The organism is Collinsella sp. AM28-11LB (assembly GCF_003469895.1).
Classification (GTDB): Bacteria; Actinomycetota; Coriobacteriia; order Coriobacteriales; family Coriobacteriaceae; genus Collinsella.
Genome location: NZ_QSKJ01000006.1, coordinates 113,946 through 155,962, shown reverse-complemented (window position 1 = coordinate 155,962; position 42,017 = coordinate 113,946). Strand labels below are relative to the sequence as shown.

The 42,017-nt window shown below is 58.9% G+C and carries 32 protein-coding genes and 1 tRNA gene (1 of these 33 only partly in view); 30 read left to right on the top strand and 3 right to left on the bottom strand.

Features of this window, described 5'->3' with window-relative positions:
* The first annotated feature begins 160 nt into the window (after nucleotides 1-160).
* The 3 genes from coaE to uvrB are packed head-to-tail and all read left to right on the top strand — an operon-like array spanning nucleotide 161 to nucleotide 3,668.
* Complete coding sequence (gene coaE, locus DW732_RS05940; RefSeq protein WP_118099048.1) at nucleotides 161-802, top strand: dephospho-CoA kinase; 642 nt, start codon at nucleotides 161-163, stop codon at nucleotides 800-802.
* On the top strand, nucleotides 795-1,376 hold the full coding sequence (locus DW732_RS05935; protein WP_117735360.1) for a lytic transglycosylase domain-containing protein: 582 nt from the start codon (nucleotides 795-797) through the stop codon (nucleotides 1,374-1,376). The genes coaE and DW732_RS05935 overlap by 8 nt, the downstream gene beginning before the upstream one ends.
* A gap of 51 nt (nucleotides 1,377-1,427) precedes the next feature.
* Nucleotides 1,428-3,668 (top strand): excinuclease ABC subunit UvrB, encoded by a 2,241-nt coding sequence (gene uvrB / locus DW732_RS05930; protein WP_118099047.1) that lies wholly within the window; start codon nucleotides 1,428-1,430, stop codon nucleotides 3,666-3,668.
* Nucleotides 3,669-3,733: 65 nt separating this feature from the next.
* Here the strand turns inward: uvrB and DW732_RS05925 are convergent, their stop codons facing one another.
* The 3 genes from DW732_RS05925 to DW732_RS05915 all read right to left on the bottom strand — a co-directional run bounded on the left by DW732_RS05925 (nucleotide 3,734) and on the right by DW732_RS05915 (nucleotide 7,557).
* Complete coding sequence (locus DW732_RS05925) at nucleotides 3,734-5,374, bottom strand: NAD(P)/FAD-dependent oxidoreductase (protein ID WP_118099046.1); 1,641 nt, start codon at nucleotides 5,372-5,374, stop codon at nucleotides 3,734-3,736.
* An 80-nt stretch (nucleotides 5,375-5,454) separates the two neighbouring features.
* Nucleotides 5,455-6,726 carry an NAD(P)/FAD-dependent oxidoreductase gene (locus DW732_RS05920; protein ID WP_118099045.1) on the bottom strand — a complete coding sequence of 424 codons (1,272 nt, stop codon included), beginning with the start codon at nucleotides 6,724-6,726 and terminating at the stop codon, nucleotides 5,455-5,457.
* Nucleotides 6,727-7,557 (bottom strand): Mrp/NBP35 family ATP-binding protein, encoded by an 831-nt coding sequence (locus tag DW732_RS05915; RefSeq protein WP_118099044.1) that lies wholly within the window; start codon nucleotides 7,555-7,557, stop codon nucleotides 6,727-6,729.
* A 260-nt stretch (nucleotides 7,558-7,817) separates the two neighbouring features.
* On the opposite strand from DW732_RS05915, the gene uvrA reads away from it, so the two are divergent.
* The 27 genes from uvrA to DW732_RS05780 all read left to right on the top strand — a co-directional run.
* Nucleotides 7,818-10,697 (top strand): excinuclease ABC subunit UvrA, encoded by a 2,880-nt coding sequence (gene uvrA, locus DW732_RS05910; RefSeq protein WP_118099043.1) that lies wholly within the window; start codon nucleotides 7,818-7,820, stop codon nucleotides 10,695-10,697.
* Nucleotides 10,698-10,831: 134 nt separating this feature from the next.
* The gene (gene ybaK, locus DW732_RS05905) at nucleotides 10,832-11,332 is read left to right on the top strand and encodes a Cys-tRNA(Pro) deacylase (protein WP_117735354.1); all 501 of its coding nucleotides are present in this window, start codon (nucleotides 10,832-10,834) and stop codon (nucleotides 11,330-11,332) included.
* 3 nt (nucleotides 11,333-11,335) lie between these two features.
* Nucleotides 11,336-13,018 carry a murein biosynthesis integral membrane protein MurJ gene (gene murJ, locus DW732_RS05900; RefSeq protein WP_233505143.1) on the top strand — a complete coding sequence of 561 codons (1,683 nt, stop codon included), beginning with the start codon at nucleotides 11,336-11,338 and terminating at the stop codon, nucleotides 13,016-13,018.
* Between the two features lie 6 nt (nucleotides 13,019-13,024).
* Nucleotides 13,025-14,965, top strand: coding sequence for an excinuclease ABC subunit UvrC (gene uvrC / locus DW732_RS05895; RefSeq protein WP_117735353.1), 1,941 nt, complete (start codon nucleotides 13,025-13,027; stop codon nucleotides 14,963-14,965).
* 364 nt (nucleotides 14,966-15,329) lie between these two features.
* Nucleotides 15,330-16,943, top strand: coding sequence for an ABC transporter substrate-binding protein (locus tag DW732_RS05890; RefSeq protein ID WP_117735352.1), 1,614 nt, complete (start codon nucleotides 15,330-15,332; stop codon nucleotides 16,941-16,943).
* A 157-nt stretch (nucleotides 16,944-17,100) separates the two neighbouring features.
* Nucleotides 17,101-18,057, top strand: coding sequence for an ABC transporter permease (locus DW732_RS05885; RefSeq protein WP_022094871.1), 957 nt, complete (start codon nucleotides 17,101-17,103; stop codon nucleotides 18,055-18,057).
* 3 nt (nucleotides 18,058-18,060) lie between these two features.
* Nucleotides 18,061-20,076, top strand: coding sequence for a dipeptide/oligopeptide/nickel ABC transporter permease/ATP-binding protein (locus DW732_RS05880; protein WP_118099042.1), 2,016 nt, complete (start codon nucleotides 18,061-18,063; stop codon nucleotides 20,074-20,076).
* A complete protein-coding gene (locus DW732_RS05875) occupies nucleotides 20,077-20,904 on the top strand; it encodes an ABC transporter ATP-binding protein (protein ID WP_006236159.1) in 828 nt (275 codons plus the stop codon).
* A gap of 80 nt (nucleotides 20,905-20,984) precedes the next feature.
* Nucleotides 20,985-21,962, top strand: coding sequence for an acetylxylan esterase (locus DW732_RS05870; RefSeq protein WP_117763871.1), 978 nt, complete (start codon nucleotides 20,985-20,987; stop codon nucleotides 21,960-21,962).
* Nucleotides 21,955-22,806, top strand: a complete 852-nt coding sequence (locus tag DW732_RS05865) for an acetylxylan esterase (RefSeq protein WP_118099041.1) — start codon at nucleotides 21,955-21,957, stop codon at nucleotides 22,804-22,806. The genes DW732_RS05870 and DW732_RS05865 overlap by 8 nt, the downstream gene beginning before the upstream one ends.
* Before the next feature lie 68 nt (nucleotides 22,807-22,874).
* Complete coding sequence (locus tag DW732_RS05860; RefSeq protein WP_117735348.1) at nucleotides 22,875-23,795, top strand: dihydrodipicolinate synthase family protein; 921 nt, start codon at nucleotides 22,875-22,877, stop codon at nucleotides 23,793-23,795.
* Between the two features lie 170 nt (nucleotides 23,796-23,965).
* Nucleotides 23,966-24,931, top strand: coding sequence for an ROK family protein (locus DW732_RS05855; protein WP_117735347.1), 966 nt, complete (start codon nucleotides 23,966-23,968; stop codon nucleotides 24,929-24,931).
* Between the two features lie 70 nt (nucleotides 24,932-25,001).
* Nucleotides 25,002-25,688 (top strand): N-acetylmannosamine-6-phosphate 2-epimerase, encoded by a 687-nt coding sequence (locus DW732_RS05850; protein ID WP_118099040.1) that lies wholly within the window; start codon nucleotides 25,002-25,004, stop codon nucleotides 25,686-25,688.
* Nucleotides 25,689-25,788: 100 nt separating this feature from the next.
* Nucleotides 25,789-26,709 carry an RNase adapter RapZ gene (gene rapZ, locus DW732_RS05845; RefSeq protein ID WP_022094878.1) on the top strand — a complete coding sequence of 307 codons (921 nt, stop codon included), beginning with the start codon at nucleotides 25,789-25,791 and terminating at the stop codon, nucleotides 26,707-26,709.
* 6 nt (nucleotides 26,710-26,715) lie between these two features.
* Nucleotides 26,716-27,645 (top strand): DNA-binding protein WhiA, encoded by a 930-nt coding sequence (gene whiA, locus DW732_RS05840; protein WP_117735345.1) that lies wholly within the window; start codon nucleotides 26,716-26,718, stop codon nucleotides 27,643-27,645.
* Nucleotides 27,646-27,838: 193 nt separating this feature from the next.
* A complete protein-coding gene (gene gap / locus DW732_RS05835; protein WP_117735344.1) occupies nucleotides 27,839-28,864 on the top strand; it encodes a type I glyceraldehyde-3-phosphate dehydrogenase in 1,026 nt (341 codons plus the stop codon).
* 140 nt (nucleotides 28,865-29,004) lie between these two features.
* Complete coding sequence (gene pgk / locus DW732_RS05830) at nucleotides 29,005-30,195, top strand: phosphoglycerate kinase (RefSeq protein ID WP_118099039.1); 1,191 nt, start codon at nucleotides 29,005-29,007, stop codon at nucleotides 30,193-30,195.
* Nucleotides 30,188-30,955 carry a triose-phosphate isomerase gene (gene tpiA / locus DW732_RS05825; RefSeq protein ID WP_022094882.1) on the top strand — a complete coding sequence of 256 codons (768 nt, stop codon included), beginning with the start codon at nucleotides 30,188-30,190 and terminating at the stop codon, nucleotides 30,953-30,955. Before pgk ends, tpiA begins: the two co-directional genes overlap by 8 nt.
* 5 nt (nucleotides 30,956-30,960) lie before the next feature.
* A complete protein-coding gene (gene gpmI / locus DW732_RS05820) occupies nucleotides 30,961-32,514 on the top strand; it encodes a 2,3-bisphosphoglycerate-independent phosphoglycerate mutase (RefSeq protein WP_118099038.1) in 1,554 nt (517 codons plus the stop codon).
* Between the two features lie 156 nt (nucleotides 32,515-32,670).
* On the top strand, nucleotides 32,671-32,925 hold the full coding sequence (secG, locus tag DW732_RS05815; RefSeq protein WP_117735340.1) for a preprotein translocase subunit SecG: 255 nt from the start codon (nucleotides 32,671-32,673) through the stop codon (nucleotides 32,923-32,925).
* Between the two features lie 290 nt (nucleotides 32,926-33,215).
* Nucleotides 33,216-34,892: an ABC transporter substrate-binding protein gene (locus tag DW732_RS05810; protein WP_118099037.1), complete on the top strand. Its 1,677-nt coding sequence runs from the start codon at nucleotides 33,216-33,218 to the stop codon at nucleotides 34,890-34,892.
* A gap of 155 nt (nucleotides 34,893-35,047) precedes the next feature.
* Nucleotides 35,048-36,085 carry an ABC transporter permease gene (locus tag DW732_RS05805; RefSeq protein WP_117735338.1) on the top strand — a complete coding sequence of 346 codons (1,038 nt, stop codon included), beginning with the start codon at nucleotides 35,048-35,050 and terminating at the stop codon, nucleotides 36,083-36,085.
* Nucleotides 36,086-36,099: 14 nt separating this feature from the next.
* Nucleotides 36,100-37,035 carry an ABC transporter permease gene (locus DW732_RS05800; RefSeq protein ID WP_117735337.1) on the top strand — a complete coding sequence of 312 codons (936 nt, stop codon included), beginning with the start codon at nucleotides 36,100-36,102 and terminating at the stop codon, nucleotides 37,033-37,035.
* A gap of 2 nt (nucleotides 37,036-37,037) precedes the next feature.
* On the top strand, nucleotides 37,038-38,129 hold the full coding sequence (locus tag DW732_RS05795; RefSeq protein WP_117564867.1) for an ABC transporter ATP-binding protein: 1,092 nt from the start codon (nucleotides 37,038-37,040) through the stop codon (nucleotides 38,127-38,129).
* Nucleotides 38,129-39,157 carry an ABC transporter ATP-binding protein gene (locus DW732_RS05790; RefSeq protein WP_022094888.1) on the top strand — a complete coding sequence of 343 codons (1,029 nt, stop codon included), beginning with the start codon at nucleotides 38,129-38,131 and terminating at the stop codon, nucleotides 39,155-39,157. The genes DW732_RS05795 and DW732_RS05790 overlap by 1 nt, the downstream gene beginning before the upstream one ends.
* Before the next feature lie 590 nt (nucleotides 39,158-39,747).
* A tRNA-Leu gene (locus tag DW732_RS05785) sits at nucleotides 39,748-39,837 on the top strand.
* Nucleotides 39,838-39,896: 59 nt separating this feature from the next.
* On the top strand, nucleotides 39,897-42,017 hold the 5' portion of the coding sequence (locus DW732_RS05780; protein ID WP_118099036.1) for a GAF domain-containing SpoIIE family protein phosphatase. The gene runs 225 nt beyond the window's last position; only the first 2,121 of its 2,346 coding nucleotides appear in the window; its start codon is at nucleotides 39,897-39,899; its stop codon lies beyond the right edge, outside the window.

The window sequence follows — 42,017 nt, the reverse complement described above, 5'->3', positions numbered from 1 at the left end:
AGAAGGGGGAGGCCTCGCGGCCTCCCCCTTTTTTGCGTTATAGACACGTTGTGCTTTGGGACCTAGCTCCCTCTTATGCGCTCTTACTGTTTGGCTGTATTTTGAGCCCTTCTAGTGTATTTGAGCGATAATTACTCGCATTGGCGTTAGGGAGGGCTTGATGTTTACCGTATTTGTCTTGGGCAATATTGCTTCGGGTAAGTCGACTGCCTGCCGCTATTTCGAATCTCGTGGCGCTATGCTTATCGATCTTGATGAGCTTGCAAAATCGCTGTATGTGCCGGGCTCTGATATCGTCAATGCTCTCGCGGATGAATTCGGTTGGGACATTTTGGATGAGGAAGGCGCCATTCGCCGCAGCATCCTCGCTTCTCGAGCTTTCGCTTCTCCTGATTCGGTCGCAAGGCTCAATGGTATCGTGCATCCCGTTCTCATTAAACAGCTTTCGCTTAGGATTCTCGATCCGGTTTGTTGTACGGTTTCGTCTCCCCGTTATCCCTTTGCGGTAGTCGAGGTTTCTGCTCCGACTGGTTTTGAGGATGCATTTGGCTTGGCTGATGAAATTCTGGTCATCAGCGCTCCTTTGTCAGTTCGTCGCGAGCGTGCTATTCAACGTGGCATGGTGCCATCTGATTTCGATGCCCGTTCTGCTTGCCAGCCCGATGAGTCTGCGCTGCGCGATCTTGCCACAACGGTTATTGATAATGCGGCAGGCGATAACTCGCTCTTTGAACAACTGGATGCATGGCTTGTGCGCCATGGGTTCGGGGATGTTGTGGATAAGGAGGAGGCCGATGCCTAAGACACGTTTCCTTACTTGGTATCGCCTTATACCGCTGGCTGCCGTTTTTGTCTTTGGCCTTATCTCATTCGTTTACTCGTATGCTCCTGCTGCTTTCTTTAAACCGCTGTATCCGATTGACTACGAGGCGTATGTTAAGCAATCCAGCATTTCGCATAGTTTGGATCCGTATTTGGTGTGCGCTGTCATTAAGTCTGAATCGAATTGGGATCCCGAGGCCGAGTCGAATCAAGGTGCTCAGGGATTGATGCAGCTGATGCCCGAGACTGCCCAGGATATGATCGCCAAGGGCCTTGTCGACGGTGGCGAGTATTCGGTCGACAACCTTAACGATCCGGCAACGAATATCGAGTTTGGCTGTGCGTATCTTTCGTATCTTCTAGCGTATTTTAACGGGTCGACTGACAGTGCCATTGCCGCCTATAACGCCGGCATGGGCAATGTCGACGGATGGGCGCAGCAGAGTACGTCGCTTCATAATGCAATTACCTTTCCCGAGACGCAGGCGTATCTGATTCGTGTCAATAATGCCTGGGTTCGCTACAAGACCCTATATCCCGATCGGTTCGTATAGGACTATGCCTGCCGCCTGCGTATACTGCAGATATATGAGTTAGGAGTATCCATGGCGGAATTTGAAGTAGAACGCGTTGGTGGTGAACTTAAGCGCTTTGGCGTTGAAGGCTCTGACGTGCCGTTTAAGGTCGTGTCTCCCTATGACCCTGCAGGCTCTCAGCCTAAAGCCATTGAGTCGCTTGTGCAGGGTGTGAGGGACGGAGACCGCTATCAGGTTTTGCTGGGCGTGACTGGTTCGGGCAAGACCTTCACGATGGCAAAGACTATTGAGGCCTTGGGAAAGCCGACGCTGGTCATGGCTCCGAATAAAACGCTCGCCGCTCAGCTTGCGAGCGAGCTCAAAGAGTTCTTTCCCAACAACGCTGTGGTCTACTTCGTCTCGTACTACGACTACTATCAGCCCGAGGCGTATGTGCCGCAAAGCGATACATATATCGAGAAAGACTCCTCGATTAACGAAGAGGTCGAGATGCTGCGACATCAGGCGACCGCATCGCTGCTCTCTCGACGAGATGTGATTGTCGTCGCATCGGTCTCGTGTATCTATGGCATTGGCTCTCCTGAGGACTATGCGGGCCTAGCCCCGAACGTCGACAAAAAGGTGCCGCTCGAGCGCGATGACTTTATCCATGCACTTATCGACATTCAATATGATCGCAATGACTATGACCTGGCACGCGGCACGTTCCGCGTGCGCGGCGATGTTGTCGACGTGTATCCGCCTTATGCCGAGCATCCGTTGCGGTTTGAGTTCTTTGGCGACGAGGTCGAGCTGATTGCCGAGATCGATGAGGTCACCGGTGAGATGCTTCGTGAGTACGAGGCCATCCCCGTATGGCCGGCATCGCACTACGTGACCGAGAAGCCGAAGGTCAAGGCGGCTCTGAAATCGATCAGCGAAGAGTGCGAGAAGCGCGTGGCGGAGCTCAAGGCGACCGACAAGTTGCTCGAGGCGCAGCGTCTGCAGCAGCGCACCGATTATGATCTTGAGATGCTCGAGACGATGGGCTTTTGCAACGGCATCGAGAACTACTCACGTCATCTGGACGGTCGCAAGCCGGGTGAGCCGCCGTTTACCCTGATCGATTACTTTCCTAAGGACATGCTCTGCATCATCGATGAGAGCCATGTGACGGTGCCGCAGATTCGCGGCATGCACGAAGGTGACCGCTCGCGTAAGGTGACGCTGGTGGAGCATGGTTTTCGCCTGCCCTCGGCGCTCGATAACCGCCCGCTTCGTTTCGATGAGTTTGAGGCAAGGATCCCCCAGTTTATCTATGTTTCGGCCACGCCGGGTGACTATGAGCTGCGAGTGAGCCAAAATGACGTTGAGCAGATCATTCGTCCGACCGGTCTGCTCGATCCCAAGATCGACGTTCGTCCGGTCCGAGGCCAGATTGACGATCTTGAGGACGAGATTCGCGAGCGCGTTGCCCGCAAGGAGCGTGTGCTGGTGACCACGTTGACCAAGCGCATGGCCGAGGACCTGACCGACCACCTGCTTGATGCGGGCATTAAGGTCAATTACATGCACTCCGATACGGCGACGATGGACCGTGTCGAGATCCTGCGAACGCTGCGCGAGGGCAAGATCGATGTTCTCGTTGGCATCAACCTGCTCCGCGAGGGTCTAGACCTTCCCGAGGTCTCGCTGGTGGCAATTCTCGACGCCGATAAGGAAGGCTTCTTGCGCAACCGCCGTTCGTTGATTCAGACGATTGGCCGCGCGGCCCGTAACGCCGACGGCGAGGTCATCATGTATGCAGACGTTGTGACCGATTCGATGAAAGAAGCCATCGAGGAGACGCAGCGCCGTCGCGAGATTCAGATGGCATATAACGAAGACCATGGCATTGTGCCCAAGACGGTCCGCAAGGCCATTAACGACATTTCGAGCTTTATTGCCGAGGCCGAAAAGACTGTGGGCTCGAAGGGACGCTCGAGAGGCGATTCACTGGGTCACGGTGCGTTCTATACACCCGACGAAAACGGCGAGGGCGCCGCGCCGGAGACGTCGGCACCCGAGCAGACGCTTGCCGAGCAGCTGGAAGGGCTACCGCACGACGAGCTCGTGCGGATCGTCGAGACCATGGAGGAAGACATGCGTAACGCCTCCGCCGCCATGGACTTTGAGGAGGCGGCGCGCCTGCGCGATGCCGTCGTTCAGATTCGGGCGATGCTCGAGGGTGCGTCTGAGGACGAGACGATCGAGCGCTTACGTTCGCAGGCCCGCAAGGGTTCCACGTTCGCATCGGGCAGAAAACGCCAGGGTGCACGGTTTAAGAAATAGCGAACAGGCCCCGAGTTCCCTGTGGAGCTCGGGGCCTGTATCCTTTGCGCGCTGGAATTCGTGCGCTAGAGGTCAGCGATTAGGGCTTCGGCACAACGGATGCCGTCGGTGGCCGCGCTCATGATGCCGCCGGCATATCCAGCTCCTTCACCACAAGGGTAGAGGCCCGGGGTCGACACGGCATGGCACGCTCGGTCTCGGGTGACAGTGACCGGTGAGCTCGAACGAGTCTCCACACCGGTAAGAACGGCATCGGGGCGGTCGTAGCCTCGTAGCTTTTTTCCGAGTAGGGGAAGTCCCAGGCGGAGCGACTCGACGATATGCTGCGGGAGGGCATCGTCGATCGCCGTCCAGGTCACGCCAAGTGGATAGGTTGGTTTTACCTTTCCGGGTGCCGTGCTGGCGCGTCCTGCGAGGAAATCTCCGACGAGCTGTGCCGGTGCGTTCCAGTTGGAACCGCCCAGGCGATAGGCAGCCGCCTCGCAGGCACGCTGGAGCTCGATGCCGGCGAGCGGGCCATCGTTGGGAAGGTCCTCAGGCGTGACGTTAACGAGCAGAGCGGCATTTGCGTTGCGTCCGTCGCGGGCATTGAGACTGGCCCCGTTGACGCACAGATGGCACGGTTCTGAAGAGGCGGCAACAACCTGTCCGCCGGGGCACATGCAAAACGAGAACACGCTGCGGCCGTTGGGAAGATGGGCAACAAGTTTGTAAGGGGCCGCCCCGAGCGCTGGATGTCCCGCCGAGGCTCCATATTGGGCTCGGTCGATGTCGCGCTGCGGATGCTCGATGCGAACGCCCATGGCAAAGGTCTTTTGTGCGAGGGTCACGTTGTGGTCCTTAAGGAGCTCAAAAATATCGCGAGCAGAATGCCCGCAGGCGAGGATGAGGTGCTTTGTCTCGATTGGCTCGCAAGCGGCGTCTTGGGACGATTGGACATCAATACCGGTGATGGCGCCAGACACGTCGATGCGAATGTTGACGAGCCTCGTTCGATAACAGACGACACCTCCGAGCTGCTCGATGCGCTGGGATATAGCGGTGACAACCTTGGGAAGGATGTCGGAGCCAATGTGCGGCTTGGCATCCCACAGAATATCGCGGGGTGCACCCGCCTCGACGAAGGTTTCGAGGATAAGGCGATGGGCGGGATTTTTGGTTCCCGTATTGAGCTTGCCGTCCGAGAAGGTTCCCGCGCCGCCCAGGCCAAACTGGATATTGCTCTCGGGGTCGAGGATGCGCTCCTTTAGAAAGAGGTCGATCGCCTGCGAGCGGCGAAATGCCGGGTCGCCGCGCTCGATGAGCAAGGGCTTAAGACCTGCTTCGGCGAGCGTAAGCGCAGCGAAAAGGCCGGCACATCCGGCGCCGACAACGACGGGGCGTTCTTTGGGTGCGCCGGAAACGGGGGAGGGGAATGAAGGCCCATCGTCTTCTATCGCGCGTACGCGCGAGCGGTCGCGCTCGGCAACGTTGCCGACCGCTTCTCGCTCGAGGTGGGGACTAGTCAGCTCAACACGAAATCTCAGGATAAAATGGACGTCTCGTTTTTTGCGAGCGTCGATTGACTTGCGGTGGAGCTCGATGGACTTGATCTCGGAGTCCTTGCAACGTAGGACGCGCTTGGCGACTCGCTTGCCAACAATGAGGCAGGCATTTTCATCGCCGGCTTCATCGAGCGACGCGTTGACTTGGGTGATTTCGATCATCGAGGTCTCCTTAGAGGCAAGAAAGAGGCCGTCCGGTATCCCAGACGGCCCGAATGCGTTTTTGATTATAGACTGCGTGGCTACAGGCTGCTTGCAGCGCGAATGCCCGAGAGCCAGGCCCACGCAAGGTTAAAGCCTCCACAATCGGCGTCGATGTCGAGCGCTTCGCCGCAGACGTAAAGCGGGGCGTCGACAACGCTGCGCGCGCGTAAACTGGGTGTTGAGATGCTCTCGACAGATACGCCACCACGCGTGACCTGCGCAGAGCGTTCCTCGGCTGTTCCCTCGACGAGCAACTTAAAGTGCTTGAGGATCGAGACCAGGTGGATGACATCATTGGAGCCTGGATGGCACTGCTCGAACGCTGTGCAGACGACGCGGGAGAGTTGCGGGGCGAGCATGCCGTCGAGCCAACGGGGATTGCGGGGCGAAAAACTACCGAGCAGCTCAACGCGCCGGTTGAGCGTATCGAGCAATTCGTCTTTGGAGAGGTCGGGGAAAACGTCGAGCAGGATCGTATCGCCGCGCTGGATACGACGGGAGAGGTTGAAGACAGCGACGCCCGAGATGCCGAAGGTTCGAAACAGCACTTCACCGTCTTCGTGCCAGAGCTCACTATGGTTACGGGCGAGCGTCAAGCGGGCGCGGACGCGCAGGCCATCCAACGTCTTGAGTGCCGCCCTATCGCCAACGACCGTTGCCGAAACGGGGCAGAGGATGGGGCGCAGCGAAGTGAGGGGGAGGCGAAACGTATCGGCGATACCGGTGGGGCTGCCGCCCGTGGCGATAATTACGGCATGTGCCTGCAGGGTCTCGTTCTTGCGAGGGACATCGACGAGCGCTTTCCGAAGCGAGCGGAGCTCCGATTTTCGGTCGTCGTGCCTTTTTGCCTTGAGCGCCCGCGCTGGACGGTCTATTTGGAGTACCCAGCCTTCGGAAGCTTCGTGCGCCGAGGCAACGTTGGCTCCGCAGATTAAGGTGATACCTAGGCGGTCGCAAACGTTGAGAAGCGCGTCGCGAACCGATTCGGCGCGAAGGGAGCGCGGGTACAGTCGGCCTTCCTCGGAGGTTGTCATGATGCCCAGCGAGGAGAAGAAACCCATAAGCTCTTGTTCGGGCTGGGGGCCCATGACGGATTCAACGAATGCGGGGTGGTTATACCGCTGAGGATCAATCGATTCGTTGGAGAGGTTGCAGCGGCCGTTACCGGTCGCAAGGAGCTTAAGGCCACTGGCGACATCGCGCTCAACGATGCAGACGCTTTTGCCAGCGCGTGCAGCCGTAATGGCAGCGGCGAGGCCTGAAGCTCCGCCGCCGATTACCAGGACGTCATAGAAGGCGCTCGCGTTCACTTAGGCCTCGTCGGTCTCGTGCGGGGTAATGGCCTCGACGGCAGAGACTGCCTTGGGCAACATGCCATCGGGCAGCGCGGTCTCGACCTCGCCCTTATCGCAGGCCTCAGCGAGTGCCGGATTAATGGGAAGCTGGCCCAAGATGGCGAGTTTATAGCGATCTGCGACCTCGGGGAGCTTGCTCTTGCCAAAGACCTCAATCTTCTTGCCGCAGTCGGGGCACTCAATATAGCTCATGTTCTCGACAATGCCCAGAATGGGGACGTTCATCTTCTCGGCCATGTTGACCGCTTTGGCGACGATCATCGAGACCAGATCCTGCGGGCTCGTGACGACGACGATGCCGTCGACGGGCAGCGACTGGAAGACGGTGAGCGCGACGTCGCCTGTTCCCGGAGGCATGTCGACCAGCAGGTAGTCGATGGGGCCCCACGAGGTCTCGCTCCAGAACTGCCTAATGGCGCCTGCGATGACCGGACCGCGCCAAAGGACGGGGTCGGTCTCGTTTTGGAGCAGCAGGTTGGAGCTCATGACCTTGACGCCGTGCTCGGAGATTTCGGGCAGCATAAGGTTGCCAAGGGCATGGACGTGGCGTCCGCTCATACCGAACATCTTGGGGATGGAGGGACCGGTAATGTCGGCATCGAGAACGCCGACCTTGTGACCGTGGCGGGCGAGCTCGGTGGCGATGGCACCGGTGACAAACGACTTGCCGACACCGCCCTTGCCGGAAAGCACGGCGATGACGCGCTTGACCTCGGACAGCGTGTTCTCCTCAAATTCCTGCGGTGCGGTTTGTCCGCCAGCGGCCTGTGCGTGTTCGCAACCCATGTATGACTCCTTTGTATATGTTGGGGCCGGGGCCCCGCGATGTGACACAAGCGTCATTGTACCCTCGTTTGCGAGCGGGAGTCATTTGTGATGAGCGGCGGGCGATCGATGGCATTCGAAAGCATGGGTCGGGTATGCGACGTGCGCGTGTCAGATAAAGCAAAAGGTCTGAGAATCTTATATCACGAACATCTGTGCGCGTTGAGTGCGCTAAACTCATCGACGGTGTGATTTGAAGTTATAGGAGGCAAGGAGCTTCCATGTCTGATTCTTCTATCGTTATTCGCGGCGCTCGTGAGCACAACCTCCGTGATATCGATGTTTCCATTCCGCGTGACCAACTCGTGGTCATTACCGGTCTTTCTGGCTCGGGCAAGAGTTCGTTGGCATTCGACACTATCTATGCCGAGGGCCAGCGTCGATACGTCGAGAGCCTTTCGAGCTATGCGCGCCAGTTCTTGGGCCAGATGGACAAACCCGACTTGGATTCAATCGACGGCCTTTCGCCGGCGGTGTCGATCGACCAAAAGACGACGTCTAAAAACCCTCGCTCGACGGTTGGCACCGTAACCGAGATTTACGACTATCTGCGCCTGCTGTTCGCCCGTGTGGGCACCCCTCACTGTCCCGAATGCGGCCGCGTCATTGAGCGCCAGACGACCGACCAGGTTGCCGACAAGGTCTTGGCCGCGGGGGAGGGTCGCCGCGCGTTTGTGCTGGCACCGGTGGTGCGCGGGCGAAAAGGCGAGTACACTAAACTGTTTGAGGACCTTCGCGCCGAGGGCTTTAGCCGCGTGCGTGTCGACGGTGAAGTGCGCTCGCTCGACGATCCGATCGATCTGGACAAGAAGTTTAAGCACGATATCGAGGTCGTGGTCGATCGTATCGTGATCCGCGAGAACTCTCTGGGCCGTATCGCCGAGTCTGTTGAGCAGGCGACCGCGCTGGCTCACGGCAATGTAAACGTGTACATGCTGCCCGATCGTGATGCTCCCGAGGGGACCGAGGGCGAGCTGCTGGAGTATTCGTTGGCCTTGGCGTGCCCGGAGCATGGACACTCCATTGACGATCTTCAGCCGCGTGATTTTTCGTTCAACGCGCCCTATGGCGCGTGCCCCGAGTGCGATGGCCTGGGCTTTAAGAAGACGGTCGATGCCGAAGCGCTAATCGAAGACCCCTCGAAGTCGATCGCCGACGGGGTCTTTGGCAGCCTGTTTGGCAACTCTAACTACTATCCGCAGATTTTCGCTGCGGTCTGCAAACACTTTAAGGTGAGCGTCGGTACGCCGTGGGAGGATCTGCCTCCGCGGGTGCGTCGCGCGTTTTTAGACGGCATGGGCGACCAGAAGATTTCGGTCGACTATCAAAAGCTCGATGGGCGTCGCAGCCAGTGGGACACCAAGTTCTCGGGCGTGCGCAATATCCTGTACGAGCGCTATAACGAGACGACGAATGAGAACACCAGGGCGCGCTTGGAGAAGTACATTCGCGAGGAGCCGTGCTCGAGTTGCCATGGTGCTCGTCTGCGCCCCGAGATGCTCGCCGTTACCGTAGGCGGTAAGTCCATTTACGAGGTCTGCTGCCTGTCGTGCCGCGAGTCGCTCGAGTTTTTTGAGGGCCTGGAGCTTACCGAGCGCCAACAATTTATCGGCGGGCGCATTGTTAAGGAAATCCTGGAGCGCCTGCGCTTTCTGGTCGATGTCGGACTCGACTATCTGACCCTCGACCGTGCCTCGGCGACGCTTTCCGGAGGCGAGGCCCAGCGCATTCGCCTGGCAACGCAGATCGGCGCCGGTCTCATGGGTGTCCTGTACATTTTGGACGAGCCATCGATCGGCCTTCATCAGCGCGATAACGAGCGCCTGATCAAGACACTTGAGCGCCTGCGCGATATCGGCAACACCGTCATCGTCGTCGAGCATGATGAGGATACGATTCGTGCTGCCGACTATGTGATCGACATGGGCCCCGGCGCGGGCGTGAACGGCGGACACGTGGTCGCCGCGGGAACGCCTGCCGATATCATGGCGTGCCCCGATTCGATGACGGGTGCCTACCTGACTGGCAAGCGAATGATTCGGGTTCCCGACAAGCGCCGCAAGCCCGGTCGCGGCTGCCTTAAGATCACGGGCGCCCGTGCCAACAACCTCAAAAACGTTACCGCCAAGATTGAGTTCGGTACGCTTACGGTCGTTACCGGCGTGTCGGGATCGGGCAAGAGCTCCCTGGTTACCGACACCATCGCGCCTGCCCTTACGAATGCCATTCATCGCTCGACGCGTCCCGTGGGCCCGTACAAAAAGCTCGAGGGTATCGAGTGCATCGATAAGGTGATCGACATTGACCAGTCGCCGATCGGCCGCACACCGCGTTCCAATCCCGCTACGTACATTGGCCTGTGGGATGATCTGCGCGCGCTGTTTGCGAGCACACCGGAGTCGAAGGCGCGCGGCTACTCGCCCGGACGTTTCTCCTTTAACGTGAGCGGCGGCCGCTGCGAAGCATGCAAGGGCGACGGACAAATCAAGATCGAGATGCACTTCCTTCCCGATATCTATGTCCCCTGCGAGGTCTGCGGCGGCAAGCGCTATAATCGCGAGACGCTTGAGGTCACCTACCGTGGTAAGACCATCTCTGACGTGCTCGACATGAGCGTCACCGAGGCGCTGGCTTTCTTTGGCAATATTCCTCAGATTAAGCGTAAGCTCCAGACTCTGTATGATGTGGGCTTGGGTTATGTGAGCTTGGGCCAGCCGGCAACGACGCTTTCGGGTGGCGAGGCACAGCGCGTAAAGCTCGCCAAGGAACTCCACCGCCGTCAGACGGGTAAGACGTTCTACATTCTGGATGAGCCGACGACCGGTCTCCATTTTGAGGATGTCCGCCAGCTGCTCGACGTGCTGCAGCGCCTGGTCGATGCGGGCAACACGGTTCTGGTGATCGAGCACAATCTCGATGTCATCAAGGTTGCCGACCGTCTGATCGATATGGGCCCCGAGGGCGGCAATGGCGGCGGAACTGTCGTGGTCTCGGGTACGCCAGAGCAGGTCGCGGCATGTTCACAGAGTTACACGGGCAAGTTCTTGGCCCCGCTGCTCGAGCGCGACCGCGAGCGTCAAGCACAACTCGACGCCCAGTAAAGAGACGCCGTCATGCGAGAAGCGCCACCGATTCCTTTCGATTCGGTGGCGCTTCTGTGTGTCGAGATGACGTATGCGGCTACATTGGACATATACTTAGGCGTTACGTTCGAATGCGAGGGAAGGGACATGCCATGGCAAAGGCTGCAAAGACGCCGAAAACCAATGCGATGCGCGAGCTGGAAAACGCCGGCATCTCCTATATTCTCCATACGTATGAAGACGATGGCGATGAGTCGGCGGGTTTAGGCGTTGCAATTTCGGAACAACTTGGCGAGGAGCCTGGCCAGGGTTTTAAGACCTTGGTTTGCGTGGCGCCGTCCAATGAACACGTTGTGTGCTGTATTCCCGTTGCCGACGAGCTTGACCTAAAGGCCGCCGCGCGCGCCGCTGGCGAAAAGTCGCTGACCATGATGCATGTTAAGGACTTGCTTGCCGCGACGGGGTATGTCCGGGGCGGCTGCAGTCCAGTCGGCATGAAAAAACGCTTTCGGACGCTGATCGATGAGACATGCGTCCTTTGGGATACCATTTTTATCTCAGGCGGTAAGCGTGGCTATCAGCTTGAGCTTGCCCCCGACGACTTAGTTGCATTTTGCGGGGCGACGGTTGCCCCGATCACGAGAGAGGACTGAACGATGCCGCAGGAAGAATCGAAGCGCGGGGCTCACTTTGCAAAGCGTTCGGCTTCTCAGACGCCCGCGCCTGAGGCTTCTTCGTCGCGAGATGACACTGACGACATGGGCTCGTCGGACTACTCCACGGTTGGTCGTTCCGCCGGGCTTATGACCATCCTGACCATCGTGTCTCGCGTCACCGGTTTTATCCGCACGTGGGCAATGGCGGCAGCTATCGGCATGTCGCTACTCTCGTCCTCCTATCAGGTCGCCAACAACCTGCCCAATATGCTCTACGAACTCGTGATGGGCGGCATGCTCGTGACGGCTTTTTTGCCCGTGTACATGGGCGTGAGGCGTGAGCAGGGTCGCGAGGCCTCGAACGAGTACGTGGGCAACCTGCTTGGTATTCTGCTTTTGGTGCTGGGTGGCATTTCGTTGCTGGGGACTGTGTTCGCCCCGGGCTTTATCTGGACGCAATCGTTCCTTTCGGGTGACGGCGGCAGCATGGATACCGCTGCGTTCATGTTCCGTTTCTTTGCCATCCAGATTCTGTTTTATGGTTTGGGCTCGGTGTTCTCGGGCGTTCTCAACGCACACCGCGACTACTTCTGGTCGACGTTTGCCCCGGTCCTCAACAATGTGATCGTCATTGCGAGCTTTATGGGTTTTGCGCCCGTGTCCGCACAGCTTGGCGAACGTGCCGGCATCATCTTGATTGCGGCCGGTACGACCCTCGGTGTCTTTGTTCAGATGGCATGTCAGATCCCCGCGCTTGGTAAGCACGGCGTGCATCCCCATATCCATATCGACTTTAAGGACCCCGCACTGCGCCAGACGATTGCGCTCGGTATCCCGACGCTGCTCGCCACAGTGTGCATGTTTGTCTCGACTTCTATCACCAACGCTGCCGCGCTGGTGGTCCAGCCCGAGACTGGTCCTTCCGTCATCGCCTATGCGCGTCTGTGGTACACGCTGCCCTACGCGCTGATTGCCGCCTCGCTTTCGACGGCGCTCTATACCGAGCTTTCTCACGACGCACAGGAGAAGGATTACGACAGCGTTCGCACGGGCATTTCGCGTGGCGTCGCCCAGATGCTGTTCTTCCTGATTCCGTTCACGCTGTACCTGATTGTCTTCGCGCGTCCGCTCAACATGATTTACTGTGCCGGCAAGTTTGATGAGTCCGGCGTGGCGCTGGTGTCCGAGTTCCTTGTCTACCTGGCGTTCTCGCTGCCGCTCTACGGCGTGGTCGTATTGATGCAGAAGAGCTTCTCTGCCTTGCTCGACATGAAGCCCTATAGCCGCTATTGCCTGTATTCCGCCATCGGCCAGGCCGGCTCGGTTCTGCTGTTTGGCGTTGTGCTGGGCTTCGGTATGCCGGCAATCGCGCTTTCGTATGTCGTTGACTACGTGATCTTGGTCGGTTGTTCGCTGTGGTGGCTGCGTCGTCGTCTGCGTGGCCTTCAGGTCAAATCTATCCTGCATGGCGGTTTCTTTGGCCTTTTGCTCGGTGGCCTGGGTGCTGCCGCAGGCGCCGGCGTCATGTGGGCGCTTGAGCACTTTGTCGGGGCACTTGGCGGCTCGATTCTGATTACTCTTGGCTACGTTTGCGTTGCGGGTGTCGTCTCGCTTGCTGTTACCTTTGGCCTTGCCGTCGTTCTTAAGATGCCCGAGGTCTCGGCGCTGCTTCGTCGCAAGTAGGTGCGCATGGTCGGTCACGACAACATTCCAACGCTTGCCGAGCAGGTTTCGCGCGTTCCCACGCAGCCCGGCTGCTACCTTTGGAAAGACGCCAAGGGCGATGTCATCTACGTGGGCAAGGCGAAAAACCTACGCGCCCGCATGCGTCAATACGTGACACTGCAGGATGAGCGTCAAAAGATCCCGCTGATGATGCAGCTGGTGGCGAGCTTTGACTATATCGTGGTGGAGACCGAGCATGAGGCGTTGGTGCTCGAGCGCAATTTGATTGGTCAGTACCATCCGTACTTTAACGTCGACCTCAAGGATGACAAGAGCTACCCCTTTATCGCCATTACAAAGGGCGACCTGTATCCCGCTATCAAATACACGCGTGAGCGTCATAAGCCGGGAACGCGCTATTTTGGACCCTATACCGATAGCCGTGCGGCACGTGAGACGATAGATACGCTGCGCAAGGTTATTCCCATTTGCTCCGCATCCTGTGCGGAGTGGCGTCGTTGCCGCCGTATCGTCGAGTCCCACAAGGGCGAGGAAGACATCGTCAATATGATTTGCGCGCAAAACGGGCGCCCCTGCTTTGACTACCATGTCGGGCGCGGACCGGGTGCGTGTGTCGGTGCGATTTCCCCGGCAGACTATGCCAAGAACGTCAAGCGTGTCGAGCGCTTTTTGTCGGGCCATCGCAAGGATGTCGTCGATGAGCTGACCTCCGAGATGACGGATGCCGCCGAGGCGCTCGACTTTGAGCGCGCGGCACGCGTCAAACGTCGTTTGGAGGTCATCAGGGGTCTGGACGATCGTCAGCAAGTCGTTTTTCCCTCCAGTGTCGATATCGATGTCATCGGTTTCTATCGCGAAGAGACCATCTCCGCCGCTTGCGTCTTCGTCGTTCGCGAGGGCCGAACAGTTCGCACCTGCGAGTTCATTCTCGACAAGGGTCTTGATGTTGACGAGGAAGAGCTCCAGTCGGGCTTTCTTAAACGCTATTACGATGAGACGGCTGATATTCCAGCTGAGGTCAACCTCTCCGTCGAGCTTGAGGATGCGGAGGCGCTGGGGGAGTGGCTTGCAGGCAAGCGCGAGCGTTCCTGCCATCTCCATAGGCCGCAGCGTGGCGAAAAGCACCGTTTGCTCGCTATGGCATCCAAAAATGCGCGCCATGCCCTCATGCGCTACATGATGCGAACGGGGTACGCTGACGACCGCACCAATCAAGCGCTCCTGGAGCTCGAAAGCGCGCTGGCGCTGCCGGCGCCGCCGATGCGTATCGAGTGCTTCGATATCTCGACGCTGCACGGAACCTTTACCGTCGCCTCGATGGTAGTGTTTACCAACGGGCGCGCTGACAAGAGCCAGTACCGTCGTTTTAAAATTCAGGCCGAATTGGACGAGGCAAACGACTTCGTGTCGATGTCCGAGGTTTTGGGACGACGCTACGCTCCCGAACGCATGGCCGATGAGCGCTTTGGCTCGCGGCCCGATCTGCTTGTTGTCGACGGCGGCAAACCGCAATTGACGGCTGCGATCAAACAACTTGAGGCCCTGGGGCTCGATATACCAGTTTGCGGCTTGGCAAAGGCCGATGAGGAGGTTTTCGTGCCTTGGGACGAGACGCCCGTCGTGCTGCCGACCGGGTCTGCTTCGCTCTATCTAATCAAACAGGTTCGCGATGAATCGCACCGTTTTGCAATTACATTCCATCGCGAGCTGCGCGATAAGGCCATGACGGTTTCGATACTCGATGACGTTCCAGGGGTGGGACCCACCAGAAAACGTGCCATTATGCGTCATTTTGGCTCGATGAAGCGTTTGCGCGCGGCGAGCGAGCAAGAGATCGCGGAAGTTCGAGGCATTCCTGCCGATGTCGCCAAAGCGGTTCACGAGACGCTCGTTGCGTGGGATGCCGAGCGTTCCGGGGCGGCGGCAAAGCAATCCGAAAACTAAACACGAGCCTAAACAGCTGATATACATGATTGCGCGATTTTCAACCATTTATTTCGCCATGATTGCCTGCTGGTTTCGGGTTTTATTAACGGTAAAACGTTTGACTAACCCAAGTGAAAACCCTGATATCCTGCGGGTTGACGAAGACTGATATCTCACCTCGTCGATACATACTGTCTGGCGAATCATTTGTCAATGAATTCGGTGAACGGTAGTAAATACCGTTCAAGCGGATGTATGTATCGGTCGCCGAGCGCGGCACCTCAGTTGGGTTCGTCGGTAGGTAAGGTATATATCGTCCGCAAGTTGCGCGGGGGCAAGTCTAGGTGCTCCCGAGTAAGATTCTCTATTGATAGGAGAAGAGATGGCCATCATCAACAAGGGTATGTCCAGGCGTTCGTTCCTCGGCCTCACCGGCAGCGTCGCTGCTGTCGCCGGCCTTGGTCTCACTGGCTGCGGTGGCAGCTCTAGCGACGAGGGTTCCGCTTCCGGCTCCACCGATTCCGCCAACCGTGGCGGCGGCGTGATCACCGCTGGTTCCGCTTACGCTCCGTCCAGCTTCGATCCCGCCACCACCGGTTCCGCTGTTGGCCTGGGTGCCAACTGGCATGTCATCGAGGGCCTCTACGGCATCGATTACCACGACTACAGCACTTTCAACGAGCTCGCTACTGACGATCCCAAGTCTGTGGATGACACCACCTTCGAGGTCACCATCCGTAAGGGCGCCAAGTTCTCCGATGGTACTGAGGTCACCGCTGACGACGTTGTGGCTTCCTACAACGCTTGCGCCGCTTCCGCTACCTATGCTCCGTTCTTCCAGCCTTTCGAGTCCATCGAGGCCAAGGACGCCAGCACCGTGACGGTCAAGACCAAGGTCCCCAACTTCTCCCTGCTCAAGGATCGTCTGGCCATCATCCGCGTTACCCCGGCCACCCAGGCCGAGGAGGATCGCGCCAAGCAGCCGATCGGCTCCGGCCCCTGGATGTACGATGCCATCTCCGACACCGAGATCACCCTGGTTCCCAACCCCGAGTACAACGGTGAGTATGCTGCCGAGGACGAGAAGATCCAGTACAGCATCCTGACCGACCCCACCGCTCGCGTCACTGCTCAGCAGGAAGGCTCCACGCTCGTCATGGAGCTCGTTACCGCTGACGCCGTCGATCAGCTCGAGAGCGCTGGCTGCAAGATTGACAACGTTCAGGGCTTCGGTACCCGCTTCATCATGTTCAACGTCGCCAAGGCGCCTTGGAACGACGTCAAGGTCCGTCAGGCCGTTATGTATGCGCTCGACACCGAGAAGATGATCAGCAACACCTTCGCCGGCCTTGCTACCGCCGCCAGCTGCTACCTGCCCAAGAGCTTTACCAACTATCATGAGGCCTCCACGGTGTACAAGACCGACGCCAAGAAGGCTAAGAAGCTCATCGAGGAGTCCGGCATCACCCCGGGCGCCATCACCCTGCGCACCACCGATAACGAGCAGATCAAGGGCATGGCTGCCCAGGTCAAGAACGACCTTGACGCTCTCGGCTTCGATGTGACCATCCAGACCGATACCTCGCCGGCCACCTACGCCGCCATCGACGGCGGCGAGGCTTACGATATCCTCCTTGCCCCTGGCGATCCTTCCTGCTTCGGCGCTGACCCCGACCTGCTGCTCAACTGGTGGTTTGGCGACAACGTCTGGATGCAGACCCGTTGCCCGTGGAAGGAGTCCGCTGAGTGGGAGAAGCTCCACGGACTCATGGACGAGGCTCTTGCCGCCGAGGGCGACGAGCAGCAGAAGAAGTGGAACGAGTGCTTCGACATCATCGCCGACAACGCCGTTCTGTACCCCGTTGTCCACGTCAAGACCGTCTCCGCTTCTTGGGACGATCCGTCCACCGCGCCCAACGGCGAGGCCCTCGATGGTTTCAAGGGCATCGGCACGACGAGCATGTCCTTTAAGGGCGTCGCGACCGTCAAGGCGTAAGACTCGCTTGAGTCTATATGCAGGATACCGGTCGTTGAGACCGTATCCTCATAGTTGAAACAAAGACCCGGGCGGCAACGATGTCGCTCGGGTCTTGTAATGAGTATCCGTACTCATATACCAGTTGGTCCTACCGACAAAAGAAAGGGGAGAGAACGTGAACAACTTTCTACGTTTGATTGGAAGGCGTCTTGTCGCGCTGCCGATCATGGCATTGGGCGTCACCGTCCTGGTGTTCTTCCTTATGTCGTTCTCCAAGACCGACCCCGCCTACACGGCGTTGGGTGACGGTGCCTCGCCCGAGGCGGTTGCCGAGTACCATGAGAAGTATGGTCTGGACGACCCCTGGCCCGTGCGTTATGTGCGCTATATGGGTGACTTGATCCACGGCGACATGGGCACCTACGGCGCTGCTCGCAACTCTGTTGCCAAGCGCATCTCCACGGCCCTGCCCGTCACGATGCAGCTGACCTTTATCGGTCTTGCCATCGGCGCGGTCGTTTCGTTTTTGCTCGGCGTCATCGCGGCGCTGTATCGCGATAAATGGCCGGACCAAGTGATCCGCGTCTTTTCCATTGCCGGCTTGGCAACCCCGTCGTTCTGGCTTGCCGTTCTGTTGATTTTGCTGTTCTCTTCCTACCTTAAGGTGCTCCCGGCATCGGGCGCCCTGCCTCACTTCACCACGAATCCGGCTGGTTATCTGGGACGCATGATCATGCCCGCCATCGCCTTGGCATTTCCGCTGACGGGCCAGATGACTCGTATCGTGCGTACCGCCATGGTCGAGGAGCTCGATAAGGACTATGTCCGTATGGCTCGCGGTGCCGGCGTTCCCGAAAAGGTCGTCGTCGGTATCAACGTTCTTCGCAATGCGCTGATTACCCCGGTCACCACCCTCGGCCTTAAGATCGGCTACCTCATGGGCGGTGCCGTCGTCATTGAGGTTATCTTCAACCTCCCGGGCATGGGTACCGCGATTCTGCAGGGCGTTCAGGGCAACGAGGCGAACTTGGTTCAGGGCGTCGTCATCGTCGTTGCTCTTGCCTTCATCATCATCAACATCGTGGTTGACATGCTCTACCTGCTCATCAACCCGCGCATCAGGACGGTGTAGATTATGGTAAAGATTCGAGAGAAGCAAACCGAGCAGCTCGAGAAGGCTGCTTCCAAGGGGCTTAAGCTCGGTGGCTGGAAGAAGATGGCGCTATCTTCTAAGATTGCCGCCGTCGTGCTGGTGCTGGTCGCCCTGACTGCGATCCTGGCACCCCTGCTTGCCCCCTATAGCCCGGTCGATATTTTCACCGCGCGCCAGGCGCCTGGTGGCGGCTTTATCTTCGGTACCGACGACAAGGGCCGCGACATCCTTTCGCGTATGCTCTACGGCGGCCGTTACTCGCTGATCATCGGCTTTGGTGCTACCGCCATGGCTTTGGTCTGCGGCTCTGTTGTCGGCGCTCTTGCGGCGGTTTCGCGCAAGTCTGTCTCTGAGGCGATCATGCGTATCCTGGACATCATCATGTCCATCCCGGGTATCGCCCTCGCAGCCGTCTTCGTTTCCATCCTGGGCAATTCCGTGCCGTCGATCATCTTTGCGATCGGCTTTATGTACACCCCGCAGATCGCCCGTATCGTGCGCGCCAACATCGTGTCCGAGTACGGCGAGGACTATGTCCGCGCGGTCATCGTGTCCGGCGCCAAGGCTCCGTGGATTCTGATCAAGCATGTTCTGCGCAACTGCATCGCCCCGATCATGGTCTTTACCGTCACCCTGGTCGCAGACGCCATCATCTTCGAGGCTTCGCTGACCTTCATCGGCGCTGGCATCCAGGAGCCCACCGCTACGTGGGGCAACATTCTTGCCGACGCCCGCGGTGGCGTGCTCGCCGGCCGTTGGTGGCAGGCGCTGTTCCCGGGCCTGGCCATTATGATCACCTGCCTGGCACTCAACATCCTGTCCGAGGGCATTACCGACGCTATGGCCGCCGCTCCCTCCGCTGCCCTGGATCCGACCGATTCTTCCAAGCGCCGCGAGGCCGACCTGCTGGTCTCCGACCCCGTTCGTGCCTACAAGGAGCAGGCTCAGTCCCTCTCCGCTCGCCTTGGCGCCCTGCGCGATGTCGAGCTCAAGCGTAACGACCGCCACGTGCCCGATGAGTCTGTCGAGCCGATCCTTTCGGTCCGCGATTTCTGCATCCAGTTTGAGCACCACGGTGATATCAACGTCGTCGACCATGTCAACTTTGATGTTCGCCCCGGTCAGACCATGGGTCTGGTGGGCGAGTCCGGTTGCGGTAAGTCCATCACCACGCTGGCCATCATGGGCCTGACCGATGAGGACGAGCATCTTTCCGGCGAGGTCCTCTGGGAAGGCCGTGACCTGCTCAAGATGAGCAAGAAGGAGTGGTTCGGCCTGCGCGGTACCGATATCGCCATGGTTTATCAGGACGCTCTGTCCTCGCTCAACCCCTCGATGCTCATCTCCGCTCAGATGAAGCAGCTCACCAAGCGCGGCGGCACCCGCAGCGCCGAGGAGCTCCTGGAGCTCGTTGGCCTCGATCCCAAGCGTACGCTCGAGAGCTATCCGCACGAGCTTTCCGGCGGCCAGCGTCAGCGCGTCCTGATCGCTATGGCCCTTACCCGCGACCCCAAGCTGGTTATCTGCGACGAGCCCACGACCGCTCTGGACGTTACCGTCCAGAAGCAGGTCATCAAGCTGCTCAACGATCTTCAGGCCAAGCTCGGCTTTGCCATGATCTTCGTCTCGCATGACTTGGCTCTGGTCGCCGAGGTTGCCCATAACATCACGGTTATGTACGCCGGTCAGGTTATCGAGCAGGCGCCCACCAAGGAGCTGCTCACCAACCCGATCCACGAGTACACCCGCGGTCTTCTGGGCTCCGTTCTGTCCATCGAGAGCGGTTCGGGCCGCCTGCACCAGGTGCCCGGCGCCGTTCCGAGCCCGCGCGATTTCCCCAAGGGCGATCGCTTCGCGCCCCGCTCGAGCCATCCGCGAATTGGCCTGGACACCCGTCCGGTCTTCAAGCGCGTACCTGGCACCGAGCACTTCTATTCCGAGCTCCCCGACGAGGTGCTCAAGGCAAATGGTTTGACCCCTCACGCGGAGGCGATGTAGATGAGCGAGACCGCAGTTAACGGCGTCGAGCCGATCATCTTCCTTGATGATGTTCACGTCACCTTTAGGACCCGTACCGGCTCGATTCTGCACCCCAACCTGGTTCACGCCGTCCAGGGTGTAACGATTAAGCTCATGCCCGGACAGACCATCGGCATCGTCGGCGAGTCCGGTTGCGGCAAGTCCACCACCGCCAACGTCATGTGCGGCCTGCAGGCCCCCACGAGCGGCAAGGTCTACTTTAAGGGCAAGGACGTTACCAAGCGTACCGCCGAGGACCGTCGCCACATGGGTCGCGTCATCTCGGTCGTGTTCCAAAACCCGGCCACGGCGCTCAACCCTCGCATGGTCGTTCGCGAGCAGTTGCTCGACCCCATGCGCGTCCACAACCTGGGCACCGAGGCAGAGCAGGAGAAGCGCGTCAAGGAGCTCCTGGAGCTCACCGGTCTGCCCAGCTCTGCCGCCGAGGTTCTTCCCGGCCAGCTTTCGGGTGGTCAGCGCCAGCGCGTGGCAATTGCCCGTGCCCTGTCGCTGAACCCCGACGCTATCATCGCTGATGAGCCCACCTCGGCTCTGGACGTTTCGGTCCGCGCGCAGATTCTCAACCTGCTGACCGACCTTAAGAAGGAGCTCGGCCTGGCCATGGTGTTCATTAGCCATGACATCCAGACGGTCCGCTATATATCCGACGACATCATCGTCATGAATGGTGGCAAGATCGTCGAGCAGGGCGAGGCCAAGCAGGTCTTCCAGCACCCCCAGGACCCCTACACCAAGATGCTGCTCGGCGCTGCGCCGTCGCTGCTGCACCCCAAGCTCGGCGAGTAAGTTCGCTTTCCCTCCCGTGCGCCCGGTTCCCTTGCCGGGCGCACCTCCGTTGCGATTTCGAAAGGTTGGGTTCACGAGCCATGCCAAGTGCTCAGGAGCTACAGCAGCAATTTGGTGAATATCGAGGCGCCATGCCCCGTCCATCAGATTTCGATTTCTTTTGGAAAGATCGCATGGCCGAGGCCGACGCCGTTGGGCTTGACTATGCGATTGAGGCGGCATCGGTCGCCGATGCTGTGACTTGCCAGCTATTCGACCTCTGGTTTACCGGTATGTGCGGCGCCCGCCTGCATGCCAAGTACCTTAAGCCCGTCTCGGACGAGCCCGTGCCATTGGTGCTTCAGTTCCATGGGTATCCGGGTGCAAGCCGCAGCTGGTTTGAGCAGGCGTCGTTTGCTGGTATGGGCATGGCGCTGATCGCTCTCGATTGTCCTGGCCAAGGAGGTCCCTCCGAGGACATTGGTGGATTTGAGGGCACAACGGTCGCGGGCCATATCGTCGCCGGTATCGACGGCGACCCGGCCAACCTCTACTATGTCCGCTTGCATCAGGACATCCGCATCCTATGCCGTATCGTTCGCGAGCTCGAGGGCATCGATTTTGCCCGCGTATTTGTGAATGGCGCATCGCAGGGCGGCGGCTTGGGTATTGCGACCTGCGCGCTTAACAGCGAGCTTATCAATCGCGCCGCCATCCTCTATCCCTTCCTGTCGGATTTCCGCCTGGTCTGGGATTTGGATGCCGATGATATTGCCTACGAGGGCCTTCGCTATTGGTCGCGCTGGTTTGATGAGGACTCGACTCGTATTGATGAAGCCTATGCAAAGCTTGCGTACTTCGACTCCAAGAACTTCGCCCCCATGGTCAAATGCCCCGTGCTGTTTGGCACGGGAACTGCCGATATCGTTTGCCCGCCGGCAACGCAGTTTGCGGTCTACAACAACCTGACCTGCGAGAAGCGCCATGAGTTCTTTGAGGGCTTTGGCCACGAGGAGATTCAGGACTTTGACGATCTGATCATTCCGTTTTTCTGCAAGGGAGGGGAGGCTCATGTCTAAGTGCGAAAGCAATGTCGATGAGCTGATTGTCCCCGAGCTTACGGGGATTCCCGGGACGGTTTCGTCAAAGCTCTCCGATTTCCGGGATTGGCGCGGCGATACTTCGGTGGATATTTCCGATTTGTGTACAGCCGTATCGAATCCTGAGGTTTGCGGGTTGACCGTTACGGCGATTGATTTCGTCAATCCGTGCGCGCGCTACTCCGAGGTCTCCTTTGAGGTCGGCGGGGATGTCGTACACGGCCGCCTGATTGAGCCCGCTGGTCGCGCCCGGACATCCGAGCTTGTGCCGCTGTGCCTGATGTTCCATGACATTGACCGGCCCGTGCGTGGATGGCATCACATGACGAGGTTTGCCGCCATGGGATATGCCGTGCTTGCGCTGGACGATGATGTGATTGGGTGCAGCGATCTGCAGCAGGGGATCACCTCGCCTGCTTTTGTCAAACGCATCCGTTGGGGCTGCGCGTTGTCGAAGGTCGCACGCAATCTTGACAGCGTGGATCCCGACCGCATGTTTGCATGGGGCGAGGGTCTTGGCGGAGGAGTCGCGCTGGCGGTTTGTGCTCTGGACGAGCGGGGCCTTGCCTGCGCGGCAGTTGCCAATCCGCTTCCCGGCGGCCTCGAGGCACTGTCGTCTCGGGTGCGCGGATCGGTACTCATGGGCACATCGCTCATGGATGCCGTGAGTGCTCCCAAGGGCCAGTTTGCCGTATTCAACGGTCTTGAGTGTGACCGGAGGCATATCATCTATGCCAAATACGCTCATGAGCGCATCAATGCGTTCGAAAACGAAGTCGTCGACTTCTTTAACCAAACGTTCTACCCGTGTTCTTTGGCCTAGGCGGCCTGGACACTGCCAACAAGAGTGGGTGGCATAGGGCCGCCCGCTAGACAACTAAGGAGATTCTTGTGGCAACTCAGCAATTCACCGGCGTTATTCCCCCCGTCGTTGTTCCCGATACCGAAGACCATCAGCTCGACGTTGCCTCCTTTGAGCGCAGCATCAACCGCATGATCGACGCCGGCGTCGACGGTCTGTTCTTCTTGGGCTCTTCGGGCGAGGTCGTATTCTCCACCGACGAGCGTCGTCGCCAGATCATCGCCGAGGCCGTCCGTATCGTCGACCACCGTGTGCCTGTCCTGGTCGGCATCATCGATACCGAGACCGAGCGCATGATCGAGCACGGTAAGGTCGCTCAGGAACTGGGCGCCGATGCCCTCGTCGCCACCTGCCCGTTCTATGCCCTGCAGGGCATGACCGAGGTCGAGGAGCACTTCCGCATCCTGCACGAGGAGCTCGACCTGCCCATCTTTGCCTATGACATTCCCGTCTGCGTTCACACCAAGCTCCCTTGGAAGCTCCTTGCCAAGCTCGGCGCCGAGGGCGTCCTTGCTGGCGTTAAGGATTCCTCGGGTGATGACATCTCGTTCCGCTACCTCGTTCAGGAGAACGAGAAGAACGGCCATCCGATGAGCATCCTCACCGGTCACGAGGTCGTTGTCGACGGCGCTTACCTTGGTGGCGCCGACGGTTCCGTCCCGGGTCTCGCCAACGTTGAGCCCGAGGGCTACGTGCGTCAGTGGAAGGCCGCTCAGGCTGGTGACTGGGCTACCGTCAAGGCCGAGCAGGATCGCCTCAATGAGATTTCGCACATCTGGGATGTCACCTCGGGCGTCCAGGGCTATGCCGGTGGCGTCGGCGCCTTCAAGACCGCTATGAACCTCATGGGTATCTTCGACAGCCCGACCATGCCGCGCCCGGTGAAGGCCATGACCGGCGAGAACGTCGAGGCGATCAGGAAGGTTCTCCAGGACAACGGTCTGCTGTAAAGCTTCCCCAGGCACCCGATCTTGGGGCTCAAGTGGTCGGGCGTGACCCATTAGGTCAACGCCCGACCACTTTCGCCCCAACCTCGGGCAGCTGGGAAACCTTTATCAACCTGTGGCGATAATTCTGCCCTCATTTCCTGTAGTTGTTTTAATCTCCTAAGGAGAGCGACATGGAGAACAAGTACGTTTGCTCCGTCGATATCGGCGGCACCAAGATTGCGACTGCCATTATGGAGTATCCGACTGATGGCGGCGTGCCCCATCCGGTCTTTGAAGCTGAGGTTCCCACCGAGGCCCAAGAGGGCGGCGAGGCCGTCTTCCAGCGTATCGAGGCGTCCATCAAGGCTGCTCTCGAGGCGAATCCCGATGTCGAGGTCCTTGGCGTCGGTATCGGTGCCGCCGGCGTCGTCGATCCCAAGACGGGCGCCATCGCGTATGCCAATGAGATCATGCCCGGCTGGTCCGGCGTTCAGTTGGGGCCACGTCTGCGCGAGGACCTCGGTCTTCCCGTTGCCGTTGTAGGCGACGTGCAGGCTCATGCTCTGGGCGAGGCCCACTGGGGCGTCGGCAAGGGCAAGTTCTCCGTCTTGTGTCTTGGCATCGGTACGGGCATCGGCGGCGCATATGTCGAGAACGGCCGCGTGATGCAGGGCTTCCATGGTGCTGCTGGCCATATGGGCCACATCGAGTGCTCGGCTGCCGCCGGCATTCCCTGCGCCTGCGGGCGTTCTGGCCATCTGGAGTCGGTTGCTTCGGGCACTTCCATTGGTCGAATGTATGACGAGCGCTTTGGTCGCGTTGACCCCAGCCGTCCTTCTGTCGGACGCGACGTAAACGACCTGTGCCGTGCGGGCGACGCAAAGGCGACCGAGGTCATCCATGACGCCGGCTTTGCGCTGGGTGCCAGCTTGGGCTCGCTCGCTAACATCCTGGACCCTGAGGTCATCGTGCTTTCGGGCGGCGTGATTCACCAAGGTCCCGATTGGCGTTCGCAGACATGGAAGGATTCGGTGCACGAGGGCTATGCCAGCCAGGCGCTCGATCCGCTTCAGGACACGCCGATCCTCATCGGTTCTCTGGAGGGCGATGCTCCGCTCATCGGTGCCGCTGAGCATCTTCTCGCCTCGTTGAAGTAAACGTATCTGCTGTAGGAGCCTCCCGAGACAACACGCCTCGGGAGGCTGTTCTGAGAAAGGTTGCAGCCTTATGACCGTCGATCCTTTGATTCAATCCCTGAAGGGCAAGCTCGTCGTGAGCGTTCAGGCGTATATGGGCGAGCCGCTTCGTACGCCCGAGACCATGGCGCAAATGTCTCGCGCTTGCGAGCTCGGCGGAGCCGCCGCTATTCGCTGCCAGGGCCTTGCCGACATTGCCGCCATTAAGGGTCGCTGTGAGGTTCCCGTCATCGGCCTGTGGAAGGATGGGCATGAGGGCGTCTACATCACGCCGACGCTGCGTCACGCCCGCGCCTGCGTCGCTGCCGGTGCCGATATCGTGGCGATCGACGCAACCGATCGTCCGCGCCCCGATGGCAAGACGGTCGAGGATACCTTCCGCCCGCTGCACGAGGAGGGTGTGCTCCTGATGGCGGACTGTGCCACCATCGAGGACATTCGCCGTGCGGTTGGTATGGGCTTCGACCTGGTATCCACCACGCTCTCTCATGGTGTCGCCGCCATCGACTGCACCATGGCCGATGGCCCCGATCTGCCGCTCCTGCGTCAGGCGACCGAGGAATTCCCCGGCCTTCCCATCATTTGCGAGGGTCGCGTGCATACGCCCGAGGAGGCTCGCGCCGCGATCGATGCTGGCGCCTGGGCCGTTGTCGTCGGCACCGCCATCACGCACCCAACGAGTATTACGAGTTGGTTCAAGGCTGCGCTTGAGGCGTAAGACAGGCCTCGTATCCGCTCGGGGCGGTATACTCAATATAGGCAATTGACCGCGCGGGATCCGGGTTGCTGGGTCCCGCGCTTGTTTTAGGAGGCAGCACATGCAAAAGGGAGATGCCATGGATGCGGCGGAGCGCTCGGAGCGCATCCCCGATATCGTCATCATCACCGGAATGTCCGGATCGGGCCGAACGCAGGCCATGCATGTGTTCGAGGACATGGGTTACTTTTGCATCGACAACTTGCCTCCGCGTCTGATCGCCCAGCTTGCCGAACTCGTCGGCATCAATACGGGCGTGGGCAGGCATCTTGCCGTCACCTGCGATTTGCGTAGCCAGGGACTGTTTGACGAGTTGCTCGATGCGGTCGCTGCGCTCGAAGAGCGCGAGATGAGCTGCGACATCGTGTTCCTGGAGGCTTCTGACGAGGTGCTGATCCGTCGTTATAGCGAAAACCGCCGCCGCCATCCCATTGCCAAGCCGGGGGAGACTACGGCCGACGCGATTCAGCGCGAGCGCCTGCAGCTGCAGGGCGTGCGCGATCGAGCCGATATGATCATCGACACGAGCCGCCTGCGCACCTCTGCCCTGCGCAACAAATTGCGCATGGCGTTCTCCGAGTTGTCCGACCAGCAGCTCATGGACGTTCACGTGTTCTCGTTTGGCTTTAAGCACGGTATGCCCGTCGAGGCGGACATCATGATCGACGTTCGCTTCCTGCCCAATCCGTTCTACGATCCCGAGATGCGCACCATGACCGGTCTCGATAAGAAAGTCTCCGACTTTGTTCTGGACCATCCTAAAACCCAGGAGTTCTGGAAGGCCTGGACGCAGCTGCTCGATACGGTCATGCCCGGCTATATCGCGGAGGGCAAGCCGCAGCTTTCTATTGCAATCGGTTGCACGGGCGGCCAACACCGCAGCGTTGCCATCGCCGAGGCCACGGCACGTTATTTGGAAGGTGCCCAGTATCACGTGAGCATTTCCCATCGCGACCTGTCGCGCGCGAACACGAAAGCATAGGCCTGCATGTCGTTTACCGCGGAGGTGCGTGACGAGCTCGCGCGCTGCGAACCTGAATGTGAATACTGCGATTTGTCGACGCTTGCCGCCCTGACGCGCGTGAGCGGTACACTTTCGCTGGCCGGCTCCGGGCGGTATCGTTTGACGGTCGCGACCGAGACGGGCGCCGTCGCGCGCACGATGATCACACTGACGCATCGCATCCTTAAGCTCAAAACGGAATTCACCGTTCGTAAATCGGTCTTGCATAAGGTCCGTAACTATCTCATTACCCTGCCCGATCAACCCGACCTGGACAAGGCTCTGGTGCTGCTGGGCATTCTCGACCGCAGGGGAGGGCTCGTCGCCGGTGTTCCCCGGCACATCGTTGCCCGTCCCTGCTGCAGGCTTGCCTACATCCGCGGCGCGCTCATCGCTGGCGGTTTCGTGGCCGATCCCCGCGGCGACTTTCATTTGGAGATCGCGGTGCAGGGCGAGCAGTATGCCCGGGGACTCTGCGATCTATTGGAGCAGATCGGGGTCCATGCGCGCGTTAACGCGCGGCGCGGATCCTTTGCTGTCTACATTAAGAGCGCCGAGGAGATCGAGCATCTTTTAAAGCTGATTGGTGCCAAGCGCAGCGTTGCCGAGATTGAGGAAGCGCGCGCGGTCAAGTTGGTTAAGAACGATGTGAACCGTCGCGTGAATGCCGAGCTCGCCAACCAGACCAGAAGCGCCGGTGCTGCCCAACATCAGCTTGCGTTGATCGATGAGCTCGAGCAGCGTGGCCTTCGCGATGAGCTTCCGGATGCATTGGCGGTCTTTTGCGACCTGCGCGAGCGCTACCCCGATCTGTCGCTGCGTGATTTGGGGGAGATGGCTGACCCTCCCTTGTCGAAGTCGGCCCTCTACCATCGAGTTTTGAGGCTTGAAAAGCTCATTGAAGCAAATAGGTAGTTTAAAGTATCGACGTATATACGGATTTAGCTGCTATTTTATTCTTTAAAACGTTTTAACGTAAATTTGATTTTCAATTTCGACCATTCTCGTGAAATTCAAGTCCAAAAAAAGGTATATTAGGCGAGTGGTTAGTTTGTGGGCCTCAACGGCAGGCGCTGTAGCTTGCGGGGGCCTTACGAAAGGAGACACAATGGCAGTAAAGGTTGCTATTAACGGCTTCGGTCGCATCGGTCGTCTGGCCTTCCGTCAGATGTTCGGTCATGAGGGCTCCGAGATCGTCGCTATCAACGACCTCACCTCTCCCGACATGCTCGCTTACCTGCTGAAGTACGACTCCACGCAGGGCAACTACGCTCGCGATCACGAGGTCGTTGCTGGCGAGGATTCCATCACCGTTGACGGCAAGGAGATCAAGATCTACAAGGAGGCCGACGCCAACAACCTGCCTTGGGGCGACCTCGACGTCGACGTCGTTCTCGAGTGCACCGGCTTCTACACCAGCAAGGCTAAGGCTCAGGCCCACATCAACGCTGGCGCCAAGAAGGTCGTCATCTCCGCTCCGGCTGGCAGCGATCTGCCCACCATCGTGTACAACGTCAACCACGAGACGCTGACCGCTGAGGACAACATCATCTCTGCTGCTTCCTGCACCACCAACTGCCTCGCCCCGATGGCCAAGGGTCTGAACGACTTCGCTCCCATCGTGTCCGGCATCATGACCACCATTCACGCCTGGACTGGCGACCAGATGCCGCTCGACGGCCCGCAGCGCAAGGGCAACAAGCGTCGTAGCCGCGCCTGCGCCGTCAACATCGTCCCCAACTCCACCGGTGCTGCCAAGGCTATCGGCCTGGTTCTCCCCGAGCTCAACGGTAAGCTCATCGGTGCCGCTCAGCGCGTCCCGACGCCGACCGGCTCCATCACCAACCTCTACGCTGTCGTTGACAAGAAGGTCACTGTCGACGAGGTCAACGCTGCTATGAAGGCCTACGCTGCCACCATCTCTGAGACCTTCGGTTACAACGAGGACGACATCGTCTCCACCGACATTATCGGCGAGACCCACGGCTCCATCTTCGACGCCACTCAGACCATGTGCTCTGACCTCGGCAACGGCCAGACCCTCGTTCAGGTCACCTCTTGGTACGACAACGAGAACTCTTACACCTCTCAGATGGTCCGCACCATCAAGTACTTCGAGAAGTTCGTTGCTTAATTTAGCTTTTAGCGAATAGCTCGTTGAGCGTCTAAAGAAGGGCGCGGCCTTATAGGGCTTACACCCTAAGGTCGCGCCCTTTTTATAGGAAATCGTCTGCCGTAATGGAAGGCAGACACGTACGAAAGGTAGAAGCAAACATGGCCTTTACCAAGAAGACCGTCCGCGACATCGATGTCGACGGCAAGCGCGTTCTCGTCCGCGTTGACTTCAACGTGCCTATCAAGGATGGCGTCGTTGGCGACACCACCCGCATCAAGGCTGCCCTGCCCACCATCAACTATCTCGTTGAGCACAATGCTCGCGTCATCCTCATGAGCCACCTCGGCCGTCCCGAGGGCACCGGCTTCCAGCCCGAGCTGTCCCTCGAGCCCGTCGCCAAGAAGCTTGCTGAGCTCTCTGGTCTCGACGTTGCCTTTGTCGCCGACACCTACGGCGAGAAGGCTGCTGAGGCTGTCGCCGCCGTCGAGCCGGGCAAGGTCCTCGTTCTCGAGAACGTCCGTTTTGACAAGCGTGAGAAGAAGAACGATCCCGAGATCGCCAAGATCCTCGCTTCCTATGGCGACGTCTTCGTCCTCGATGCCTTCGGTACCGCTCACCGCGCCCAGGGTTCCGTTGTGGGCCCCGCCGCTTACCTGCCCGCAGTCGCTGGCTTCCTGCTCGAGAAGGAGGTCGACACGCTGACCGGCATCTTCGCCGAGCCCGAGCGCCCCTTCGTCGCTATCGTCGGCGGTTCCAAGGTTTCCTCCAAGATTGGCGTTCTCGATCACCTCATCGACTCCGCTGATACCCTGATCATCGGTGGCGGCATGGCCTACACCTTCTTCCTGGCTCAGGGCCTGACCGTCGGTCAGTCCCTCAAGGAAGAGGACTGGGTCGAGCGCGCCGGCGAGATGCTCAAGAAGGCCGAGGAGAAGGGCGTCAAGATCCTGCTCCCCATCGACAACCGCGTTGCCGATCACTTTGGCGAGAACGCTGTCCCCGAGGTTGTCGCTTCCGACGCTATCCCCGATGACCGCGAGGGCATGGACATCGGCCCCAAGACCGAGGAGCTCTACGCCGAGGCCGTCAAGGGCGCCAAGACTGTGTTCTGGAATGGCCCCATGGGCGTCTTCGAGTTCGACAACTTCGCTCACGGCACTCAGGCTATCGCCGAAGCTGTCGCCGAGGCCGACTGCACCTCGATCATCGGCGGCGGCGACTCTGTCGCAGCTGTCAACAAGTTCAACCTGGCCGACAAGATGAGCTGGATCTCCACCGGTGGTGGCGCTTCCATGGAGCTCGTCGAGGGTAAGGCCCTGCCCGGAGTGGAGGCGCTTCTCGATGCCTAATCGCACCCTTCTTATCGCTGGTAACTGGAAGATGAACAACGACGTCGCCGAGGCCGCCAAGCTCGCCGACGAGCTGGCTCAGGCTCTGCCCGAGGTTCCGGCTGGCGTCGAGGTGCTCGTGTGCCCTCCGACCATCGACATCACCACGGTTCATGACCGCATTCAGGCTGCCCCCATTGCCCTCGGTGCACAGAACGTGTACTGGGAGGCCAAGGGTGCCTTCACCGGTGAGTCCTCTTGCGATATGCTCAAGTCCGCTGGCTGCACCTACTGCATCATCGGTCACTCCGAGCGTCGCGACTACTTCCACGAGACCGATGAGGACCAGAACAAGAAGGCCAAGGCTCTCGTTGCCGCTGGTCTTGTTCCCGTCTTCTGCTGCGGCGAGTCCCTCGAGGTCCGCGAGGCTGGCACCTATGTCGAGCACGTCGTGAACCAGGTCAAGGCTGGCCTTGCTGGTCTTGAGATCACCTGCCCCAAGCAGGTCGTCGTCGCTTACGAGCCCATCTGGGCCATCGGCACCGGCAAGACCGCTACCGCTGAGGACGCTCAGGAGGTCTGCGGCGCTATCCGTGAGACCCTCAAGGAGATGTTCGGCGAGGAGCTCGCTAACGGCATCCGCGTTCTCTATGGTGGCTCTGCCAAGCCCGGCAACATCGCCGAGCTCGTCGCCAAGCCCGACGTTGACGGCGCCCTCGTGGGCGGCGCTTCGCTCAAGGCTGCCGACTTCGCCTCTATGGTCGTCAAGGCAGGCGAGTAGGACATATGGCACAGCGTCACCTTCCTGCACTCCTGATCATCATGGATGGCTGTGGCCTGGCTCCGGCCGATGGCGAGAACGCCGTCGCCGCTGCCAAGACGCCCTTCCTTGATAGCCTGTACGAGAAGTATCCTCACACCACGCTCGGCGCTTCGGGCGAGGACGTGGGCCTTCCCGACGGCCAGATGGGCAACTCCGAGGTGGGCCACCTCAACATCGGTGCCGGCCGCATCGTCTTCCAGGAACTTTCGCGCATCAACAACGCCATCAAGGATGGCTCCATCGCTAAGAACGAGGTTTTCGTCAAGGCTATGGACGATGTCAAGGCCGAGGGCAAGACCCTTCACGTTATGGGCCTTATGAGCCCTGGCGGCGTTCACTCCCACATGAACCACGTCGAGGCTCTGGTCAAGATGGCTGCCCAGCATGGGATCAAGACCGTTCGCGTTCACGCCTTTATGGATGGCCGCGACGTCGATCCGCAGTCCGGTGCCGGCTACATGAGCGAGTTCTGCGCCTTCCTGGCTAAGATCTCCGAGGAGACCGGTTGCGACGCTCGCGTTGCCACCGTCTCGGGCCGTTATTGGGCCATGGACCGCGATAATCGTTGGGAGCGCATCAAGCGCGCCTACGACGTCATGGTCAACGCGTCCGATGCCGATACCGACCCCGTTGCCGGTATCAAGGCCTACTACAAGAAGGACCCGCGCGGCGACGAGTTCGTCGAGCCCTTCGCTGCCCACAACGAGGGCATCCACGAGGGCGACGCGGCCATCTTCTTCAACTTCCGTCCCGACCGCGCCCGTCAGATGACCCGCGTTTTCACGGACAAGGAGTTCGACGGCTTTGAGCGTGAGCAGATCAAGCTTTCGCACTTTGTGACGATGACCGAGTACGATCCGACGTTTGACGTTGAGGTCGCCTTCCCCAAGACGTTCCCCGAGAACGTCCTGGCCGACGTCATCGCAGCCAATGGCCTGAAGCAGCTGCACACCGCCGAGACCGAGAAGTACGCCCACGTGACGTTCTTCCTCAACGGTGGCATCGAGGAGCCCAAGGAGGGCGAGGAGCGCGTGCTCGTCGCTTCCCCCAAGGTTGCTACCTACGATCTGCAGCCCGAGATGAGCGCTCCCGAGGTTACTGAGAAGCTCGTCTCCGCTATTAACGAGGATCGCGCTGACTTCTACATCGTGAACTTCGCGAACTGCGACATGGTTGGTCACACCGGCGTGTTCGATGCTGCCGTCAAGGCTGTCGAGGCCGTTGACGAGGCTCTCTCCAAGGTTGTCCCGGCGATTCTCGCCAAGGGCGGCTTTGCGCTGATCACCGCCGACCATGGCAACGCCGACCACATGTTTGACGTCGCTACCGACGGTTCTAAGCATCCGTTTACGGCTCACACCACCAACCGTGTGCCGTTCATCATCGTTGATGAGAAGGCCAAGCTTACCGGTATCGAGGACGGTCGTCTCTCCGATATCGCTCCGACCATGCTCACCATTGCTGGTCTCGAGCCTTCCGCCGAGATGACGGGTCGCGTGCTCGCCACCGAGGCCTAAAGAAAACAACTAACGTTTTCTTGTAAGGGGGGTTGTCCACGTCCGGGCAACCCCCTTTTGCGCTATTTCTACCCCGTCCCCAAATGGCAGATGGGGGAGTGCTTGAGGTTGTGGTACAGTACTGAAGTTCGAATTGTTCTATTAAGGAGCTTATCTATGGGTCCGTTCCAGATTCTTCTGTTTGTCGTTTGGGCTGTGTCTGCCGTGGCGCTGACGATTCTCGTTCTGATGCACTCCGGTAAGGGCACCGGTGTTTCGGATATGATCGCCAGCTCTCTGTATAATTCCACCTCTGCCACGGGCGTTATGGAGCAGAACCTGGACCGCCTGACCGTTATCATGGCTGTCGTGTTTGCCGTGTGCGTCGTGCTGTGCATGTTCTTCTTCCCCCAGGGCATCGTGGGCTACTAAGCTCGAGTTGCATATACGCTTGAAAAGGGTTCCGCAAGTGCGGGACCCTTTTTGTTTACATGTTTGTAACAGGGTCAAAATATCCCCACATACTTCGCCTAACTAAAGAAATTCTCGACCGTTAACCGGAATCAGCGCCAAATTGTGCATAAAATGCGCTACTGTATTGCAAACGTTGGCCCGCATTGCATAACCAGCCATAACGGCGGACCGCGTTTGAATGGTTCGATCGGGTTGTCTCGACGTTGCCCAATCGAATTCACTTTGTCCTATCTCATAAGGAGGATGGCATGGCTGATTCTATGTTCCACCAGCCCGTTATGGGTCGTCGCGCCTTTGTCGGCGGCACCCTCGCTGCGAGCTCCATGGCTTTTCTTGCCGCATGCGGCAAGAAGGGCGGCGACGCTTCCGGTTCTGAGTCCGGTTCGACGCTGAACTTCTACATTAACAACCCGGTTTGCATCGACCCCTACAACGTCCAGGAGGATCAGGGCACTCAGGTCAACTACCAGCTGTTCGATGCTCTGACCACCTACGACAACGAGAAGGGCGAGATTGTCCCGCTGGCTTGCGAGTCCTTCGAGGCCAACGATGACGCCACCGAGTTCACCTTCAAGATCAAGAAGGCCAAGTTCCACAACGGTGACGACGTTACCTCCAAGTCCTTCAAGCTCGGTTGGGAGCGTCTGGTCAACACCAAGTCGGCCATCGCTACCGAGTATGGTCCTTCCGAGGTCTCCTATCACCTTTCCATGGTCGAGGGCTATGACGATCTGCTTGCCGGTAACGCTACTGAGCTCAGCGGTGTTACTTGCCCCGACGATGAGACCCTCGTCGTCAAGCTGTCTTCCGCTTACGCCGACTTCCCCTTCGTCGCATCTCACCCGGCTCTGGCCCCGGTTCCCGAGTGCGCCGAGTCCGATGTCAAGAGCTTCTACCTCGCCCCGATCGGTAACGGCCCGTTCATGATGGACGGCAAGTGGGAGGATGGTCAGGAGATCAACCTCAAGAAGTTCGACGATTACTATGGCGACAAGGCCAAGATCGATGGCATCCACTTCCAGGTCATCAAGGACATGGAGACCGCTTACAAGGAGTTCCAGGCCGGTAACCTCGATGTCTGCGACGTTCCCGTTGCTCAGATCGACGCCGCCAAGAAGGATCGCGGCGTGTCCAAGGACGGCTACACCATGGGTGACGGCGAGCGCATGCTGCTCGGCGCCGAGCCTTCCACGTACTACCTGACCTGCAACAACACGGCCGAGCCGTTCAACAACGCTGACCTGCGTAGGGGCATCTCCCTGGCCATCAACCGTGAGGCCATCTGCAAGACCATCTTCAAGGGCACCCGTACCCCCGCCGACGGCATCGTTCCTCCGGGAATCGCCGGCTACAAGGAGGGCGCATGGGAGTTCTGCGAGTACAACGTTGATAAGGCCAACGAGTACCTCGACAAGGTTGCTCCAGCCGGCGCCAACGGCGACCGCGGCATCAACGTGATCCTGTCCTACAACCAGGATGGTGGCCATAAGGAGATCATGGAGTCCATCATCGGTGACCTCGCCAAGGTGGGCGTTACCGCTACTTCCGATACCCCTGAGTGGTCTGCCCTGCTCGAGCAGTATCAGAACTTTAACTATCAGTTCGGTCGTCTGGGCTGGATCGCCGACTACCCGATCATGGACAACTTCCTGTACCCGCTGTTCCACTCCGACTCCCTCGGCGGCGACAACCGTTCCGGTTACAGCAACCCCGAGTTCGACGCTAAGGTTGACGAGGCTCGTACCACGGTTGACGACGATGAGCGTATCGCCAAGATGCAGGAGGCCGACGCTATGGTCGCTGCCGACTGCCCGGTCATCCCGGTGATGTTCTACACGCACACCATCGCCGGCTCCGATCGCATCAAGCACCTCTATGTTGATCCGCAGAAGCACGCCGATCTGGGTACCGCTGAGCTCGCCTAAGAGTTGCAGCTTCCGTGAGGGTCAAGTATTTACGTAGACCTCATGGGAAACATACAGTTCCCCCTAACCTGGGGTAAACTGGCTGATGGTAATTTTGGGATGCCGGTCTGGCGATCGGCATCCCATTTAGGTTAATCCCTAGATAGGGGAGTGGTATGGGTAAGTACATCGTTAAACGTGTGCTTCAGTTCATCCCGGTGTTTTTGGGCGTCACGCTGATTCTGTTCGCCCTCCAGAATATCGTGCCGGGAGATCCGATCAAGCTGATCGGTGGAGACAAGGCTCTGTCCCCCGAGGTGGAGCTTCAGCTTCGCGTTCGCTATCACCTGGTCCAGTCGGACGAGGATGGCAACGCGATTCTTGACGAGAACGGCGACCCCGTTCAAACGTCGCTCGTGGACCGTTACTTGTATTACATGAACGGCCTGCTTCATGGCGATCTGGGCAATTCGTATCAGCGCAAGCTGCCGGTTACGGAAATCTTTGCCCAGAAGTATCCGTATACGGTCAAACTTGCCGCGTGCGCCATCGTGCTCGAGGCAATCATGGGTATCGGTGCGGGTATCATTTCGGCAGTAAAGCGTTACTCCTTCTGGGATATTTTGGTAACGCTGACCACCTCGATCCTCGTTGCCGTTCCTGCCTTCTGGCTCGGTATGTTGTTGCAGCTGTTCTTTGGTGTCATCCTCAAGGATGCCACCGGCGGCGCGTTCTCCATGCCGATCTCGGGTGCTGGTGGTTCCAGCTCTCAGTATCAGGATTGGATGCACTATGTGCTTCCGACCATTACGCTGGCTTCGGTTTCGACCGCCTATGCTGCCCGCATCATGCGCTCGCAGCTGCTCGACGTCATGAACCAGGATTACATCCGCACAGCAAAGGCCAAGGGTCTCTCCAATCGTGCGATCATCATCAAGCATGCGCTTAAGAATGCACTCATCCCCGTCGTTACCTATATTGGTGTCGACTTCGGCGCCATGCTTTCGGGCGCCATCCTGACCGAGACGGTCTTTAACTGGCCCGGTATTGGCTATGAGGTCTACCGCGCCATCAGCATGCGCGACTGGCCCATCGTTATGGGCGGCGTTACGCTCATCGTTGTCGTCGTTATGGTGATCAACCTGCTCGTCGACATTAGCTATGCATTCCTCGACCCGCGCATCCGCCTTGGCGGTCCGTCGGATAAGGCTTAAGGGAGGTACGTCTCATGCAGGAAACTGATTCTCAGTCTCAGGGGCAGGCTACCGCCACCAAGGCCGCATCTGCTCCCGCCAAGTCCCGCACGCTGTGGGGCGACGCTTTCAAGCGTCTTCGTAAGAACAAGCTCGCCGTTATCGGTGTCTGCTGGATCATCATCGTTGTTGTGGTTGCCCTGACCGCCGATTTGTGGGCTAAGCCCTGGCTCGGTTCGCCGACGGCCTCCGACTCGACTACCATGGCCGAGACTTCGCTGTTGGCTCCGTGTGCCGAGCACCCGTTTGGCACCGACTCCCTTGGTCGTGACATTCTCGTCCGTGTTATCTACGGTGCACGCGTTTCGCTTTCCGTCGGTATTATGGCCACCGCCATCTCCACGGTGATCGGTCTGGTCATGGGCGCCCTCGCCGGTTTCTATGGTGGCATCTGGGATACGATCATCATGCGCTGCGCGGACATCTTCCTGGCGTTCCCGTACGTCCTATTCGTTGTCGCCATGATCGCCGTTATCGGCCGTGGTCTTCAGAACGTCTTTATCGCCATCGGTATTCTCGGCTGGCCTTCGATTGCGCGCGTCTTCCGATCCGCGATCCTGACGGTCAAAGAGAACGACTATGTTGACGCCGCTCGCGCTATGGGTGCATCCGATGCCCGTATCGTTATGCGCCATATCTTCCCGAACTCCGTTGCTTCTATCGTGGTCTACGCGACCATGAACATTGGTGGCGCTATTCTGACCGAGTCCGCTCTGTCCTTCCTTGGCATGGGCGTTATCCCGCCTACGCCTTCGTGGGGCTCCATGATTCAGGACGGTCAGCAGTATCTTCTGACTGCTCCCTGGATGATGATCATGCCCGGTCTGGCAATTCTCTCGACGGTGCTCGCCTTCACTCTACTTGGTGACGGTCTGCGCGACGCCCTCGACGTCAAGATGAAGGACGCATAAGGATGAAGAAGAACAAGAACTATGTGGACCTGAAGGACCAGCCGGTTCCCGAGGGCCAGCATCTGCTCGAGGTCGATGACCTTAAGATGTATTTCCACACCGAGGATGGCGTCGTTCGCGCCGTCGATGGTGTGTCCTACACGCTCGATCGCGGTGAGACCCTGGGTGTCGTCGGTGAGTCCGGCTCTGGTAAGTCCGTGACCGCCATGACCATCATGGGCCTTATCTCGATGCCTCCGGGAAAGATTGAGGGCGGTGACGTTCGCTATCGCGGTCGTTCCATCCTCGAGATGACCGAGGAAGAGATGCAACACATTCGCGGTAACGATATCGCGATGATCTTCCAGGATCCTATGACCTCCCTTAACCCGGTCTATAAGATCGGTAAGCAGGTGGGCGAGGGCCTTCGTCTGCACCGTGGCTACTCCAAGCAGGAGGCGCTCAAGCGCGCCACCGAGCTTTTGGACCTCGTTGGTATCCCCGAGCCCGAGAAGCGCGTCAACGAGTATCCGCACCAGTTCTCCGGCGGCATGCGTCAGCGTGTCATGATCGCTATGGCTCTTGCCTGCGATCCCGATATTCTGATTGCCGACGAGCCCACGACTGCTCTGGACGTTACCATTCAGGCTCAGATTATCGAGCTCATGCAGGAGATGCAGGAGAAGAACGGCAACGCCATTATCATGATTACCCATGACCTGGGTGTTGTCGCCGATATGGCCGATAAGATCATGGTTATGTACGCCGGTCGTCCCGTCGAGTTCGGTACTGCTGAGGAAATCTTCTACGAGAGCCGCCATCCCTACACCTGGGGTCTTATCCGCTCCATCCCGGAGCAGGCTATCGATGAGAAGAAGCCGCTTACGCCGATTCACGGCAACCCGCCCTCGCTCATGAACCTGCCCGAGGGTTGCGTGTTCTCGCCTCGTTGCCCCTATGCGACGGACAAGTGCCGCAAGCAGCGCCCCGAGCGCGTTGTTACCGAGTCTGGTCATTACTCTGCGTGCCACTACTCCGGTGACCCCGAGTTCCTCAAGAACGCTCCTGAGACGTCCCGTACCCGCAAGGATTCCAAGAAGGGAGGCGAGGCGTAATGGCAGATACCAACGAGCGTACTCCGCTGCTTAAGGTCGAGCACCTCTCTAAGGAGTTCCCCGCCGAGTCCGGCATGTTCGCCAAGCGCTTCTCCAAGCGTGTCGTCTCTGCTGTGAATGACATTTCGTTCGAGATTTATCCGGGCGAGACCTTTGGCCTGGTCGGCGAGTCTGGCTGCGGTAAGTCCACCACGGGCCGCACCATCATGCGCCTGACCAAGCCGACGGCAGGCAAAGTGTTCTTCCAGGGCAAAGACGTTGCCGAGATGAGCAAGCACGAGATCAAGGATATGCGTCGCGAGATGCAGTTCATCTTCCAGGACCCCTATGCTTCGCTCAACCCTCGCATGACCATCGGCGAGATTGTTTCTGAGCCCATGACCATTCATGGCGTGGGTACCAAGGAAGAGCGTATCGAGCGCGTCCGCGAACTGCTGGACGTCGTCGGTCTGAACCCCGAGCACATCAACCGCTATCCGCACGAGTTCTCGGGCGGCCAGCGCCAGCGTGTCGGCATCGCCCGCGCGTTCGCTCTGAAGCCCAAGCTGATCATCTGCGACGAGCCCGTCTCTGCACTTGACGTATCCATTCAGGCCCAGGTTCTGAACCTTCTTAAGGAGCTCCAGGATAAGTTCGGTACGGCTTATCTCTTCATTGCTCACGACCTCTCTGTCGTGCAGCACATTTCTGATCGCGTTGCCGTTATGTATCTGGGCAAGATGGTCGAGGTTTCGGACTGGAAGACGCTCTACAGTGAGCCGCACCACCCGTACACGCAGTCGCTGCTGTCTGCTGTGCCGGTGCCCGATCCGGATATCCAGAAGACCCGCAAGCGCATCATTCTCGCTGGCGATCCGCCGTCGCCGCTGGATCCGCCGACCGGATGCCGTTTCCACACGCGCTGCCCGATCGCGCAGGGCATCTGCTCCGAGAAGCTTCCTGAGTTTAAGGAAGTCGCCCCGGGTCACTGCTGCGCGTGCCACTTCGCCGAGCCGTTCCCGATCAAGGAATCGCACATCGACCTGTAGTCGGTTGTTATTGTCCGGGCCCGCCCTGGTGTTACTTTTCAGAACGTCTTCGGACATGTCGGAAGCCCCGCTGCGCGCTACGCGCTGCGGGGCTTCCTCCGTCCTGCGGAGTGTTCTGAAAAGTAACACCAGGGCGGGCCCTACGTTAACTCGGCAGGGGGAGTGCGATTCCTCGCTCGCTCACTTAATCTAATGGGAAAGTTAGTGAGGCCGGAGCTTTAGCTCCGGCCTCCCCATATAACGGCTCGGCAAAGCCGAGCCACTAAATTTATATCAGCCCCAGAACATGTTTGAGAACTGTGCTTGAAGAACGTGGACATAGGTCCCGAATCGGTGTTGCCTCCCGGCGCATTCCGCAGGGGGAGCGATATTTTGCAGCACGAAGTGCAAAGCAAAATATCGCTCATGCCCGAGGACGCGCCGGGAGGCAATACCGATTCGGGACCGGACATACGAATCTACCTGTGCAATTACAAATTCGTAAACTTTTTTGAAAAAAGTGCTTGCGCAGCTCTCGAAACATAGGTTATTATCTTCCTCGTTGAACGCGCGGGTCCAACAAAACGAACCGCGAATCAACAACATAGCATGTCGGAGTGGCGGAATTGGCAGACGCGCTAGCTTGAGGTGCTAGTGACCGCTTTTTGGTCATGCGGGTTCAAGTCCCGCCTCCGACACCATCGCATTTGAGGAGCCTCTTCGGAGGCTTTTTTGTTACCGATAGACGGTGAGGTTCACGATGGAAACGCTTGAGCGCAACGAGTGGGCAGACGTTGCCCAGTTGGTCGAGATCACGAGCGATGCGGTCATCATCTGCGAGCTCGACGGAACCATTTTGCATGTGAATAATCGATTGCTCGACCTGATGTGTGAAGAGCGTCCCGATGTGATCAATGGCGACGTTAAAGATCTCTTGTACTCTTCGGCATTTGAGCGCGCGACAGAGCACCGTCTTCCGTTTGAGATCAATGGAACCGAGAGCGAGTTGATGCTCAAGCTAAGCGACGGTTCCTTTATTCCCGTCCTCGTTCGTGCCGGCTCGGTTACACCGCCTCGCATCTTTGGCCGCCGCGCGCCGCGCGTCCTGGTGGCGCTCCATAGCATCGAAGAACAGTATTCGCACGATCGTCAGCTCAAGCGTGCGCTATCGGAGCTCAGGGTGGCGAATAAGCGCCTCTCGGGCACGTTGTCTGTCATTATGAGCACGGTGGGCTCCGATGAACTACCTAGTTTGCTGGATACCGTTTTGAATCAGCTCGTGGGGACGCTCGATGCATCGGGTGCTGCTATTTATTTTTCTGAGAGCGGCGGGTTTAAGCTTCGCGGCGTTTCTAAGGAGCTGCATGACAGCTACCTGCCCGAGTTTATGCCGTATGGCGCAGGCATCCCGACGTATGTGCTTCGCGAGTCGCGTGCGTGCCGCTTGTCGATTCAACAGGACCTGGAGGGCGATCGAGTCGCCTCGGGCATGTTCATGGACTTGGACAATCGTTCTAAGCACCTGCTACGCGTGCAAGATATGCCCCCATATCGTAGCGAGATCTGCCTTCCCGTGTTTTACGGCACTCAGGTTCTTGGCGTATTGGAGGTCGGTTGGAAACGTCCGCAGGCGCCGCTTGCCTATGACGTCAACGTGCTCGAAGTCATTTGCGATTACCTGTCCATTCAGCTGGTCGGCATGGCATCGAGCCTGCGTTCGCGTCGTACGGCAGAGCTCGGCCGCTCGCTCAATGTGCTGCGTGATGAGTTGTTTGCCTATCTTGATGATCCTGTTGCCGCCTCGCGTGCTGTGTCATCGGAAATCTGCGCCGTGCTCAATTGTCATTTCTGCCCCGTGGAGTATGATGCGGGCCTCGAATCCTATGTCATCGATTTTGAGGGCGGCAGTCGTGTGGCGTTGCCGGGCGATCCGGAGTTGCTCTTCTTTTCTGTCACGACGCCAGCGGCGCGCCTGGGGGCAACTTCTGATGGGTTCGAGACATCGGTGCTGGGCGGGACGAGCGCTGACGACCTCAAGCACGTGCGTCTAACGCGTGTGGACGAATCCACGCCTATGGGTACATGGCTGAGGGCTCACGGCCTGCCGTGCCAGGGACTATATGTCGACTCTGGTATCGAGGCGGGGCGCTATCGCTTGGAGGCGGATGGCAAGCGAAGCAACGATGCGATTGTTCCCGCTGATGTCGCCAAGGGACCGACGACGCGCGCCTTGCTGCTCCGCGATGGCAGCCAGGAGCCAATCGACGATCTCGAATACGACTACATGGTGCATTTGGCGCACGACTTTGAGTTGATCTATGAGGGCGAGTCTCAAAAGCGCGAAGAGCGCCATATCGCTCAGACGCTTCAGATTGGCATGAGAAATTCGCTTAGTGACGTTCCGGGTATCGCAACCGATTCGGTATACCTATCGGCAACGAATTCGGCGTTGGTCGGCGGCGACTTCTATACGCTTGTTCGTCTTCCCGACGATTGCGCCGTTATGATTTTGGGTGATGTGTCCGGCAAGGGAATCGAGGCGGCGTCGATGTCGGCGCTCGTTAAGACAGCGTTGACGGCTTATGCCTGGGAGGGCGCGGGGCCCGCACGCATGGCCCGCTCGCTCAATAGTATGCTCATGGGCTTTTCGAGGGTCGAGACGTTTGTGACGGCGTTTATCGCCAAGATCGATCTTAAAGCGGGCCGAGCTACCTATTGCTCGGCGGGACATCCTCCCACCATGGTCATCAGACCGTCGTCGACGCCGCTTGGCGGCACGGAAGCCCGAGGGGGAGAGGTGGAGCTCCTTGGGTGTCAATCGGGCGTAATCGGTGCCTTTGAAAGCATGGTGTACGAGACGGGCGCCTTTACGTTCGCTCCT

Coding starts and splice junctions, on each gene's coding strand:
- coaE (WP_118099048.1), top strand. CDS start 161: ATGTTTACCGTATTTGTCTTGGGCAATATTGCTTCGGGTAAGTCGACT.
- DW732_RS05935 (WP_117735360.1), top strand. CDS start 795: ATGCCTAAGACACGTTTCCTTACTTGGTATCGCCTTATACCGCTGGCT.
- uvrB (WP_118099047.1), top strand. CDS start 1,428: ATGGCGGAATTTGAAGTAGAACGCGTTGGTGGTGAACTTAAGCGCTTT.
- DW732_RS05925 (WP_118099046.1), bottom strand. CDS start 5,374: ATGATCGAAATCACCCAAGTCAACGCGTCGCTCGATGAAGCCGGCGAT.
- DW732_RS05915 (WP_118099044.1), bottom strand. CDS start 7,557: ATGGGTTGCGAACACGCACAGGCCGCTGGCGGACAAACCGCACCGCAG.
- uvrA (WP_118099043.1), top strand. CDS start 7,818: ATGTCTGATTCTTCTATCGTTATTCGCGGCGCTCGTGAGCACAACCTC.
- ybaK (WP_117735354.1), top strand. CDS start 10,832: ATGGCAAAGGCTGCAAAGACGCCGAAAACCAATGCGATGCGCGAGCTG.
- murJ (WP_233505143.1), top strand. CDS start 11,336: ATGCCGCAGGAAGAATCGAAGCGCGGGGCTCACTTTGCAAAGCGTTCG.
- uvrC (WP_117735353.1), top strand. CDS start 13,025: ATGGTCGGTCACGACAACATTCCAACGCTTGCCGAGCAGGTTTCGCGC.
- DW732_RS05890 (WP_117735352.1), top strand. CDS start 15,330: ATGGCCATCATCAACAAGGGTATGTCCAGGCGTTCGTTCCTCGGCCTC.
- DW732_RS05880 (WP_118099042.1), top strand. CDS start 18,061: ATGGTAAAGATTCGAGAGAAGCAAACCGAGCAGCTCGAGAAGGCTGCT.
- DW732_RS05875 (WP_006236159.1), top strand. CDS start 20,077: ATGAGCGAGACCGCAGTTAACGGCGTCGAGCCGATCATCTTCCTTGAT.
- DW732_RS05870 (WP_117763871.1), top strand. CDS start 20,985: ATGCCAAGTGCTCAGGAGCTACAGCAGCAATTTGGTGAATATCGAGGC.
- DW732_RS05865 (WP_118099041.1), top strand. CDS start 21,955: ATGTCTAAGTGCGAAAGCAATGTCGATGAGCTGATTGTCCCCGAGCTT.
- DW732_RS05855 (WP_117735347.1), top strand. CDS start 23,966: ATGGAGAACAAGTACGTTTGCTCCGTCGATATCGGCGGCACCAAGATT.
- DW732_RS05850 (WP_118099040.1), top strand. CDS start 25,002: ATGACCGTCGATCCTTTGATTCAATCCCTGAAGGGCAAGCTCGTCGTG.
- rapZ (WP_022094878.1), top strand. CDS start 25,789: ATGCAAAAGGGAGATGCCATGGATGCGGCGGAGCGCTCGGAGCGCATC.
- whiA (WP_117735345.1), top strand. CDS start 26,716: ATGTCGTTTACCGCGGAGGTGCGTGACGAGCTCGCGCGCTGCGAACCT.
- gap (WP_117735344.1), top strand. CDS start 27,839: ATGGCAGTAAAGGTTGCTATTAACGGCTTCGGTCGCATCGGTCGTCTG.
- pgk (WP_118099039.1), top strand. CDS start 29,005: ATGGCCTTTACCAAGAAGACCGTCCGCGACATCGATGTCGACGGCAAG.
- tpiA (WP_022094882.1), top strand. CDS start 30,188: ATGCCTAATCGCACCCTTCTTATCGCTGGTAACTGGAAGATGAACAAC.
- gpmI (WP_118099038.1), top strand. CDS start 30,961: ATGGCACAGCGTCACCTTCCTGCACTCCTGATCATCATGGATGGCTGT.
- secG (WP_117735340.1), top strand. CDS start 32,671: ATGGGTCCGTTCCAGATTCTTCTGTTTGTCGTTTGGGCTGTGTCTGCC.
- DW732_RS05810 (WP_118099037.1), top strand. CDS start 33,216: ATGGCTGATTCTATGTTCCACCAGCCCGTTATGGGTCGTCGCGCCTTT.
- DW732_RS05805 (WP_117735338.1), top strand. CDS start 35,048: ATGGGTAAGTACATCGTTAAACGTGTGCTTCAGTTCATCCCGGTGTTT.
- DW732_RS05800 (WP_117735337.1), top strand. CDS start 36,100: ATGCAGGAAACTGATTCTCAGTCTCAGGGGCAGGCTACCGCCACCAAG.
- DW732_RS05795 (WP_117564867.1), top strand. CDS start 37,038: ATGAAGAAGAACAAGAACTATGTGGACCTGAAGGACCAGCCGGTTCCC.
- DW732_RS05790 (WP_022094888.1), top strand. CDS start 38,129: ATGGCAGATACCAACGAGCGTACTCCGCTGCTTAAGGTCGAGCACCTC.